At 47.1% G+C, this 57,671-nt stretch carries 51 protein-coding genes, 2 tRNA genes, 2 pseudogenes, 1 riboswitch and 1 other annotated feature (2 of these 57 cut by a window edge); of the genes and pseudogenes, 9 read left to right on the forward strand and 46 right to left on the reverse strand.

Features of this window, described 5'->3' with window-relative positions:
• The 7 genes in view from leuD to ilvB are tightly spaced (at most 49 nt apart) and all read right to left on the reverse strand, a layout consistent with a single transcriptional unit that may run on beyond the window.
• Positions 1 to 293, reverse strand: partial view of a 3-isopropylmalate dehydratase small subunit gene (gene leuD, locus MY7_RS11585; protein WP_007408146.1) — the 5' portion only. Its footprint begins 307 nt before the window's first position; only the first 293 of its 600 coding nucleotides appear in the window; it begins with the start codon at positions 291 to 293; its stop codon lies off the left edge, out of view.
• 15 nt (positions 294 to 308) lie between these two features.
• Positions 309 to 1,727 (reverse strand): 3-isopropylmalate dehydratase large subunit, encoded by a 1,419-nt coding sequence (gene leuC, locus MY7_RS11590; RefSeq protein WP_007612904.1) that lies wholly within the window; start codon positions 1,725 to 1,727, stop codon positions 309 to 311.
• 49 nt (positions 1,728 to 1,776) lie between these two features.
• Positions 1,777 to 2,874 (reverse strand): 3-isopropylmalate dehydrogenase, encoded by a 1,098-nt coding sequence (leuB, locus tag MY7_RS11595; protein ID WP_007612905.1) that lies wholly within the window; start codon positions 2,872 to 2,874, stop codon positions 1,777 to 1,779.
• Between the two features lie 20 nt (positions 2,875 to 2,894).
• Positions 2,895 to 4,451, reverse strand: coding sequence for a 2-isopropylmalate synthase (locus MY7_RS11600; protein ID WP_007612906.1), 1,557 nt, complete (start codon positions 4,449 to 4,451; stop codon positions 2,895 to 2,897).
• Entirely contained in the window at positions 4,438 to 5,466 is a 1,029-nt protein-coding gene (ilvC, locus tag MY7_RS11605; protein ID WP_003152600.1) for a ketol-acid reductoisomerase, read from the reverse strand. Before ilvC ends, MY7_RS11600 begins: the two co-directional genes overlap by 14 nt.
• A 22-nt stretch (positions 5,467 to 5,488) precedes the next feature.
• The gene (gene ilvN / locus MY7_RS11610; protein WP_003152598.1) at positions 5,489 to 6,007 is read right to left on the reverse strand and encodes an acetolactate synthase small subunit; all 519 of its coding nucleotides are present in this window, start codon (positions 6,005 to 6,007) and stop codon (positions 5,489 to 5,491) included.
• Positions 6,004 to 7,728, reverse strand: a complete 1,725-nt coding sequence (ilvB, locus tag MY7_RS11615) for an acetolactate synthase large subunit (RefSeq protein WP_029326044.1) — start codon at positions 7,726 to 7,728, stop codon at positions 6,004 to 6,006. The genes ilvN and ilvB overlap by 4 nt, the downstream gene beginning before the upstream one ends.
• 119 nt (positions 7,729 to 7,847) lie before the next feature.
• Positions 7,848 to 8,099: a binding site (T-box leader), on the reverse strand.
• A gap of 423 nt (positions 8,100 to 8,522) precedes the next feature.
• Here ilvB and MY7_RS11620 point away from each other — a divergent pair.
• Complete coding sequence (locus MY7_RS11620; RefSeq protein ID WP_020954258.1) at positions 8,523 to 8,873, forward strand: hypothetical protein; 351 nt, start codon at positions 8,523 to 8,525, stop codon at positions 8,871 to 8,873.
• A 39-nt stretch (positions 8,874 to 8,912) separates the two neighbouring features.
• Here the strand turns inward: MY7_RS11620 and MY7_RS11625 are convergent, their stop codons facing one another.
• Both MY7_RS11625 and MY7_RS19275 read right to left on the reverse strand, forming a co-directional pair.
• Positions 8,913 to 9,098 carry a hypothetical protein gene (locus tag MY7_RS11625; RefSeq protein WP_007408136.1) on the reverse strand — a complete coding sequence of 62 codons (186 nt, stop codon included), beginning with the start codon at positions 9,096 to 9,098 and terminating at the stop codon, positions 8,913 to 8,915.
• A 1,393-nt stretch (positions 9,099 to 10,491) separates the two neighbouring features.
• Positions 10,492 to 10,803 (reverse strand): annotated as a pseudogene (locus MY7_RS19275) (MazG-like family protein).
• A gap of 263 nt (positions 10,804 to 11,066) precedes the next feature.
• Between MY7_RS19275 and MY7_RS11635 the strand changes: the two are divergent.
• Positions 11,067 to 12,269, forward strand: coding sequence for a DUF262 domain-containing protein (locus MY7_RS11635; protein ID WP_007612927.1), 1,203 nt, complete (start codon positions 11,067 to 11,069; stop codon positions 12,267 to 12,269).
• 263 nt (positions 12,270 to 12,532) lie between these two features.
• On the opposite strand, the pseudogene MY7_RS20165 reads toward MY7_RS11635, so the two are convergent.
• The 14 genes and pseudogenes from MY7_RS20165 to sdhC all read right to left on the reverse strand — a co-directional run bounded on the left by MY7_RS20165 (position 12,533) and on the right by sdhC (position 22,667).
• A pseudogene (locus MY7_RS20165) lies at positions 12,533 to 13,527 on the reverse strand (tyrosine-type recombinase/integrase).
• A gap of 125 nt (positions 13,528 to 13,652) precedes the next feature.
• A tRNA-Arg gene (locus MY7_RS11645) sits at positions 13,653 to 13,726 on the reverse strand.
• 124 nt (positions 13,727 to 13,850) lie between these two features.
• Positions 13,851 to 13,924 (reverse strand) — tRNA-Arg (locus tag MY7_RS11650).
• Between the two features lie 113 nt (positions 13,925 to 14,037).
• Positions 14,038 to 14,547: a YfcE family phosphodiesterase gene (locus MY7_RS11655; RefSeq protein ID WP_007612931.1), complete on the reverse strand. Its 510-nt coding sequence runs from the start codon at positions 14,545 to 14,547 to the stop codon at positions 14,038 to 14,040.
• A gap of 15 nt (positions 14,548 to 14,562) precedes the next feature.
• A complete protein-coding gene (locus MY7_RS11660; RefSeq protein ID WP_087920775.1) occupies positions 14,563 to 15,159 on the reverse strand; it encodes an XTP/dITP diphosphatase in 597 nt (198 codons plus the stop codon).
• 11 nt (positions 15,160 to 15,170) lie between these two features.
• Positions 15,171 to 15,908: a ribonuclease PH gene (rph, locus tag MY7_RS11665; protein ID WP_007612934.1), complete on the reverse strand. Its 738-nt coding sequence runs from the start codon at positions 15,906 to 15,908 to the stop codon at positions 15,171 to 15,173.
• Positions 15,909 to 16,017: 109 nt separating this feature from the next.
• Entirely contained in the window at positions 16,018 to 17,103 is a 1,086-nt protein-coding gene (locus tag MY7_RS11670; protein WP_007612936.1) for a GerMN domain-containing protein, read from the reverse strand.
• Between the two features lie 105 nt (positions 17,104 to 17,208).
• Entirely contained in the window at positions 17,209 to 18,027 is an 819-nt protein-coding gene (gene racE, locus MY7_RS11675; RefSeq protein ID WP_012118125.1) for a glutamate racemase, read from the reverse strand.
• A 7-nt stretch (positions 18,028 to 18,034) separates the two neighbouring features.
• Positions 18,035 to 18,475 (reverse strand): MarR family winged helix-turn-helix transcriptional regulator, encoded by a 441-nt coding sequence (locus MY7_RS11680; RefSeq protein WP_003152580.1) that lies wholly within the window; start codon positions 18,473 to 18,475, stop codon positions 18,035 to 18,037.
• A gap of 186 nt (positions 18,476 to 18,661) precedes the next feature.
• Positions 18,662 to 18,886 carry a spore germination transcription factor GerE gene (gene gerE / locus MY7_RS11685; protein WP_003152579.1) on the reverse strand — a complete coding sequence of 75 codons (225 nt, stop codon included), beginning with the start codon at positions 18,884 to 18,886 and terminating at the stop codon, positions 18,662 to 18,664.
• A gap of 120 nt (positions 18,887 to 19,006) precedes the next feature.
• Positions 19,007 to 19,444 (reverse strand): acyl-CoA thioesterase, encoded by a 438-nt coding sequence (locus MY7_RS11690; protein ID WP_007612938.1) that lies wholly within the window; start codon positions 19,442 to 19,444, stop codon positions 19,007 to 19,009.
• 59 nt (positions 19,445 to 19,503) lie between these two features.
• On the reverse strand, positions 19,504 to 20,262 hold the full coding sequence (sdhB, locus tag MY7_RS11695) for a succinate dehydrogenase iron-sulfur subunit (RefSeq protein ID WP_003152575.1): 759 nt from the start codon (positions 20,260 to 20,262) through the stop codon (positions 19,504 to 19,506).
• Between the two features lie 2 nt (positions 20,263 to 20,264).
• On the reverse strand, positions 20,265 to 22,025 hold the full coding sequence (sdhA, locus tag MY7_RS11700) for a succinate dehydrogenase flavoprotein subunit (protein WP_003152573.1): 1,761 nt from the start codon (positions 22,023 to 22,025) through the stop codon (positions 20,265 to 20,267).
• 33 nt (positions 22,026 to 22,058) lie between these two features.
• Positions 22,059 to 22,667: a succinate dehydrogenase cytochrome B558 gene (gene sdhC / locus MY7_RS11705; protein WP_003152571.1), complete on the reverse strand. Its 609-nt coding sequence runs from the start codon at positions 22,665 to 22,667 to the stop codon at positions 22,059 to 22,061.
• Between the two features lie 296 nt (positions 22,668 to 22,963).
• On the opposite strand from sdhC, the gene MY7_RS11710 reads away from it, so the two are divergent.
• The gene (locus MY7_RS11710) at positions 22,964 to 23,410 is read left to right on the forward strand and encodes a YslB family protein (RefSeq protein WP_007612940.1); all 447 of its coding nucleotides are present in this window, start codon (positions 22,964 to 22,966) and stop codon (positions 23,408 to 23,410) included.
• 46 nt (positions 23,411 to 23,456) lie between these two features.
• Here the strand turns inward: MY7_RS11710 and MY7_RS11715 are convergent, their stop codons facing one another.
• From MY7_RS11715 to MY7_RS11755, 9 genes are all read right to left on the reverse strand, one after another.
• A complete protein-coding gene (locus MY7_RS11715) occupies positions 23,457 to 24,686 on the reverse strand; it encodes an aspartate kinase (protein ID WP_007612944.1) in 1,230 nt (409 codons plus the stop codon).
• Positions 24,687 to 24,811: 125 nt separating this feature from the next.
• A riboswitch (Lysine riboswitch) is annotated at positions 24,812 to 24,991 on the reverse strand.
• A gap of 61 nt (positions 24,992 to 25,052) precedes the next feature.
• Positions 25,053 to 26,825 carry an excinuclease ABC subunit UvrC gene (gene uvrC / locus MY7_RS11720; RefSeq protein ID WP_007612945.1) on the reverse strand — a complete coding sequence of 591 codons (1,773 nt, stop codon included), beginning with the start codon at positions 26,823 to 26,825 and terminating at the stop codon, positions 25,053 to 25,055.
• A gap of 142 nt (positions 26,826 to 26,967) precedes the next feature.
• Positions 26,968 to 27,282 (reverse strand): thioredoxin, encoded by a 315-nt coding sequence (trxA, locus tag MY7_RS11725; RefSeq protein ID WP_003152560.1) that lies wholly within the window; start codon positions 27,280 to 27,282, stop codon positions 26,968 to 26,970.
• A gap of 153 nt (positions 27,283 to 27,435) precedes the next feature.
• A complete protein-coding gene (locus tag MY7_RS11730; RefSeq protein ID WP_007612947.1) occupies positions 27,436 to 28,926 on the reverse strand; it encodes an alpha-N-arabinofuranosidase in 1,491 nt (496 codons plus the stop codon).
• A 208-nt stretch (positions 28,927 to 29,134) separates the two neighbouring features.
• Positions 29,135 to 30,112, reverse strand: a complete 978-nt coding sequence (locus MY7_RS11735; RefSeq protein WP_007612948.1) for an electron transfer flavoprotein subunit alpha/FixB family protein — start codon at positions 30,110 to 30,112, stop codon at positions 29,135 to 29,137.
• A gap of 31 nt (positions 30,113 to 30,143) precedes the next feature.
• Entirely contained in the window at positions 30,144 to 30,917 is a 774-nt protein-coding gene (locus MY7_RS11740) for an electron transfer flavoprotein subunit beta/FixA family protein (protein ID WP_007612949.1), read from the reverse strand.
• A gap of 13 nt (positions 30,918 to 30,930) precedes the next feature.
• The gene (locus MY7_RS11745) at positions 30,931 to 31,710 is read right to left on the reverse strand and encodes an enoyl-CoA hydratase (protein ID WP_007612950.1); all 780 of its coding nucleotides are present in this window, start codon (positions 31,708 to 31,710) and stop codon (positions 30,931 to 30,933) included.
• 13 nt (positions 31,711 to 31,723) lie between these two features.
• On the reverse strand, positions 31,724 to 32,308 hold the full coding sequence (locus MY7_RS11750) for a TetR/AcrR family transcriptional regulator (protein ID WP_007408119.1): 585 nt from the start codon (positions 32,306 to 32,308) through the stop codon (positions 31,724 to 31,726).
• 88 nt (positions 32,309 to 32,396) lie between these two features.
• Entirely contained in the window at positions 32,397 to 34,085 is a 1,689-nt protein-coding gene (locus tag MY7_RS11755) for an AMP-binding protein (protein ID WP_029326043.1), read from the reverse strand.
• A 105-nt stretch (positions 34,086 to 34,190) separates the two neighbouring features.
• On the opposite strand from MY7_RS11755, the gene MY7_RS11760 reads away from it, so the two are divergent.
• Positions 34,191 to 34,868, forward strand: a complete 678-nt coding sequence (locus tag MY7_RS11760; protein ID WP_029326042.1) for a DUF2711 family protein — start codon at positions 34,191 to 34,193, stop codon at positions 34,866 to 34,868.
• A gap of 138 nt (positions 34,869 to 35,006) precedes the next feature.
• Here the strand turns inward: MY7_RS11760 and MY7_RS11765 are convergent, their stop codons facing one another.
• The 5 genes from MY7_RS11765 to zapA all read right to left on the reverse strand — a co-directional run bounded on the left by MY7_RS11765 (position 35,007) and on the right by zapA (position 40,423).
• Entirely contained in the window at positions 35,007 to 35,411 is a 405-nt protein-coding gene (locus MY7_RS11765) for a DUF350 domain-containing protein (RefSeq protein WP_003152541.1), read from the reverse strand.
• A gap of 16 nt (positions 35,412 to 35,427) precedes the next feature.
• Positions 35,428 to 37,785 carry an endonuclease MutS2 gene (locus tag MY7_RS11770; RefSeq protein WP_007612956.1) on the reverse strand — a complete coding sequence of 786 codons (2,358 nt, stop codon included), beginning with the start codon at positions 37,783 to 37,785 and terminating at the stop codon, positions 35,428 to 35,430.
• Between the two features lie 20 nt (positions 37,786 to 37,805).
• Positions 37,806 to 39,518 (reverse strand): DNA polymerase/3'-5' exonuclease PolX, encoded by a 1,713-nt coding sequence (gene polX, locus MY7_RS11775; protein WP_007612957.1) that lies wholly within the window; start codon positions 39,516 to 39,518, stop codon positions 37,806 to 37,808.
• A 106-nt stretch (positions 39,519 to 39,624) separates the two neighbouring features.
• The gene (locus tag MY7_RS11780; protein WP_007612958.1) at positions 39,625 to 40,158 is read right to left on the reverse strand and encodes a CvpA family protein; all 534 of its coding nucleotides are present in this window, start codon (positions 40,156 to 40,158) and stop codon (positions 39,625 to 39,627) included.
• A 7-nt stretch (positions 40,159 to 40,165) separates the two neighbouring features.
• Positions 40,166 to 40,423: a cell division protein ZapA gene (gene zapA, locus MY7_RS11785; protein WP_007408114.1), complete on the reverse strand. Its 258-nt coding sequence runs from the start codon at positions 40,421 to 40,423 to the stop codon at positions 40,166 to 40,168.
• A 132-nt stretch (positions 40,424 to 40,555) separates the two neighbouring features.
• Between zapA and rnhC the strand changes: the two genes are divergently transcribed.
• A complete protein-coding gene (gene rnhC / locus MY7_RS11790; protein ID WP_007408113.1) occupies positions 40,556 to 41,497 on the forward strand; it encodes a ribonuclease HIII in 942 nt (313 codons plus the stop codon).
• Positions 41,498 to 41,533: 36 nt separating this feature from the next.
• Here rnhC and pheT read toward each other — a convergent pair whose 3' ends face one another.
• The 3 genes from pheT to MY7_RS11805 form a co-directional block, all read right to left on the reverse strand.
• Complete coding sequence (gene pheT / locus MY7_RS11795; RefSeq protein WP_007612959.1) at positions 41,534 to 43,948, reverse strand: phenylalanine--tRNA ligase subunit beta; 2,415 nt, start codon at positions 43,946 to 43,948, stop codon at positions 41,534 to 41,536.
• 13 nt (positions 43,949 to 43,961) lie between these two features.
• Positions 43,962 to 44,996, reverse strand: coding sequence for a phenylalanine--tRNA ligase subunit alpha (gene pheS / locus MY7_RS11800; RefSeq protein WP_003152530.1), 1,035 nt, complete (start codon positions 44,994 to 44,996; stop codon positions 43,962 to 43,964).
• A 361-nt stretch (positions 44,997 to 45,357) separates the two neighbouring features.
• Complete coding sequence (locus MY7_RS11805) at positions 45,358 to 46,104, reverse strand: TrmH family RNA methyltransferase (protein WP_029326041.1); 747 nt, start codon at positions 46,102 to 46,104, stop codon at positions 45,358 to 45,360.
• Positions 46,105 to 46,224: 120 nt separating this feature from the next.
• On the opposite strand from MY7_RS11805, the gene sspI reads away from it, so the two are divergent.
• The 4 genes from sspI (at position 46,225) to MY7_RS11825 (ending at position 50,425) form a co-directional block, all read left to right on the forward strand.
• Positions 46,225 to 46,440, forward strand: a complete 216-nt coding sequence (gene sspI, locus MY7_RS11810; RefSeq protein ID WP_003152527.1) for a small acid-soluble spore protein SspI — start codon at positions 46,225 to 46,227, stop codon at positions 46,438 to 46,440.
• A gap of 62 nt (positions 46,441 to 46,502) precedes the next feature.
• On the forward strand, positions 46,503 to 47,588 hold the full coding sequence (locus tag MY7_RS11815; protein ID WP_029326040.1) for a CdaR family transcriptional regulator: 1,086 nt from the start codon (positions 46,503 to 46,505) through the stop codon (positions 47,586 to 47,588).
• Positions 47,589 to 47,687: 99 nt separating this feature from the next.
• Positions 47,688 to 49,100, forward strand: a complete 1,413-nt coding sequence (glcD, locus tag MY7_RS11820; protein ID WP_007612966.1) for a glycolate oxidase subunit GlcD — start codon at positions 47,688 to 47,690, stop codon at positions 49,098 to 49,100.
• Positions 49,097 to 50,425 (forward strand): (Fe-S)-binding protein, encoded by a 1,329-nt coding sequence (locus tag MY7_RS11825; protein ID WP_007612974.1) that lies wholly within the window; start codon positions 49,097 to 49,099, stop codon positions 50,423 to 50,425. Before glcD ends, MY7_RS11825 begins: the two co-directional genes overlap by 4 nt.
• 69 nt (positions 50,426 to 50,494) lie before the next feature.
• Here the strand turns inward: MY7_RS11825 and cstA are convergent, their stop codons facing one another.
• The 6 genes from cstA to MY7_RS11855 form a co-directional block, all read right to left on the reverse strand.
• Complete coding sequence (cstA, locus tag MY7_RS11830; protein WP_007612982.1) at positions 50,495 to 52,291, reverse strand: carbon starvation protein CstA; 1,797 nt, start codon at positions 52,289 to 52,291, stop codon at positions 50,495 to 50,497.
• Between the two features lie 109 nt (positions 52,292 to 52,400).
• Complete coding sequence (gene arfA, locus MY7_RS11835; protein ID WP_007612989.1) at positions 52,401 to 53,900, reverse strand: arabinosylfuranosidase ArfA; 1,500 nt, start codon at positions 53,898 to 53,900, stop codon at positions 52,401 to 52,403.
• A 16-nt stretch (positions 53,901 to 53,916) separates the two neighbouring features.
• Complete coding sequence (locus MY7_RS11840; RefSeq protein ID WP_007612991.1) at positions 53,917 to 54,744, reverse strand: carbohydrate ABC transporter permease; 828 nt, start codon at positions 54,742 to 54,744, stop codon at positions 53,917 to 53,919.
• An 18-nt stretch (positions 54,745 to 54,762) separates the two neighbouring features.
• The gene (locus MY7_RS11845; protein ID WP_007612994.1) at positions 54,763 to 55,704 is read right to left on the reverse strand and encodes a carbohydrate ABC transporter permease; all 942 of its coding nucleotides are present in this window, start codon (positions 55,702 to 55,704) and stop codon (positions 54,763 to 54,765) included.
• Positions 55,705 to 55,745: 41 nt separating this feature from the next.
• Entirely contained in the window at positions 55,746 to 57,041 is a 1,296-nt protein-coding gene (locus MY7_RS11850; protein WP_007612998.1) for an ABC transporter substrate-binding protein, read from the reverse strand.
• 31 nt (positions 57,042 to 57,072) lie between these two features.
• On the reverse strand, positions 57,073 to 57,671 hold the 3' portion of the coding sequence (locus MY7_RS11855) for a sn-glycerol-1-phosphate dehydrogenase (protein WP_007612999.1). The gene runs 586 nt beyond the window's last position; 599 of the gene's 1,185 nt are visible here — the last part of the coding sequence; the start codon falls outside the window, past its right edge — the gene reads right to left on this strand; the stop codon is at positions 57,073 to 57,075.

The following is a 57,671-nucleotide window of genomic DNA, read 5'->3' on the forward strand; positions in this document are numbered from 1 at the left end:
ATGATTTTGAAGCCGTAATCATCCAGCGCCCAAGGAGCGTGCTCACGGGATGATCCGCAGCCGAAATTCTCTCCGGCAATTAATATGGACGCGCCTTCATAGACTTTGCGGTTTAATTCAAATTCAGGATCAGGCTCACCGTTCTCAAGGTATCTCCAATCAAAAAACGCGAATCTGCCGTATCCGGTTCTTTCAATTCTTTTCAAAAACTGTTTCGGAATAATCTGGTCCGTATCGACGTTGATTCGGTTTAAGACAGCCGCTTTTCCCGTATGCGTTTTTAAAGGTTCCATCTTTTCGCGCACTCCTTACACAACTGTTTTTTCTTGATAAAACTTTCTTACATCGACGAAATGCCCGTGAATGGCCGCCATTGCCGCCATCGCCGGACTGACAAGGTGTGTTCTCGCGCCTTTTCCCTGTCTGCCTTCGAAGTTGCGGTTGGAAGTGGAAGCGCATCGTTCCCCTTCAGGCACGACATCATTGTTCATACTGAGGCACATGCTGCAGCCTGATTCTCTCCATTCAAATCCGGCCTCGAGAAACACGCGGTGCAGCCCTTCTTCTTCGGCCTGCTGTTTCACGCTTTGAGAACCCGGCACCACAATGGCTCTGACGCTGTCGGCGACTTTTCGGCCTTTGATCATATCCGCAGCCTGGCGAAGATCGGTCATCCGCGAATTTGTACAGGAGCCGATAAACACATGTTCGACTTTAATATCTTCAATTTTTTGATTCGGTGAGATTCCCATGTATTCGTACGCGCGGATGGCTTCTTTTTTACCGTCTTCAGAATCAATCGTTTCCGGCGCCGGTATTTGGGCATCGACCGGGAGAACCATGCCGGGATTGACGCCCCATGTTACCATTGGAGAAATCTCGCTGCCGTCTAACACGATGGAATGATCGTATACGGCGCCCGGATCGGTTTTTAACGCTTTCCATTCTGCGGCGGCTTTGTCAAACTCTTCGCCTTTAGGCGCGTATTTACGGTTTTTACAATATTCGATCGTCGTGTCATCTGGAGCGATCAGTCCCGCCCGTGCTCCCGCTTCTATTGACATATTGCAGACGGTCATGCGTTCGTCCATAGACATGTTTCTGAATACTTCCCCGGTGTATTCAATGACATATCCGGTACCGAATCTCACCCCGTATTTTCCGATGACCGACAATATGACATCCTTCGCGGTCACTCCTTTTTGGAGCGTTCCGTCAACGCGGATTTCAAGCGTTTTCGGCCGCTGCTGCCACAATGTCTGAGTGGAAAGAACATGTTCCACCTCACTTGTGCCGATACCGAAGGCAAGCGCTCCGAACGCGCCGTGAGTCGATGTATGGCTGTCTCCGCAAACGATCGTTTTCCCCGGAAGTGTCAGACCAAGCTCAGGTCCGACCACGTGAACGATTCCCTGGTCTGCGCTGTGAAGATCCGCAAGACGGACGCCGAACTCCTCGCAATTCCGTTCAAGCGCGGTTACTTGGCGCTTTGCGACTTCATCTTTAATGTCAAAACGGTTGACGGTCGGAATATTGTGGTCCATCGTCGCAAATGTGTTCTGCGGCCGTCTGACCTTTCTTCCCTTCTGCCTTAACCCTTCAAACGCCTGAGGAGACGTCACCTCATGAATTAGGTGCAGATCAATATAGAGAAGGTCGGGTTTTCCTTCACCGCTTTTTACAACATGCCGATCCCAAATCTTTTCGATGATTGTTCGAGGCATCATCTTTGTTTCCTCCCTCTACCTATGAACTAAGACCGCTTTCTTTAAAGCGTCACACTATAGATTTTGTATTCGAGCCAGCTAATGCGGCTTTTACTTTTTCAGTAATGTCATGCGTTCCGGCATATTGGCCGTCCCGGGCGATATCACGTGTACGGCTGCCGTCTGCAAGAACCTTTGCGACCGCTTTTTCCACCGCCTGCGCTTCGTTTTCAAGCCCGAAAGATGTTCTCAAAAGCATCGCCGCTGATAAAATCGCCGCAAACGGATTGGCCATCCCTTTACCGGCGATGTCAGGCGCAGATCCATGCACGGGTTCAAACAAGTGAAGACCTGAACTTGATAAACTGGCTGACGGCAGCATGCCGAGCGAGCCTGTCAGCATGGAGGCTTCATCGCTTAAAATATCGCCGAACATATTCTCAGTTACGATGACGTCAAACTGGCTCGGAGCGTAGATGAGCTGCATCGCGGCATTATCGACAAGCATATGTTCAAGCGTCACATCAGGAAATTCTTTTGCGATTTCATCCGCTGTTTCCCGCCACAGTCTGCTTGATGAAAGCACATTCGCCTTATCAACGGACGTCACTTTTCCTTTTCTGCCGGCAGCCATCCTAAAGGCTTCTCTGACAACGCGTTCGATTTCTTCTTTCTTATAAAAAAGGGTATCGACCGCTTCCTTTTCTCCCGCTTCATTGACATACTGTCTGCTCGGTTCTCCGAAGTAGAGGCCGCCCGTCAGTTCCCTGACGATTACAAAGTCGACGCCGCTAATATATTCTTTTTTCAGCGGAGACGCCTCAGACAGGCTTTCAAATACGGTCACGGGACGCAGATTGGCAAACAGGCCGAGTTTTTTTCTGATGCCGAGCAGGCCTTTTTCCGGTCTGAGCTCCGGAGGATTTTGGTCCCATTTCGGTCCGCCGACTGCCCCGAGCAGGATGGCGTCGGATCTTTCACAAAGAGCCACCGTCTCCTCAGGAAGGGGGTTTTGATGGGCGTCAATGGCCGCTCCCCCGATCAGTCCATTTTCAAATTCAAATTCATGTCCGAATTGTTCGGCAACGCTTTTCAATACATCTGCCGCTGATTCCGCCACTTCCGGTCCGATTCCGTCACCGGGAAGCAAAGCAATGCGTTTTTTCAAATCAAACGTTCTCCTTTCTATTACGAGCCGACCGCAGTCTGTCTCTTTAATCCGTCTATATTGCAATCCAGCACCAATTGCCGGTTCACGGCGTTCAAATATGCTTTTGCAGAAGCTTCCAGAACATCCTGCGCGATTCCCCGCCCTGATGATTCTTTTCCGTTCACGGTCACTCTGACGTAAACTTGAGCCAGCGCGTCTTCGCCTTTTCGGTTGGATTGGATGCGGTAGTCTGTCAGTTCAATATTTTTATCGATGCAGCGCCCGAGCGTATTATAAACGGCTTCTACGCTGCCGGCCCCCGTTGCCGCCTCTTGCATCAGCTGTTCGTTTTCCTGATTTTTTAAAGAGACTGTTGCAGTCGGCACCTGAGACGTCCCGTAATGCACTTGCAGAGACAAAAATTCATAGCCGATTTTTTTGTCTGTCACTTTTTCTTCTAAAATAAGAGAAATCAAGTCATCATCGGTGATTTCTTTTTTCTTTTCGGTCAGTTCTTTAAACATCGTAAAATATTTATTGATTTCATCACTATCAAACTGGAATCCAAGCGTATTCAGGCGGTCTTTGAACGCGTGGCGCCCGGAATGCTTTCCGAGTACGAGCGCATCAGCAGTCACGCCGACAAGTTCCGGTGAAATGATTTCATATGTTGATTTTTCTTTCAGGAAACCGTCTTGGTGAATACCCGACTCATGTGCGAAAGCGTTATCTCCGACGATCGCTTTATTGCGGGGAACGGCCATGCCCGTCAGTTTGCTGACAAGATCACTCGTCCGCTTCAATTCATGAAGATTGAGAGATGAATCGGCTTGATGCGCGTCATTTCTGACATGAAGCGCAACGGCGATTTCCTCTAGTGCGGCGTTCCCGGCTCTTTCTCCTATGCCGTTAATGGCGCATTCAATTTGATCAGCGCCGTTCTCAATTGCCGAAAGTGAGTTGGCAACCGCCATTCCGAGATCATCGTGGCAATGGGCTGAGAGCTTTACCCGGCTGATATTCGGAACGTGTTCCTTCATATATTTAAAGATGTTTCCGTATTCAGCCGGCGTCAGGTAACCTACAGTGTCCGGCAGGTTGATGACGCTCGCGCCGGCATCAATCACTTTTTCCACGATTTCAGCCAGAAACGGAAGTTCTGTGCGGCATGCGTCTTCTGCTGACCATTGAACGATCGGAAAGCGTTCTTTTGCATACTTCACCATTTCAACCGCTTTTTCCTTAACCTCTTCCCGCGTCATTTTCAGCTTATGCTTCAGATGAATGTCAGAGGTGGCGATAAAGATGTGAATCCGCGGGCTAGCCCCGTCTTTCAGCGCTTCCCAGGCTGCGTCGATGTCACCTTTGACAGATCGGGCAAGCCCTGTTACCGAACAATTTTTAATCGTTCTTGCGATTTCCTGCACAGCTAAAAAATCACCTCGGGATGAAGCGGGAAATCCCGCTTCAATAATGTCCACCCCGAGTCTTTCAAGCTGCTTAGCTATCGCCAGTTTCTCCCGGGAATTGAGGTTGACCCCGGGGGATTGTTCACCGTCACGAAGGGTCGTGTCGAAAACATTAATTTTGCGCAACGGAGACCACCGCTTCCTTCTTTTTGCCTTGTTTAACAAACGGCATCATTTCACGAAGCTGTCTGCCGACCTTTTCAATCTGATGCTCGTTTTCACTCGCATTGATCGCATTGAAGCGAGGACGGTTCACTTGGTTTTCCACGATCCATTCTTTCGCGAATGTACCGTTTTGAATATCTGTTAATACTTGTTTCATCGATTCTTTTACCTTCGCATCGACTACACGCGGTCCTGATACAAAATCTCCCCATTGAGCCGTATCGGAGATAGAGTATCTCATGCCCGCCAATCCTTCTTCATACATCAAGTCTACGATCAGCTTCAGTTCGTGCAGACACTCGAAGTATGCGAGTTCGGGCTGGTAGCCGGCTTCTGTCAGCGTTTCAAAACCCGCTTTGACAAGCGCCGTTAAACCTCCGCACAGAACAGCCTGCTCACCGAACAAATCCGTTTCCGTTTCTTCCTTAAATGTTGTTTCAAGAACGCCCGCACGCGCTCCGCCGATTCCTTTTGCATAAGCAAGAGCCGTATCTTTCGCTTCTCCTGATACATCCTGGTAGATGGCAAACAATGCCGGTACGCCTGCGCCTTGTTCATATGTTCTTCTGACAAGGTGTCCCGGCCCTTTAGGAGCGACAAGGAAGACATCTACATCAGCTGGAGGCACGATCTGATGGAAATGGACGTTAAATCCGTGTGCGAATACCAATGACTTGCCCGCCGTCAATTCATCTTTGATTTCAGCTTCATATACTTTTTGCTGCTGTTCATCCGGAAGAAGAACCATAATGATATCAGCCTGGGCAGCCGCTTCTCTTACCGAAAAGACTTTATGACCGTCTTCTTGGGCCTGTGTAAATGATTTGCCTTGTCTGACGCCGACAATGACATCAATTCCGCTTTCTTTTAAGTTCAGCGCGTGTGCATGACCTTGTGAACCGTAACCGATAATTGCTACTTTTTTACCCGCCAATACGTTCTCTTTGATATCACCGTTATAATATACTTTTACCATTTTAATCTCTCCCTTTTTTGTGTTATACAATTGAAATTGTTTTATTGGATGACGCCTTCTGCTGGGTTCCCCTCGCAAAAGCCGTTGTGCCCGTTCTCGCGATTTCTTTAATGCCGTAAGGTTTGAGAAGCTCTATGAGCGCTTCGATTTTATTAGATTCGCCGGTAACCTGAACGACGATGCTGTCTCTTGAGACATCAACGACGGAAGCTCTGAACGGCTCAATGATTCCATTGATTTCCGTTCTGGCCGACGGTGCGGAAACAACTTTGATTAATGCCAGCTCACGCTGTACAATCGATTGGTTTGTAATATCCGTCACTTTCAGGACGTCAATTTGTTTGTTAAGCTGCTTTGTCAGCTGCTCTACGTCATTTTCGCCTTCCACATGGACGACAAATGTAATCCTTGAAACACCGCTTGTTTCCGTGTGGCCTACAGTGATGCTTTCGATATTATAGTGTCTTTTTGTAAACAGGCCGGTGATCCGGTTTAATACTCCCGAGCGATTGACCACCGTTAATGTGATAATGCGTTTCAAGGTTTCACCCCCACCATTTCATGAAGTCCTTTACCCGGCGCAATCATCGGGAATACTTTCTCGCTTTTGGCGACCCGGACGTCAATAACGGCCGGTTCTTTTGATGAAAGCGCCTTTTTAAGCTCTTCTTCCGCCTCTTCTTCCGATGAAATCCGGACGCCTTTAATGCCGTAGGCTTCTGACAATTTGACAAAGTCAGGCTGCGCCGAGAATTTGGATTCAGAATAGCGTTCTTCATAGAAGATTTCCTGCCACTGTCTGACCATGCCCAGACATTCGTTGTTCAAGATAACCACTTTGACAGGAAGATTCAGCTGCCGGATGACATCTAATTCCTGAAGGGTCATCTGAAAACCGCCGTCTCCGAGGATGGCAACGACCGTGGCGTTACGATCGGCCAGCTGCGCTCCGATAGCCGCCGGAAGGCCGAAGCCCATTGTGCCGAGTCCCCCCGAGGTCACCCACTTATCAGCCTTTCGGAAAGGATAAAACTGAGCCGCCCACATCTGGTGCTGGCCGACATCCGTCGCCACAATCGCCTCACCGTTTGTGAATTGGTGAATATACTCAATCAGCTTTTGGGGTTTTAAGCCCTCTTCTCTGTTGTCTGTATACCAAAGCGGATATTCTTCTTTCCATTCTGAAAGCTGCTGTTTCCATTCCTCTGTCTGTCCCTGTTTTCCGTTTTGCTTCAATAATTCCTGAAGGACAATTTTACTGTCGCCGACCACCGGAATCTGCGTTTCAATAATTTTTCCGATTTCAGCAGGATCAATATCGATATGCGCTACTTTGGCCGATTTTGCAAAATGCTGCAGATTTCCGGTCACACGATCATCGAACCGCGCTCCGATGCTGATCAACAAGTCACAGTGGTAAAGCGCCATGTTCGCTGTGTATGTGCCGTGCATCCCCGCCATTCCCAGAAAAAGAGGATGATCTGCCGGGAAACCGCCCAGACCGAGAAGCGTGTGGGCTACCGGTATTTGCTGCTGTTCGACATAATTTTTTAAATCTTCTGAAGCTTTACCGTGCAAAACACCCGCTCCGGCTAAAATAACCGGCTTTTTCGCACTGCTGACAGCTTCCACGAGCTTTCGAATCTGCAGATAGTTAGGCTCTTTTACCGGCTGATAACCCGGAAGGCTGATCTCATGATCATATCTGAACTCTCCTTCAAATGCTGCGACATCCTTCGGTATATCAATTAATACCGGACCAGGTCTTCCCGTCGTGGCGATATGGAACGCCTCTTTAATCACGCGGGGGAGATCTTCCGGACGGCGGACTTGGTAGCTGTGTTTCGTAATCGGCATCGTAATTCCTAAAATGTCGGCTTCCTGGAAAGCGTCGCTGCCAATAACCGAAGTGGCCACCTGACCGGTAAACACTACGAGCGGCAGTGAATCAATCATCGCATCCGCAAGACCGGTAACTAAATTTGTCGCTCCGGGCCCTGAGGTAGCAATCACAACCCCCGGCTTTCCGGAGACTCTCGCATACCCTTCTGCCGCATGAATCGCGCCTTGCTCGTGGCGGGGCAGGATGTGAACCAATCCTGATTGATACAGTTTATCGTAAATCGGAAGGACGGCTCCCCCCGGATAGCCGAAGATCATCTCGACATTTTCTTTCTTTAATGATTCAATCAGCATCAGAGCCCCGTTCATTGTCTTTGTACAATCGGCAGACATAGTATCCGCCTGTACATTTGTGCCCATTTTCAGTTCCTCCTTTTCAATGTTCCCTTCTAAAATCCAATTCATAAAACGCAGCGCCGGCTGACGCAAATAAAAAAGCCTTCCCACCCACATTCAGCCAAGCATTTCATGCGATAGCCAAAAGGGGCGAAAAGGCTTTGCTCTCCGCGGTACCACCCTTGTTTACGGTCATATGCAGACCGTCTCATGGATAATGAATATCCGTTTTGATAACGAGTAAACATTGCGTTCACTCGGCCGAGTCCTACTCTTTACATTTCAGACCGGCACTCTGAGGGGAGTTCACTTTGATTTGTTTTACCGGCTCTCAGCGTTACCGGCTCTCTGTGAAAAACTTCAGCAAAGCTACTTATCCTCTTCTGCGCTTTTTATTATGGCAGCTCTTTTATTAAAAAAAGAACCTTCATTTGTTTGTTTTTTCAGTGTTTTATGATTTTTCTTTTTAGCGTGAATCATTTATTTATTTTTGTTTGAACTCATATTACGCCCGTTTGCAGGCAGTGTCAACAGCATTTTTATAATTATTAGACAATTTAGATTAATCAATCTACTTTGTATACGCTTTCATTACTGGTACAAAGGGATCTGTAAATATTAAAAGTTTTTTTCATTTTTTTATTAATCTCTCAAGATTACATGAAATTTTTCCGTTCATATACGAATATGTCACATTTTATTACACGATTTTTCTCTGTCCTTCCGGCATGCTTGTCAGATATTTCGTTCGATTGAACAGGCTCTTTATACAGACATACGCATACACTGTTCTTATCTCGTAAGAAATGAGTGATGTCATGAATAAGATGTTATCAGGCATGCAGGGCCTGCCTCCTGGATTTCCGCCTTTACCGGTCTTACCGCCGCAGTCTTATTATCCCCCGGCCCCGATGCATACAGCTCCATATCAAGGCGGCCCTTCTTTTCAGCAGGGATTCCCCTCATCCGGATACGGACAGCAGACCCCGCAAAGCACACTGTCATTCGCCGGGCAGCAATTCGTTCCGTACCCTTATACATCCGGGTACTACGGCCAAACCTTCAGTGACGTCGGCGGAAGCCTCGGCGCCGGGGCACATCCCGGCGCGCTCGGAGGCGGTTTCAGCGGTCATGCCGGGGGCTTCAGCGCTCCGAGCGGATTCAGATGATACAAAAACCGGTCTCCCACGGCCGGTTTCTTTTCTTATTCAGAGGGTATAACGGTCATTCCACTGATTCATTTCCTGCTCCGTATAGTAATCAGCCCTTGAAACCTCAACAATGATTAAACCGCATTGAGTGATTAAAAATTGTTTCAGTTCCTCAAACAGTTCGTCTTTTCCGCAAAAGATCGTTTCTATATTGTGATTTTTATATGCAAATGCGTACTTCAAAAGCTAATTCCTCCCGCTGCCTTTCTATCGATTATTGACAAAATGTATGATAGAAATTAGATAATTTATCACTCAAGGGCGCCTTAAGTATCTTTATACATATATTTATTACGGTAAATATTACATTAAGTTTCATTTATATTAAAATTACTTTACAATTTTCATCAAATACGGAATTTTTGTTTCGTAAAATAAAAAATAAAATACAAAAAAACCTCAAATCCATTGTCAGGGCTTGAGGTTTTTTATACGTCCCAGGAGAGATTCGAACTCCCGACCGACGGCTTAGAAGGCCGTTGCTCTATCCGGCCTTCATCCTTTATATATCGCTATCGTTTACGTTCATGTATAACGGTCATTTTCCGAACTTTGACCATAATCTCTATTCATCGTAGCATAATTGTTTTACAACAACGTATAGCATCTAGAAAACAATCAATACTCATGGAGAAACACAATATCATCTCACTTTTGATAACGAATGATGTTTTGCATACTATAAAAAATACTTGGCATCATTCTCATTCCAATTGTTTAGTTCCCTTCACCCAAGATTATGTAGGTATACATCTAACCATTCGGTAGTGAGCTTTTCATTCAAGATTCCTTACCATCTTTGACAATAATATAACCTTTCTCAAACAAATCATGACATCAAAACTTACATATCGGCATCACTATATTGTGATATTCCAGTTTTTCTTCCTTGGTACATAAGGAACTCTTCAGAATGTGGGCTACTACTAAAAATTGAATAGGCTATTCCTTACCGCATATCTGCAATATGTCAATGGTTTTATTCCCGAATAGAGCCTTTCTAAGAATTGTTCAGCTCTGCTTTTAGTTTTACCTTCGATATCAAGTGTATCTCTATTGAGAGCTTCAATAACTTCCTTGTAGTCTCTCTCAGTTACTGGTTGAAGAGTCATTTCACCTTCAATGTCAAAATAACTTAAAAGTACATTACTCTTCTCTTTATCAAGAACAGAAAACCCCTCCACATAAAATTAGGTGAATAACCTACAATCTCATTAAACAGAGAGACCTGTATGTCATACTCTCTGATTTCATCAAGGAAGTATATATACTCCCAAGTCTACCCCTTTGAATCTCCCCCCATAGTTGCTCTTCAAGTGGGACATTATGTATTTTTACGTTACAAATCCATAAGAATATAAGACCCTTTTAGCTGAAAAAATGTTACCTAGCTGGTTCTATTCTGTTCCACTTGTTTGCATTAACATTATTTACTCCTGCGGTTACTCCCCCGTTTGAACTAACCTTTCAAATTGATCCTCACTTACAAATGGTTTTATTCTCAAGATATCTACTGTTCGATCGAGTGTATCAACATAGTGTTCTCGAAGAATGACCCTACTTATCTTGTACGCTCCTATAGGTTCGTGTATTTTGTTCTGACACCATACGCATTATCAACAGGATACTTCTTTTCATTCTTTTTTATTTTATTCTTAATGATCTTGTTCACATCAATCTTCAGATCATGAGCCAATAATCAGGAATAGATTAGTACATCAGCAAATTCATCTTCAATATTCTCCATATTCTCTTTATGGGCTTCTTCACTACTTTTCTATTGAAGATTTTCCAGAAGTTCACTTACCTGGAGTGATAGTGACAGGGCTATATCTTCAGCATTGTGAAATTACCCCCAGTTTCTATCATCTCTAAACTCCAGAACCATAGCCTCGAGTTAATTGATTTCCATTTTACAACCCATTTCTTCTGATCTAATACTCTTTTTTAATTGAGATTCTTCCTATATATTAACATTTCAGAAAAATATTTTGTCACGGGAATACTACCTTCCATGTAATGCACACTACTCTAAGGATATTAAGGTGCAGCACTTAAGAATAATCATTTTTTTTACAAAAAAAGCATTGATTTAATGATGCAGCTGATTTAGAATCTATCTATACCAAATTTATCTAGAGGTGATTAATTATGGCAACAGTTAGTCCTTCATTGACTAAAGCAATATCATTTAATCCATCAAAAAGATCTTTTCAGTTCACTGTTAGGAATTTATGTGACAGAATAGAAAGTAAACAGATGGTGCTACCACTTTATCAATCTGGAATCCGATGGATATTACAAAAGAATATCGACCTGCTTAACTATCAATTATTAGGAAAAGCCCCAGTCTCTCCCATCTCAATTAATGAAATAACAGACACTAGCATTGCTGTAGAACAAGTTACGTTTATTGATAGAAAACTCATTGAAGGTAATGTTCAAGGTAAATATTCAGTTACAGATGGACAGCAGCGTCTAACATGTAACTACAAAGCCTACACAGATGACAACTCTTTTAAAAATATTGTCTTAGATATAGGTAGAGGAAGGTTTTTTCAAGTTGGTGGAGAGATACAAAACAACCAAATACCTGTAGGAAAATTGTTAAATAAGGACATAAATGAGTTCTTTGCATACACAAACAGCAATAGCTTCCTAAAGAAACAAGAAGTAAAAGATGTTTTAATGTCAGTTAGAAGCAAATTATTTGATTATAACTACACTATTAACATTGCAGAAGATCTGACGGAAAACGAACAAGTAGATTGGTTTGAAAAGCTTAATAATGCCGGAAGTCGTGTATCTGGGGTACAGATTAAATTTGCTAAATTACTTGTAAGAGGAATGGATATCTACTCTGACTACACCGATATCTTCGTATCTAAAATGGATGAAAATGGGTACCGTTCTCTATTTGTTCAGAAGAATACAGAAGTATCAATTCCGATTGCCACATTAAATGCGGCTTATGAAGTAATAACACAAAGAGGGGATCATGTCCGTAACTTCACCCCTATGGCATCAGATACGAAAGAGAATCAACTATGCGCTTTAGAGGTCTCAGACTTAAAAAGATGTTTTGATCTTACCTTAGAGGCTTTAGAAAAAACATTTGCGTTCATTGATGATAATAACCTTACTCCTCCAACACGTATCGACTATATAACATACATCACTGGTTTCTTTGTTTATAATCATAATAAAGAACTTAACGAGAAACAAAAAATGGCGTTATTAGATTGGTATGAGGAAACTGACTTCACAAATAAATCAAACGATGAAAGAAGGGACATCTTTAAAGAAATTATTGAGATTCGATATCTAGGTGCTGAAGAATTGAAGACGGTTTAATGCTTCTCATCATTAATCAATGCAAAAGAAAGACCTACATATTTGCAGGTCTTTCTTTGTTTTCTTATACTGATGCAATTTAGTTATCCCTATTTACAAAGCGACAACAAAAATAGGCAGCAGTCTTATAAACTATTGGAATAGCCATGTGCAATACTTGATTAAAGTATCACGCATTTTTCCCTTCATTAAGACTTTTCCTCTTCGTAAAATTCATCAAAGTAACCATAAAACTCATATATCGCTTCTCCTAACTCTTTTTTTCATAAGTACGAGCGGCGGTTACTTGCAACCTCATCAACATCTAAGTATAGATACTGGGCATTAACCGATGTATCACTAAATCCCAATGCTTTTGAGATTACTGCAACATTAGCACCTTTGTCTAACAAATCGTCTTAGCAAATCCTCTCCTCAGAGCATGATGATTAATATTACTTAAGCCGTGCATTTTAACGTACTTGTTTAGCGGCTTCTAAATATTACTTATGTGTTGAAGAGGAAGAAATAGGGTCACCATACTTCGTAATAAACAATAAGCTATTGCTCTTGCGATAACGTTTCCTAATGAAAGCATTTTGCTTTATTAATACCTCCAACAAACGTTTTAACAAATCATCAAAAGGCAGCTTTCTCTGCTGATGATTTTTCATAATACTTCCTTCTAAGTTTAGTACACTATTATTGAAATCAATATGCCTTTCTTCAAGTTGAGATAAAGTATTTATCCTCACCCCGGTCTTGAACATAACTAATACTGCTACTGCATCTCTTAGCTGAACGAAATTGCTCAGATCCAATGGGGAGAGCAGAACGTTGACATCATGTTCTGTAGCGTCAACTTTGATATTTATGGTCTTCCAAAGTTCAATCTAGCGATTATCAAAACAGGGGGAAAGAAAAACCTTTAAACATTTCAATCTTATTAATTTGGTTTGATTGCTGACATTCATACTGTCTAACCACTTGTAAATAGCCTCGGCAGTTATATCTCTATGTACTGTATACGTGTTATATTTTGAAAATGCTCTACATGTCGGACGTTATCATCTATGGTACGACTTCTGTTACCGCTCACCTTCATTTGCCTAGTTACTGTGGCTAGAACCTTAGAGATGAGTATTGATTCTGCTGTATGTTCAGCATATTGATTTAAGTTATTTTTTGTATTGAGTGGTGTTGAGTTAGAACTCGGCTTTTTCTCTAGCAATCCTCTTACATCAATTACAACATCAAACAAACCTTTTCTTTTGGTCATACAAAAACCTTCTATACCATTAGTACGTCGTTATACGGTGTAATTTCTTACGTGACCGTTATACTGACTGTTTCACTAACGATATAGAAGGTTGATTTGACGGGCTTTAGCACCCAATTTATTAACGTCCCAGGAGAGATTCGAACTCCCGACCGACGGCTTAGAAGGCCGTTGCTCTATCCGGCTGAGCTACTGGGACATGAAAAACAAATTGTTCTGCTGATCATTTTACCATGATATCAGCGAATTGACAATATAGTCATCCGATAAAAAAGGCCAGCGGCATCAGTTTTCACTCTGATGTCACCAGCTCTTTTTTTGTACGTCCCAGGAGAGATTCGAACTCCCGACCGACGGCTTAGAAGGCCGTTGCTCTATCCAGCTGAGCTACTGGGACAGCTTTTGCTTTATGTATCAGCGACAAGATTTATTATATACAGGTTCAAATCATAAGTCAATATTTTTTTAAAAACTTTTGATGGGGAAGAATGAAATCTCCCCCATCACTTGTTAAAAACTGATTGTATTCCCCAATTCCTTCAATTCCCGACCCGTTTCGTCGTAAAATGTCACGGCGCCTTCTCTTTCTGTAAGAGTAAGAATGGCATAGCTTTTCACATTGCGGACTCTCGGAAGACGGATGCTGCCCGGATTAATCAAAAGCTTGCCCCGAAGCACTTCACTCCCGGCAATATGTGAATGGCCGAAGCAGACGATATCCGCCCCAAGCTCTTCCGCCCGGTAAAAAACAGTTAAAAGTGACTGTTTAATGCCGTGAAGATGCCCGTGAACGGCCAGAATTTTCTTTGAACCGGCGTCCAGAAGGAGTTCATCCTGAAACCCGCCGCCAAAGTCGCAATTGCCTTTTACCGTGTGATATGGCGTAAGCGCCGGATGTGCGGCGTCAAGCTCTGAATCACCGCAATGAATCATCAGATCCGCTTCGTCTTCGTGCCGCTTTGCAATCGTCTCCAGCTCGTCTTCAAGGCCGTGACTGTCACTTATTATCAGCACTTTCATTGCATACGCTCCCCCTTATGAATCAAGCAGCTTTGACAATTTCTTGAGCGCCTCAGCCCTGTGGCTGATTTTGTTTTTCTCAGCGCTTGTCAGCTGGGCCATGGTTTTATCTTTATCTTTCACAATAAAAATGGGATCATAGCCGAACCCGTTATCCCCCTCGGGTCCTTCCGCAATATACCCTTCAACATGACCTTCGACCGTTTTTGTTTCCTGCCCCGGCATGCTGACGGCAAGGGCGCAGCGGAACCGGGCCGTGCGCTGCTCTTTTTCGATGCCTTTTAATTCTGACAGCACCTTGTCCATATTCGCCTTATCATCTTTTGCTTCTCCGGCATAACGGGCTGAATAAACGCCCGGTCTGCCTCCAAGGTTGTCCACCGATAAACCGGAGTCGTCTGCAATGACCATTTTGTTGACGGCTTTTGCCACGGCTTCCGCTTTTAAGATGGCGTTTTCTTCAAAGGTATGTCCGGTTTCTTCAATTTCTTCCGTAAATCCGATTTCCGCCAAAGAAGAGACGCTGTAGCCTTTCGGTTCGAGTATTTCCTTGAATTCTTTCACTTTTCCCTGATTATGTGTCGCAATAATGGCTTCTTTCACGGTGATCAGGCCTCTCTTTCTTATTTCAGTTCAGGCAATGTTTCTCCCAGCACTTCTTTTTGCTTTTGAATAAGCGTCTGGATTCCTTTTTCGGCAAGGCTTAACAGTCCGTTTAAATCTTCACGGGAGAATGTGGCTTCTTCGCCCGTCCCTTGAAGCTCTACAAAACGTCCGCTTCCCGTCATGATGATATTCATGTCGACTTCAGCCGCCGAATCCTCTTCATAATTCAGATCCAAAAGAAGGCCTTCTTCTTTATCCATCCCGACAGAAATGGCCGCGAGATAATCTGTCACAGGAGAGGTTTTGATAACGCCGCTTTTTACGAGTTTGCCGATCGCAATGGCCATTGCCAAGAAGGCGCCGGTAATGGAAGCCGTTCTTGTTCCGCCGTCAGCTTGAATGACGTCACAGTCGATCCAGATCGTCCGTTCGCCGAGCTTCTCCAAATCAACGACGGCCCGGAGCGCGCGCCCGATCAGCCGCTGAATTTCCATCGTTCTGCCGGAGACCTTTCCTTTTGAAGATTCTCTTATCGTTCTTTGATTCGTCGCGCGGGGAAGCATGCTGTATTCCGCTGTGATCCAGCCTTTTCCTCCGCCGCGTAAAAATGGCGGCACCCGGTCTTCCACAGATGCATTACAGATGACCTTCGTATTTCCCGCTGTAATTAAAACAGAGCCTTCCGGGTGAGTGATAAAATCCAAATCAAATGTGATAGGGCGCAGCTCATCGTGCTGTCTTCCGTCGTGTCTCATATTTTACCTCCGATTATATGTACATAAACCTTTTGTTCCGGATTGTGAATAAAGAAAGAGGCAGCCGGAACGCTAACCTCTTTTTTACTAGTATATCAAAAATCGCAAATTAAAAACTACCCGTATTCACTTGTGACGGCCTCGAAACAGGTTTTGAAAGGGATTCTCCTTTTTCATTCACCAGTTCTGATTTTCCGTTTACTTTTATAGAAACACTTTTGATCGACGGCTGTTCGGTTAACGTGAGGACGATGCTGTCCAGTACGCCCGATGATACCATTTTTGTTTTTTCGTCGGCGCTTCCGTAAATGGAGCTGTTAAAGTCCAGTGTAACCTGGCCGTCTTTCACTTTCGGCTTGCTGAGAAGTTTAACATCGTTATTAAAGTCCGTCAAAAGCCCGCTTGCTTTGCCCGGTCCGTCGGCGAGCTGTTCAACGGCAGCGGTGATGTCATTTGTTTCCGAATTGTCAATCCGCTTTGTGACAGGCACGTAGTATTCGCTCGTCTCTGTTTCCGCCAGATAATATACAGTCAGCGGGTGGGTGTCTGTCAGATCATTCACTCCGGCCGTTTCAATATTAATCCCGTCTTTTCTGCTTAAGTCGCCCGTAATCGGCGTGCCGCCCACAGGCATTTCTTTCAGCTCGTGCCCGTTGATTCTGATTTTGACTTTATCTATTGAGCTGAATTGAGTAAGCGTCCATGTAATCGATTGCAGGATTTTTTGTTCGTCTTCTTTTTTATAGTTTTTAAATTCCTTCGAAAAATCAGCGACAGCAGTGCCGTCTTTTTTAATATCGACATTTACCGTCGTATCAACAGGAAGCACCGCTCTGAAGCCGTTCGGCAGGATTTCTGACACAGGCCCTCCCTGAACCAAATACTCAAGGGCCTGCTTTGCGGTTCCCTCACTGTTCGGAAGAGGCAGTGTCTGTGCTGCGACATAGCCGTTTTTATCAATCAGATACAGCTCTCGCATGACTGTATTGGCCGGCTGGTCGGCTTTAGAAGTGCCGTTTTTCTCTGACTGCTTTGGTTTTGCCTGAATTCCCGCTTCATCCTTTACATATGAAATGTCTTGAGGCGGGTCAATTTCCCCGGCTGTTTTATCGGATTGAAACAAACCGCATCCAGATAACACAAAAGCCGAAGTAAGACATGTTGCAGCAATGACTGCAGGTCCTTTTTTCAGCATACTTTTCCCTCCTAAGGCTGTTTGTACTATGATGTATACGAGCCCTGTCCGGGAAATAGACCGGGAAGCGCAAAAAAACCCGCCGTAAACAGCGGGTTTTTTGATTTATTTTCTGACCGGCTCTTGAAGGGAGATGCACTCGACATGGCCGATTTCGTGGCCGAACCAGTCTTCGGCAATTTTTGCGAAGCCGTTCCGCTCTCCCGTTGTAAGAAATTGATGCTCCGGTGCATGTTTCGATTGGTTTAACAAACCTTTATAAGACAAGATGGTGCTCACTTCTCTTGCCGTCTCGTCTCCGGAGGAAATGATTTTTACATGCTCTCCCATATAGTTCTGAATCGGATCTTTTAAAATCGGATAATGCGTACATCCTAAAATCAAGGTGTCAATTGATGTACCTTTTAAAGGCTCAAGCGATGCTTCAACCGCTTCCTCCGCTGATTCCTGAAGAAACCGTCCGCTTTCCACAAACGGCACGAGCAGCGGACAAGCCGTGTTCTCAACTTGAAGTTCTGCGTTTAACCCGAGCAGCGCCTGCTCATACGCTCTGCTTTTAATGGTATTGACCGTGCCGATGACGCCGATATGCTGGTTTTTCGTGACCTTTATCGCCGTTCTTGCACCCGGCTGAATGACGCCGACAACCGGAATATCCGTTTTGCGCTGAATATCCTCCAAGGCAATGGCCGTGGCCGTATTGCAGGCGATCACGAGCATTTTGATATGGTGGTTTTCCAGCAGGTAATCGGTCATTTCCCACGTGTATTGAAGAACTTCTTCTTCAGGACGCGGGCCGTACGGGCAGCGTTTTGTATCTCCCACATAGATGATATTTTCCTTCGGTAGCTGTCTCATGATTTCCTTAGCAACGGTTAACCCGCCAACCCCGGAATCAATGACTCCTATCGGCTGTTCCAACAAAATCGCCTCATTTTCTTTTCATTTCATGCTGCAGTTTCAATAATGATTTTTCGAAAGCGGCTGTTTCTTCTTCGGAAAATGTCGCAAACATATCCCGCAAATAAGCCTGTCTTTTCAAAATCACTTCTTGGATAATGCGCTCTCCTTCAGCGAGAAGATGAATTCTGACGACCCGTCTGTCAGCCGGGTCTTTGACCCGCTCGACAAGCTTATTTTTTTCCATGCGGTCTATCAGATCCGTCGTCGTGCTGCAAGCCAAATACATTTTGCCTGATAATTCGCCTATTGTCATATCCCCCAATTCATAAAGCCATTGAAGCCCCACGAATTGCGGCGGTGTAATTGCATATTGGTTAAGGATTTCTCTTCCTTTTTGTTTAATGATCGCAGCGATATGGCGGAGTGATTTTTCGATATCCGCAACATGCTCTACAGATTTTGATGTCATTTGTCCATCCCTCACTCAAGGATCTTTCTGGGCTATGCGCTCCGTGTCTATTTTCCTTCTTTTTTTAAGAAAATGCAAGACTGACGGAGAAAAAGGAAAAACCGGGATTTTCACCGCATGCCCATCAGCCCGGGCGCCAACGCAAATAACCGGCTCCTTCTCGAAAAGAAGGAAAACCGGCAAGAATCAGAGCTCTAGCTCACCCATTCTAAGAAGCTCGACAACAGCTTGCGAACGCCCTTTCACACCTAACTTCTGCATGGCATTTGAAATGTGGTTCCGTACAGTTTTTTCACTGATAAATAGCTCGCTTGCAATTTCCTTTGTTGTCTTGTCTTGAACGAGCAATTCGAATACTTCTCTTTCTCTTTTGGTCAGCAGCGGCTTTGATTGAAAATCTTTCTCCTTCAAGTATTGTAACCCTCCTTGCTAAGGTGAGAGCGAATCTGAAACGAATGGGTTTATATAGTCAAGATATCATATGTAAAGGGCGCTTCGGAGGTGACGTCTCTTAGAGAAATAGTTATCCGTTCAGGCGAGCAGAATGCCTTTCTCCCGCTCCGTCCAGCTGACCGCTTTGCCGCTTTCCTTCGACACTTGAACCATAACGACGGAACCTGTAAAGCACGGCAGGCCCGACTCATTTTCTCCAAGGTAATGAAGGGTGACGGACGCATTTCCGGCAGCGCTTGCTTTCACATAAATCCGCAGATTTTCATACGGCATAACCTGACGCATATAGTCGCACTGCTGGCTTGCGACGACGGTCATCGTTTCCGAGTTTTGCGCCGTCATGCCTCGCTGTTTAAAATAAGCGATCCGGGCTTCTTCAAAATAGATGAAAGGGGTTACATTATTCATATGGCCGAACATATCCGTTTCTGAAAAACGAACCGATACTTCAGTAAAGAAAGAAAACGACTGTCTCCATTCTTCAAACGGGATATCAATATATTGCGGTTGTTTCATCACCTTCAGCTCCTTATAAAAAAACCTCTCCCGTGCGGAAGAGGCTCTTTTTCTCTTTCTTATACTCTGTCGCTTCCGAAGAAATTACGGAATGCTTGTAAATTGGTATCTCTGTTCAAAGCAGCGATTGAAGTCGTAAGCGGAATGCCTTTCGGGCAGGATTGAACACAGTTTTGTGAATTCCCGCAATCTCCGAGGCCGCCGTCTGTCATTAACGCTTCTAAACGTTCTGCTTTGTTCATCGCGCCCGTCGGATGGGCGTTAAACAGACGCACTTGCGACATCGGGGCAGGCCCCATGAATTTCGACTTGCTGTTGACGTTCGGGCAGGCTTCGAGGCAGACGCCGCATGTCATGCATTTAGACAATTCATATGCCCACTGGCGGCGTTTTTCCGGCATTCTCGGCCCCGGTCCCAAATCGTAAGTTCCGTCAATCGGCACCCATGCTTTCACTTTTTTCAGTGAATCAAACATTCTGCTGCGGTCAACCTGAAGGTCACGGACAACCGGGAATGTTTTCATCGGCTTCAGACGGATCGGCTGTTCCAGCTTATCAATCAGCGCCGTACATGACTGGCGCGGTCTTCCGTTGATGACCATGGAGCAGGCGCCGCATACTTCTTCAAGACAGTTCATGTCCCATGCGACCGGAGTGGTTTTCTCTCCTTTTGCATTCACGGGATTTCTGCGGATTTCCATCAGGGCGGAAATCACGTTCAGATTCGGGCGGTAATTAATTTCGAATTCTTCATCGTATGGCGCGCTTTCGGGCGTATCCTGACGTGTAATGATAAACCGTATCTTTTTCTCACTCATGATTATTTCGCCACCTTCTTCTTCGAGTAGTCGCGTTTACGGGGCGCAATCAGTGATACATCGACATCCTGATATTCAAATTCCGGAGCTTCAAACGGACCGGCATGTTTAGCCATCGTCGTTTTGAGCCACTCATCGTCATTTCTTTCAGGGAAATCCGGTTTATAGTGCGCTCCCCGGCTTTCATTTCGGTTATATGCGCCGAGCGTGATGACTCTGGCAAGCTGAAGCATATTGGAGAACTGGCGGGTGAACATCGCCCCTTGGTTGCTCCATTTTGTCGTATCGTTGATATTGATTTTCTTAAAGCGTTCCATCAGCTCTTGGATTTTGTCATCCGTTTTCAAAAGCTTGTCGTTGTGGCGGACCACCGTGACGTTGGCCGTCATCCATTCTCCGAGCTCACGGTGAAGCACGTAGGCATTTTCGTCGCCGTCCATTTTCATAATATCGGCCCATTTTTCTTCTTCTTTTTTCACATAGGAATCAAATAATGAAGAAGACAGGTCTTCCGCTGATGTTTCAAGTCCGGAAACATATTTCACCGCATTCGGTCCGGCCACCATTCCTCCGTAGATTGCGGAAAGCAGAGAGTTCGCCCCTAAACGGTTTCCTCCGTGCATTGAATAATCACATTCTCCCGCTGCGAACAGTCCGCGGATGCTTGTCATCTGATCATAATCAACCCACAGTCCGCCCATTGAATAGTGAACGGCAGGGAAAATTTTCATCGGAAGCTTGCGCGGGTCATCGCCCATGAATTTTTCATAGATTTCGATAATGCCGCCAAGCTTAACGTCAAGCTCTTTCGGATCTTTGTGCGACAGATCGAGATACACCATGTTTTCACCGTTGATGCCGAGTTTCTGATTCACGCACACGTCAAAGATTTCACGTGTCGCAATATCCCGCGGCACGAGGTTTCCGTAAGCCGGATATTTTTCCTCAAGGAAGTACCAAGGTTTTCCGTCTTTGTACGTCCAGACTCTTCCGCCCTCGCCGCGCGCCGATTCACTCATCAGACGCAGTTTATCGTCCCCCGGGATTGCTGTCGGGTGAATTTGGATAAATTCGCCGTTTGCATAATAAGCGCCCTGCTGATAGACGATTGATGCGGCAGATCCCGTGTTGATCATGCTGTTTGTTGATTTGCCGAATACGATTCCGGGACCTCCCGTCGCCATAATAACGGCGTCAGAACGGAATGACTCGATTTGCATATTGGTCAGATTTTGGGCTACGATACCGCGGCACGTGCGCTCATCGTCAAGAACGGCGCCGAGGAATTCCCAGCCTTCATATTTTGTGACAAGACCTGCCACTTCATATCTGCGCACCTGCTCGTCCAGTGCGTAAAGAAGCTGCTGACCCGTCGTCGCTCCCGCGTATGCGGTTCTGTGATGCTGTGTACCCCCGAAACGGCGGAAGTCCAAGAGCCCTTCCGGCGTTCTGTTAAACATAACCCCCATGCGGTCCAATAAGTGGATAATGGACGGCGCCGCTTCACACATCGCTTTTACAGGAGGCTGGTTTGCCAAAAAGTCGCCTCCGTATACCGTGTCATCAAAATGCTCAAACGGAGAGTCTCCTTCCCCTTTTGTGTTGACAGCTCCGTTTATCCCGCCCTGCGCGCAGACCGAGTGAGAGCGTTTGACCGGAACGATGGAAAACAATTTAACGGCCGTGCCTGATTCCGCTGCTTTAATTGTCGCCATGAGGCCGGCAAGACCCCCGCCGACTACGATAATGCTTGATTGACTCATGATAGCCCCTCTCCCTCTAGTAATCTAGTTCTCTTACACAAACGCAAAAATCGCTTTTAAACCTACGTATGAAAGCGCTAAAAATATAATCAGCGTCACGTAAGTCGAAATTCTTTGAGAACGCGGCGTGACCGTGATCCCCCATGTGACCGCAAAAGACCATAAGCCGTTTGAAAAGTGGAAAATGACCGATAAAACGCCTACAATGTAAAAACCGAGCATAAACGGCGAGCTCAAAATATTCGCCATCATATCGAAGTTGACTTCAGCGCCCATCTGCGCGGCAATCCGCGTCTGCCACACATGCCAGCTGACGAAAATAAGGGTGAGAATACCAGTGACACGCTGAAGCACAAACATCCAGTTTCTGAAATAACTGTAGTGGCCAGCGTTGTTTTTCGCAGTAAATGCTATGTACACACCGTAAACCGCATGATAAATTAAAGGTAAGAAAATAATAAAAATTTCTAACGCATACCTGAACGGCAGACTGTCCATAAAGCCGGCCGCCTTGTTAAACGCATCTGCTCCCCTTGCGGCAAATTGGTTGACGACTAAATGCTGGATCAAAAAGATGCCGACCGGAATAACACCGAGCAAGGAATGCAATCTTCGAAAATAAAACTCTCTGTTCCCAGACATTACTTTACCCCCTGTTTGATTTAAGTGCGAAATGTACTAAAATCTCTGCCCCCACTTCGTTTCAATTGTAAGCACTTTATTAAAATTTATTGACAATTTCATTTTACTCCTCCCTCAAAAGGGCGTCAAGAAAACGTGTACATAAATTATAATTTTCGGAATTGATTATTTGACGGGAAAATTTTATTTTCCTGCGATATCTTTCTCACATTTTTTCGCGTGTTTTATAGGATCATCCTGTAATCCTCCCCCATGTTTAAGCTATAATAAACGAAGGAGAGAGGGGAATACATAATATGAAGAATAATTATGAAGCAGCTTTAGAACCTTTAACTGAACTCGACGTCAGCGCATACGGCTACGAATTAATCCGGGAAATCGTGCTTCCGGATATTCTCGGCCCGGAGCATTCATCCATGATGTATTGGGCGGGAAAACGCCTCGCCCGCAAATTTCCTCTTCAATCGTGGGAAGAAATCCCCGCCTTTTTTGAAAAAGCCGGCTGGGGAACTTTGACAAACGCAGGATCAAAAAAACAAGAACTGGAATTTGAACTGGAAGGACCGCTCGTATCCAGCAGGCTCAAACATCAGAAAGAGCCTTGTTTTCAGCTTGAAGCCGGTTTTATAGCCGAACAGATTCAATTGATGAACGATCAGATTGCAGAATCTTATGAACAGGTAAAAAAGAGAGCGGATAAAGTCGTCCTGACCGTAAAATGGGATATGAAGGACCCTGTATAATTGAAAAAAGGCGGTGACTCCAAGTCCCGCCTTTTTTCCTGCCCGTTTATACGGCAGACGGCTGTTTAGAAAGCTCAAACGCATCATGAAGCGCTTCGACCGCTTTCACCATATCATTTTCACTGACAACCGCTGATACTTTTATTTCAGATGTGCTCACCATTTTGACTTGTACATTTTTTTCCGCCAGTACGGCAAACATGTCCGCGGCGACGCCGGGATTTGAAACCATGCCCGACCCGACAATGGAGACTTTCGCCAGTTTTCTTTCGGTTTCAATTTTTTCATAGTCAAGCGCGTTTTTATATTCTTCAAGCACGGCGACCGTTTGCGCGGCATCTTCCGTTTTCACTGAGAAAGAAATATCCGCTTCCCCATCGTCCGACTGTGTCTGAATAATAATGTCAACGTTGATGTTTCGTTTGGCCAGCGCAGTGAAGATTGTTGAAAGTGTTGTCAATCCGCTTGCAAGGCCCGTAACGGACACCCTCGTGATCTGGTCTTCAAATGCAATTCCTCTGACGATTAAATTCTGCTCCATTGATGATTCCTCCTCAATTAATGTTCCAGCTTCATGCTCTGTGCTTGACCGCACTTCCAAAGGCACTTGGTAGTTTTTCGCGAACTCAACCGCCCGCGGGTGAAGAACACCCGCTCCTAGATTTGCAAGCTCCAGCATTTCATCATAAGAAATTCCCGCCAGTTTTCTCGCTGACCGGACATACCGCGGATCTGTCGTAAATACGCCCGGAACATCTGTATAAATGTCGCATTTATCCGCTTCCAATGCTGCGGCAAGAGCGACCGCCGTCGTATCGGAACCGCCCCGTCCGAGCGTCGTGATGCCGCCGTCTTCCGTTACGCCCTGAAAACCGGCAACGACTGTAATTTTGCCTTCTGCAAGCTGCGAACGAATCGCCGTAATATCAATATCCGTAATTCTCGCATTGCCGTGAACGGCTTCCGTGCGGACACCCGCCTGCCAGCCCGTATAAGAGACGGCGTCATATCCTTTTTCCTGAAGCGCCATGGCCAAAAGCGAAATCGTGACCTGCTCTCCCGTAGACAAAAGCATATCCATCTCGCGTCTGCTTGGTTCAGATGTGATTTCAGCCGCGAGGTTAACGAGCGCGTCGGTTGATTTTCCCATTGCCGAAACGACGACTACGACATTATGGCCTTTTTGCTTTTCAGCAATGGCGCGATTTGCGGCATTTTGAATTTTTTCGGCAGAGCCGACGGAAGTGCCTCCGAATTTTTGTACGATAAGACCCATACTAGACCACCCTTTACATTTTGGTTCGTGCGGGTGAGGAGAAAAGAGCGTTTTGTCCACAATAAAAAAAGCAATGAGAGGAATAGCTCTCATTGCTTTTTCATATCATTACGATTGATTATGAACAACGAGATAGCCCTCCAAGAAAATGATTTCTTGACAGCCTTACATTTATTTAATGCAAGGCCAGCAAATCACACCGATGGGATGTGATACACTTCGGCGACGCTCCCCTTTCAGCCTTTTTCGCAGAATCCATCATTCTCCAAAGGCTTACTATTGAAGTTCGCACCTCTATCTTCACCATATAACACGATCTTATGAAATTAGTTCACATTCTAGCAGATTTTTCAGAAAAGCACAATACTATTTTTTTAATTTTTCAAACAGCAGCTGGGCCGCCGCGGCCGGCACACCCGCTTTTTTGATATCGTCAAGGCTTGCTTCCTTCATCTTTTTGACAGATCCGAAATGTTTTAAGAGCATTTTTTTGCGTTTTTCGCCGATTCCGGGGATATCATCCAGAACGGATTGAAAGACGCTTTTTCCCCGGATCTGTCTGTGAAAGCTGATCGCAAAACGGTGAACTTCGTCCTGAATACGCTGAAGCAGGTAAAACTCTTGGCTGTTCCGCTCCAGAAACACCGGTTCAAGCGGGTCGCCGATCAAAAGGTTGGATGTTCGGTGTTTATCATCTTTCGCCAATCCCGCTACCGGGACATCAAGGCCGAGCTCATTCTCGAGTACGTCGCGCGCCGCGTTAATCTGCCCTTTTCCGCCGTCAATGATGATTAAATCCGGCAGCGGAAGGTTTTCGCGGAGCACCCTCGTGTACCTTCTTCTGACGACTTCCCTCATTGAACCGTAATCATCCGGCCCTGTTACGGTTTTAATTTTATATTTGCGGTATTCCTTTTTATTCGGTTTTCCGTCAATAAAGACAATCATGGCCGATACGGGGTTTGTGCCTTGAATATTGGAGTTGTCAAACGCTTCAATCCGATGCGGCGTGTAAATATTCAGTGCTTCGCCGAGCCGTTCGGCTGCACCGATTGACCGTTCCTCATCCCGCTCGATTAACGAGAATTTTTCCCGCAGGGCGATTTTCGCATTTTTGTGCGCAAGCAAAAGCAGCTCTTTTTTCGGGCCTTTTTTCGGCTGATGCACGGCGGTTTCCAACAGCTCGCTGATCATGTCCCTGTCAACGCTGTCAGGCACCAGAATTTCCTTAGGCAGAAAGTGATTGTTTTTAGAGTAGAACTGGCCGATAAAGGTCAGAAATTCTTCATCCGCTTCCTGATACATCGGAAACATGCTGACATCGCGTTCGATCAGTTTTCCTTGGCGAATGAAAAAGACTTGGACGCACATCCAGCCTTTATCGTAGGCATATGCAAACACATCGCGGTCCAGAAGGTCATTCATGGTCATTTTCTGCTTCTCCATCGTCGATTCGATGTGAGCAAGCTGGTCGCGGAATTCTTTAGCCCGTTCAAATTCAAGCTTTTCCGCCGCTTCTGCCATTTTCGCTTCGAGCTCTTTTTTGATTTCGTTATGCCCTCCCTTTAAAAAACGGGTGATGTCTTCAACAATCTCGCGGTTTGTCTCCTCAGATATATCCTTTACACATGGGGCGAGGCATTGTCCGAGATGATAATAAAGACAGACGCGGTCCGGAAGCTTTGAGCATTTCCTGAGCGGGTAAAGGCGGTCCAGCAGTTTTTTCGTTTCCCGCGCCGCCTGCACATTCGGATACGGGCCGAAATAGCGTCCTTTGTCTTTTTTGACATTCCGGGTGACAATCAGCCGCGGATGGCGTTCATGGGTGATTTTAATAAAGGGATAGGTTTTATCATCTTTCAGCATGACATTGTATTTCGGATCGTATTTTTTAATCAGATTCATTTCCAAAATAAGCGCTTCAAGATTGGAGGAAGTCACGATATATTCAAAGTCCTCAATCTCCGTCACAAGCCGTTGGGTTTTTGCGTCGTGAGAACCGGTGAAATAAGACCGCACCCTGTTTTTCAAGACTTTCGCTTTCCCCACGTAGATGACTGTTTTTTGACGGTCTTTCATTAAATAACAGCCCGGCTGATCGGGAAGGAGGGCCAGTTTTTCTTTCAGTTGTTTATTCATACGTTACCCTTCCTTACATTCATTTCTCGTGTCCATTCAGTGTATCACGAACATTTGTTTTTCTCCATTCTCAGCTTTTGGAAGATCAAAAAAGGCGATTCCCTTTCAAAGGAATCGCCCTGCCGTAACGGAAGCTTTCGGCTTACAGATGTTTGTTTACAAGCTCTTCAAGAGCTTCTTTCGGTTTGAAACCGACAGATGTTTCAACGACTTCTCCGTCTTTCAATACGAGAAGTGTCGGGATGCTCATGACGCCGTATTTACCGGCAGTTTCTTGGTTTTCATCCACGTCGATTTTGACGATTTTCAGTTTGTCTCCCATTTCTTGATCGAGCTCTTCAAGAACGGGTGCGATCATTTTACAAGGTCCGCACCAAGGAGCCCAGAAATCAGCCAATACGACACCTTCACTTGTTTCAGCTGAGAACGATTGATCAGTTGCTTTTACGATAGCCATTTTGTTATTCCTCCAATTGTCAAATGATGATTTTTAGTATAGCATCTCCCATTCGTTCATGCTAATTTAATGCTTATATTATTTTCTCCCGAACCCTCCGGAAATAATCTTTTTTATACAGTGTATTATAACCGGGCGGCAGGCGTTCAAAACTTAAGATGGGTCCGCAGGCAGCGTGATTAATACAACCGCCATCGGAGGAAGCTCCGCCTCAAGTTTTCCGCCCTTTTGAGCAAACCCGGAAAACGGCTTCGGTTTGACGTTTTCCGGACTGCTGAATGTATTATGGGCATTCATTTTTTCCGCGTGCAGAATCGTTCCCGAAGGCTTCCCTGTCTTTTTCATGCCCCGCAGTTCAATCTTCACATCAGCTTTGTGCAGATGATCGATATTGCAAATGCTGATATGTATGTCTCCGTTTTGCTGTTTGGACGCTGAAATGCTGACTTGCGGGAGCCGGCCGTCGTTCCATTCGTACCCGGATGCTTTTGTTTCTGTCGCCAAAAGAGATGCGTCCTGATGCACCTTAAACATATCAAACACATGATACGTCGGCGTCAACAGCATTTCTTTCCCTTTTGTCAGGATCATTGCCTGAAGCACGTTGACGGTTTGCGCGATATTGGCCATCTGTACGCGGTCTGCGTGCTGGTGAAAAATGTGAAAATGCGTGGCTGCGACAAGGGCGTCGCGGATCGTATTCTGCTGATACAGAAAGCCCGGATTCGTGCCCGGCTCAGGATCAAGCCACGTGCCCCATTCATCAATGATCAGCCCGACTCTTTTTTCGGGATCGTACTGATCCATGATGGCACTGTGCCTCGTGATCAATTCATCCATATGCGCCGCTTTTTTCATCGTGATGAACCATTCATCTTCCGTAAACTCCGTCGCTGATCCTTTCCCCTTCCAGAAGTCGCCCGGTATTGTGTAATAATGCAGGCTCAGCCCGTCCATGAGATCAGCGGCTTTTTTCATTAAAGTTTCAGTCCAGCGGTAATCGTCGACATTCGCGCCGCCGGCAATTTTATAGATTTCATTACCGCTGTAATTACGGACATAGGTTTGAAAGTTTCTGTAAAGGTCGGCATAATACTCAGGATGCATGTTTCCGCCGCAGCCCCAGTTCTCATTTCCTATTCCGAAATATTTCAGCTTCCACGGTTTTTCCCGCCCGTTTTCTTTTCTCCAGTCGGACATCGGCGTGCCCGCTTCAAACGTCATGTATTCAATCCAATCAGCCATTTCTTTAACCGTTCCGCTGCCGACGTTTCCGGCGATGTACGGTTCGCAGCCGAGCAGTTCACAAAGCATCATAAACTCGTGCGTGCCGAATTCATTGGAATCAATCGTCCCGCCCCAATGGGTATTCAGCATGGTTTTGCGTTTCCCTACGCCGTTTGCCCAATGGTATTCATCTGCAAAACAGCCGCCCGGCCATCTGAGGACGGGAATCTGAAGCTGTTTGAGGGCGTCGGCGACATCCGTCCTGATCCCGCCGGTATTCGGAATATCGGAATCTTTTCCGACCCAGATGCCCTCATATATGCCTCTTCCCAGATGTTCCGCGAAATGTCCGTATATGTTTTTATTAATGGTTCCCTGTGCGATATCAGTTTGAATGACTGCCGTATTGTGAGACAAACTTGATCATTCCTTCCCCTTAATAAGAATGAAAGCACTAGAGACGATCTATCTGGGATGAATGCTGTATGGATAAGTTTGTAAGCGCTTTACAAAAGCTTATTACATTGGTTCGTACATGTCAATCCGTTGTTTTATTAATCTATAATTTGTCCGAACCAATTAACACAAATCAAAACCCTCTGACAAATAAGCCAGAGGGTTTTGATTATGAATGAATATTGGCATTTTTAAATTCCTGGGTCAGAAGCGGAACCACTTCGAACAAATCGCCGACAATTCCGTAGTCCGCTATTTTAAATATTTCCGCTTCCGGGTCTTTGTTAATGGCAACAATGACCTTACTGTTTGACATGCCCGCCAAGTGCTGAATCGCTCCGGAAATGCCGCAGGCGATATACAAATCCGGCGTGACGACTTTTCCCGTCTGGCCGATTTGAAGAGAATAATCGCAATAGTCCGCGTCACACGCGCCGCGTGAAGCGCCCACCGCTGCTCCGAGCACCTCGGCAAGTTCTTTTAACGGTTCAAATCCATCTTTGCTTTTTACACCGCGGCCGCCTGCTACGATAATTTTCGCTTCTGATAAATCCACGCCGTCCGCTGTTTTTTTGACTACTTCTTCAATGACCGTCCGCAAATCTGCCGGAGGCGCCGCAAGCTCTTCAATATCACCCGTGCGGCTCGCGTCTTTTTCTAATGCCTGAATGTTGTTCGGACGGATTGTCGCCAAAATGAACGGATCGGTTGAAATCACCTGTTCAAAGGCTTTGCCGGAATAGATCGGTCTTGTAAAAACGATGTTGTCTCCGGTAACGCTTACATCCGTGCTGTCTGAAATCAGCCCCGTTTCAAACCGGGCCGCAAGCTTAGGTGACAAATCTTTTCCCATAGAAGTGTGGCCGAAAATGACCGCATCAGGTTTTTCGTTTTCGATCAGATCCCCGAGAACCGCGGCATATCCGTCCGCCGTATACTGAGTAAGCCCCGGCGCATCGGCCGTAAATACTTTGTCGGCGCCGTACTGAATGAGTTCCGGTGCTGCATCAGCCGCGCCTTTTCCCATCAGCACGCCGATGACATCTCCTCCGCCGGAAATGGTTTTGCCTGCGGCTATGGCTTCAAAGGTGACGTTCCGTAAGGCGCCGTCACGAATTTCTCCGAGTACGATCACTTTTTTTCCCATTCTGACATCCCCCAGTTTCTTTAATATCGGTTTATACGACTTTGGCTTCTTTTCTCAGCAGTGACACAAGCTCTTTCGCCTGCTCAGCGGCTTCTCCTTCGATCAGTCTGCCCGCTTCTTTTTGCGGCGGCAGAAAACGTTCGATCGTTTTGAGCTTCGGTGCGGCTTCATCTTCATCAATGTCGAGATCATCAAGCTCAAGTTCTTCCAGCGGTTTTTTCTTCGCCTTCATAATGCCCGGAAGCGACGGATAGCGCGGCTCGTTTAAGCCTTGCTGTGCCGTGATGACTAAAGGAAGTGAGGTTTTAATGATTTCGGTATCCCCTTCATTGTCTTTCTCTGCCACAGCTTCATCGCCGCTGATTGTCAGTTTTGTGATCGTTGTGACGCAAGGAATGTTCAGCAGTTCGGCAAGCCTTGGAGCCACTTGGCCTGAACCGCCGTCAATCGCGACATTTCCGCCGAGAATCAGATCATATTCCCGGTCCTTGAAATAATGATATAAGATAGTTGAAATGGAGTATTGGTCAGGATCGCTCAGATCATCTTCAATATTGATTAACACCGCCTGGTCACAGCCCATCGCAAGGGCGGTTCTCAGTTCTTTCTCCGCATCTTCTCCGCCGACGGTTACAGCGGTAACGGTTCCGCCGTGCTCTTCCTTCAGCTGAATGGCTTCTTCAATGGCGTATTCATCATACGGATTAATGATAAATTCGGCCCCGTCCTCCTGAATCTTTCCTGCTTCAATGACGATTTTCTCTTCTGTGTCAAACGTCCGTTTCATCAGTACAAATAGATTCATATTCTTATCCCCTTTATCTTCGCCCACCGAATTGAGGCTTTCTTTTTTCGAGAAATGCCTGAATGCCTTCTTTTGCGTCATCTGATGCAAATGCTTCCCCAAAGCGCTTTGCTTCAAGCTTTAAGCCGCCGTCATAAGAATAGATCTTGTTTGAATAAAGGAGCTCAAGCAGATAAGCCATAGACTGCGGGCTTTTTTCCGCAAACTTGCCCGCGAGCGTTTTCGCTTTTTGCAGCAGCTCTTCCTCATGTTCGGCGCCTATCGTGACAAGGCCGAGGCTGAGTGCTTCTTCTCCGGTCACAGGTTCTGAAGTGCCGATCATTTCAAGCGCTTTCGCCGTACCGACGTACCGGGGAAGCCGCTGCGTCCCGGCAAAGCCCGGAATAATGCCGAGATTCAGCTCGGGCAGGCCGAGCTTTGCATCCAATGTAGCGATTCTGATATGGCAGGCCATGGCTAGCTCAAGACCGCCGCCGAGCGCAGCGCCGTGAATCGCTGCGATAACGGGCTTCGGAAACCCTTCAATTCTTTCCATCAGCTGCTGGCCTTTATCCGCCATGGCAGAAGATTGCTCAAGATTTTCAAGCGACGTAAATTCCTTTATATCGGCGCCCGCCGAGAAAAATTTTCCCTCACCGCGAATAATGATACTTCTGACGCTGTCATCCGTTTCACACCTGTCAAACAGACCGGACAACTCATCTAAAACCGCACCGGACAGCGCGTTGGCCGGCTGATGATTAATGGTGATCACCGCAACAGATTGTTCTACCGCCATCGAAAGGCTGTTCATCCGTCAACCCCCTTTAGTTTTGATGAATTCCTGACACCAACAGCTCCAATACCTTGTCTGACAAATCCGGAAGATCATATTTCTGATCGTTCATCACCCATGTTGTCACTGTTTCATCTATCGTCCCGAATATCATCTGCCGGGCGAGGCGGACGTCGAGATTGTCTTTCCATTCCCCCGACTTGATTCCTTCGGTCAAAATGGTGTCCAGCATGTTTAAATAACCTTTTAAAATATCATTGATTTTCAGGCGCAACTTGATATTCGACTGTCTAAGCTCAAGCTGGGTCACAATCGCGAGGTGGCGGTCATTGCCGAGCAGTGTGAAATGCTGCTTAATAACGAGAGCGAGTTTTTCTTTTGCCGTCGTTTTTTCTTTCACTTCTTCTTCCATGCGTTCAATGAACTGGCCCATCTTTTCTTTAAAAAGAGAAATGAGTATATCCTCTTTGTTTTTGAAATATAAATAGATGGTGCCGTCCGCAACGCCGGCCTGCTTGGCGATTTTGGACACCTGTGATTGGTGATAGCCGTTTTCCGCTATGACTTCTACTGCTGCATCAATAATCTGCATATACTTTGGCCGTTTTTGGTTCAATGTCATCGTTCCTTCCTTCGATAAATGAATGACTATTCATTCATAACTTCATGATAAAAAGGAATCCGGATTTTGTCAAGTTTTTCTTTTAAGGCACCTTGTTTTCACGGGATGCATCTTCCTCTTCGACTAAACGCCTTCTTAATATTTTTCCGACGGCCGTTTTCGGAAGCTCTTTTCTGAATTCGTAAAGCTTCGGGACTTTGTACGGCGCAAGCCGCTCTCTTGCAAACGCATCAAGCTCATCGGCATCTGCCTCGGCGCCTTTTTTCAAAACGATAAATGCTTTCACCGTTTCCCCCCTGTAGGAATCAGGAACGCCAGCTACGACGATTTCCTGAACGGCTTCATGCTCATAAAGCGCCTCTTCCACCTCCCGGGGGTAAATGTTGTATCCGCCGGCAATGATGATGTCTTTTTTTCTGTCGGCGATGTAGAAAAATCCTTCCTCATCCATATATCCCATATCTCCGGTAAACAGCCAGCCGTCTCTGATGACACGCGCCGTCTCCTCCTGCTTATTCCAGTATCCTTTCATGACTTGAGGGCCTTTTACGATCAGCTCGCCGTGTTCATACGGCTCCGCAAGCCCGCCTTTTTCTTCTGAATAGATTCCGGCGTCGGTATTGGGCCAGGGACAGCCGATGCTGCCGGGTTTATTTTTTCCCCAGATGAAGTTTGAATGGGTAACCGGTGATGCTTCGGATAATCCGTAGCCTTCCACAAGCTTTCCTCCGGTCACTTTTTCAAATTTCTGTTTGACCTCAACCGGCAGCGCCGCTGAACCGCTCGGACAGTTTTCAATGGAGGACAGATCATATTTATTCAGCTCCGGGTGATGCAACAGCCCGATGTAAATCGTCGGCGCCCCGGGAAAAACCGTCGGCTTCAGCCTGTCGATTGTTTTCAGGGTATCCAAAGGATTGAATTTGGGAAGAAGGATCATTTCACATCCCTGCATAATGGAAAAATTGAGCACGGCGGTCAATCCGTACACATGAAAAAAAGGCACGATGCCGAGCACCTTTTCGGCTCCCTTTTTCATTTTGTACATCCAGGCGGCGCACATTTCTGTATTGGCCTGAATGTTCCGGTGTGTGAGCATGACGCCTTTCGGATAGCCGGTTGTTCCGCCCGTGTATTGAAGCACGGCGATGTCATGCGCAGGGTCAATATCAAATGGCTCCGCTTCCTCCGCTTTTTCGTTTTTTAAAATATCCGCTAATTTGTGAATTTGTTCGCAGCCGTCATAATCAATATGAACCTGCTGTTTTTGTGTGAGCGTATACAGCATATTTTTCGGAAACGGCAAAAAGTCTTTTATACTCGTTGTAATAATGCCTTCGACGAGTGATAACGTTTTCATTTTTATCACCTTCGGAAACAGCATATCGAGGGTGATGATCACGCGCGGCGCACTGTCTTTCAGCTGATACTCAAGTTCGTGTTCCGTGTAGAGAGGATTGGTTTGAACGACAATGCCGCCGGCAAACAATACGCCGTAAAAAGCGATGACCGACTGCGGACAGTTGGGCAGCATAATGGCGGCTCTGTCCCCTTTTTTCAGGCCTGTTTTGCGTAAAAAAGCGGCTAGCTTTAACGAATCTGTGAGAACGTCTTGGAATGTGAGTTTTTTTCCGAGAAAATAAATGGCGGTGTGGTTCGGGAATTGAGCTGCGGAGTTTGTCAGATTGGATGGCAGGGTTTGATCGGTAAATTCAAGCTCATGCGGAATCTCTTCGGGATATTGAGAAAGCCATGGCTTTTCAGACTGCATAATACCTCTCCCTTCTGGTTTCCTATACGCTATTATTATAGCAGAAGGGTGATTGGAATGGGAAAGCGTTTCATGTGAAATTTCGAGTTTCAGGAGGTGTTGAGTTTGCTGGAAACGCTGCATTTTGAAGAAGGAGTTCCTATCCTGCGCCAGCTGCCGAAGCCGTTTACGTCGGCCGCCTTTTTGCTTCATCCCTTTGTCCGGATGCCTGATGGGTGGGAAGAGCAAAAGCGCAAGCGGCCTTATGAACATATGTATCCGAGTGATGAGGAGATCATCGCGATGGGCAGACCCGTTTCCTGGAAATCCGTCATGACCGTTTGCGGATTGCGCTCTGAAAAAGAGACAGCGCTTGCGCTTATGAGCGCTGTCATGGCACTGCGGGATGAATATGCACATCCTGAATCCGCCGAGCTGTTAAATCGGCTTCATCATCCCGATCTGTACTTGCCGAGCGATGATGTCACTTCACCATTTTTAATTCCGGGACTTTTGGATGTGTTCCGTTCAAAAGGCATAAAGCGCTGCACTTATTATGAGCCTGTCGAAGAGAAAGGCATATTTTCACTCAATCAAACGGCGGCTTCGGATGTATGCGGATTGCTGCGGGCTGACATGATCATTGCCGACGAAAAACGGCGCGCGGCTTTTATGAACATATATGATTCTTTTACGACACTCTTTCTCATGGAAGATCAAGACATGCCGTCTGTCATCCGCGCCATGAGTTGGGAAGCCGTCATTTGCTCTGATACGGCCTGCATAAACTGGTATTCTCAATAAAAAAGGCCGCCGATTCTAGTTCGGCAGCCTTTTTTCAGTATTAAGATGTCATGACCAGATAAATAAGTCCGATGAACAGAAAAATTCCCGCTGCCGACAGCAGCACTTTCGCAAGCTTCTCCATTTTTCCCCGTCCCCTTAAATCCCGGCGGCCACCACAAATGACAGGCCGACTGAGATGACAAATGAAATAAAGCCGACAGCTCTGTTATCTTTTTCAATTTCTTTATCAATTTTAAACCGGGGCGTCAGAAATTCAAAGATAAAATAGCTGATTAAAAGCATAATAAATCCGTATACGCCCCAGCCGATCATTTGCAAAAGCGAATTATGCTGGGCGATGCTGTGCTGAAAGACATTTGCGATACCGAGAATTTTCCCTCCGGTCGCCATTGCCACCGCAAGATTGCCTTTTTGGATTTCCACCCAGTTTTTATAGGATGTCACCAATTCAAACACGGTCAGAAAAATGACGAGACACAAGACGGCTACACTGTAATAAGCCGCGATTTCAACAAGCTCATTTTCCCAAAAAGCATTCATGACGTTTACTCCCTTTTTATTTTAGTTCGACAATCGTTACGCCTGATCCTCCTTCTCCCGCTTCCCCGAACCGCGAGCTTTTCACACTGCGGTGGTTTTTCAGAAGATCCTGCACCCCTTTTCGGAGGGCGCCCGTGCCTTTTCCGTGAATGATGGACACTCTCGGATAGCCGGCAAGCACCGCGTCATCTAAATATTTTTCGACGCGGCTGAGGGCGTTTTCGTAACGCTCTCCCCTGAGGTCAAGTTCAAGGGATACGTGATAATCCTTCCCTTTTACGGCGGTGATTGCTTTTTCTTTTTTCGGTTCAGGAGCCGATTTGAGAAACTCAAGATCTTTTTCCTTCACCTTCATTTTGAGGATGCCGATTTGGACGTTCCATTCTTTCTCGCCGGTTTTCTCAAGCAGCGCCCCTTTTTGTCCGAATGTGAGCACCTTTACTTCGTCGCCCGGCTTGAGCTCGCGTTTTTTCTCTGTCTTTCTTTCCGGCTGCTTTGATTTTTCAAAAGCCGGCATCGCGTCTCCGAGACGTTTTTTGGCGTCAATCAGCTCGTGTTCCTTAAAGGATCTGTGTTCTTGCTTGATGGACCGGAGTTCGCGGATGATCTGTTCGGCTTCTTTTGCGGCGGCTTCCAGTTTTTCCGCAGCTTTCTGTTCGGCTTCTTCCATCATTTTATCTTTTTGGTCGTTCAGCTCAATGATTTGCTGCTGAAGCTCTTTGTGCAGTTTTTCTGCTTCTTTTCTGATTGATTCGGTTTCAGAAAGTTCTTCATCCGCTCTTTTTTTGCTTTTTTCAAGCGATGCGATCATCAGATCGACTTCGTTATGTTCGGCGGTCATTTCTGACTTCGCCTGGCCGATGATATGCTCCGGAAGCCCAAGGCGTCTTGAGATTTCAAATGCGTTGCTTCGGCCCGGCACTCCGATCAGAAGCTTATAGGTAGGCGAGAGCGTTTCAATGTCAAATTCAACGCTGGCATTCATGACGCCTTGTCTGTTATATCCGTATGCTTTCAGTTCCGGATAATGGGTTGTCGCAAGCACTCTGGCGTTTGTCCGGTGAACTTCGTCAAGGATGCTCATGGCAAGCGCCGCTCCTTCCTGCGGATCTGTTCCGGCACCGAGTTCATCAAACAGCACAAGACTGTTTTCAGACACGTCTTTTAAAATATTGACGATATTGACCATGTGGGATGAGAACGTACTCAGACTTTGTTCGATCGACTGTTCATCGCCGATATCGGCAAACACATTGTCAAATACTGATGCTTCCGATCCCTCATCAGCCGGTATGTGCAATCCTGCCTGCGCCATTATCGTCAGCAGCCCGAGTGTTTTTAACGTAACGGTTTTACCGCCCGTATTCGGTCCCGTGATAACGATCGTTGAGTAATCTCCGCCCAGTTCAATATCGTTGGCCACGACTTGATCTTGGGGCAGCAGCGGATGGCGCGCTTTTTTCAGCCGGATAAAACCGTCTCCGTTCATGAGAGGTTTTGTCGCCTTCATTGCTTTTGCGTATCTCGCTTTGGCGAAAATGAAATCCAGTGTCTGCAGCACTTCCACATTGTGAGCGATTTCTTGTGTGTGTTCAGCCGTATGCTCCGTCAGCATTCGGAGAATCCGTTCGATTTCCTGTTTTTCTTTTACTTTCGCCTGCTGAAGCGAGTTGTTCATATCTACGATCGCCTGCGGTTCAATAAACAGTGTCGCACCGGATGAAGATGTATCGTGGACAATTCCGCCGTAGCTTGATCTGTATTCCTGTTTGACCGGGATGACAAAGCGGTCATTCCGAATCGTAACGATGGTGTCAGACAGCATTTTAGAAGCGGAAGATGAACGCAGCATCGATTCAAGCCGGTCTCTGACTCTTGATTCAAGCGTCCTGAGCTGCGTGCGGATTCCCCTTAAAGCGGGAGACGCATGATCAAGCACTTCACCATGGTCATCAATGCAGGAGTTAATCTCCCTTTCCAAATCGCCTAATGTAATCAGCTCTTCTGCATGGGCCTGTATCAGCGGAATGCCGACGCCGTCTTCTGTCATTTGGCTGATAAAATGCTTCATTTGTTTAACGGCATACAGCAGCCCGGACAATTCGGTAAATTCCGCCGGCGTCAGCACACTGCCGATTTCCGCCCGCCGTAAAGCGGATCTTATGTCGGTCAGGCCGCCGAACGGAGCATGGCCTCTCAAGCGCATGACCGCGGATGCTTCTTCGACTTCATCCAGCTGTTTTTGGATGTCTGAGAGATCCGTCAAAGGTTTCAGTTGCAGAAGCTTCTCCCGGCCGAGCGATGAGGCGGCATGTGCGGTAATCTGTTCTTTTACTTTATGAAATTCAAGTGATGATAACACTTTTTGCTGCACGGTTTTGTGATCCTCCTTACTTAATCATTGCGCGTCAGAAATGCTTTGACCTCGTGTAGCGGCCGGGCGTTTAACACATGTTTTGTATCCGTCCACCCTTTGCGCGCAGCGGTCACGCCCGTTTTCATATCATCGAGCATCTCGATATTATGGGCATCGGTATTAATGACCAAAGTCACGCCTTTTTCATTTGCTTTGATCAGATGCTCAGTCCGCAAATCGAGGCGCGCAGGGTTTGCATTCAGTTCAAGCGCCGTATTTGTTTTAGCGGCGAGTTCAATCAGCATGTCGATGTCGACTTCATAGCCGGCCCGTCTGCCGATCAGGCGTCCCGTCGGGTGGGCGATAATGTCCACGTGCTTATTCGTCAGTGCCTGTTCAAGCCGTTTCATAATGACATGCTCCGGCTGGCTGAAGCTTGAATGAATAGACGCGATGACAAGATCCATTTCAGACAGAACACTGTCATCATAATCGAGCGAACCGTCGGGGAGAATGTCCATTTCTATGCCTTTAAAAATGTGAAAATTTTCAAATTCAGCATTTAACGCGTCAATTTCTTCCGCCTGTTTTTTGAGCCGTTCGGCCGTTAACCCGTTGGCTACCTTTAAATATTGGGAATGGTCGGTGATCGCCATGTACTGATAGCCTTTTGCCATACACGCTTCTGCCATTTCTCTGATGGAAAAAGCGCCGTCACTCCAGGCTGAGTGCATGTGGAGATCGCCTTTTATCGCTTTATGCTCCACAAGATCCGTTTCTTCCCGGTACGTGTCGACCTCCAGCCCGGTCTCTCTGAGCTCAGGAGGAATAAACGGCAGACCGAAGTGGGCGTAAAACGCTTCTTCGCTCGGGAATGTTTTGACGTCTCCCGTTTCTATGGTTTCTACTCCATATTCACTGATCCGTTCACCGCGCTCTTTCGCCAGCTGGCGCATTTTAATGTTGTGATCTTTAGAACCGGTAAAATGATGCAGCGTGGTGGCAAACTGTTCCTCTGTCACAAGCCGGAAATCCACACTCGTCTCATATTCAAAGGTCAGGATGACTGATACTTTTGTATCCCCGCTCGCTATCACGTCTTTTACGTTCGGGAGGGAAAGAAGCTGTTCTCTGACAGCCTCCGGATGATCTGTAGCGATAATGTAATCCAGATCTTTTACGGTTTCCCGCGCTCTTCTGAGACTGCCGGCCCGGGAATATTTCTGAATATCCGTCAGCCGGGCCAAATGTTCTTCAATTACTGAAGCAATGCCGAGCGCATAGCCGATCGGAAAGCGTTCCGGCTGTTTTCCGGCTTCTCCGAGAGCATGGAGGATTTTCTCCTCCGTTTTTTTGCCGAAACCGGCGAGCCCCTGTACTTTTTGCTGCTCGCATGCTTCTTTCAGCGATTCCGCGTCATGAACGCCCAGTTCCTGATACAGCTTGGCGATTTTTTTGCCGCCGAGGCCCGGAAGCTTCAAAAGAGGAACCAAGCCTTCCGGAACTTCTTTCTGCAATTGGAGAAGCGTGCCGGACACACCTTCCTGCATATATTCACGAATGACGCCGTAGGTGCCTTTTCCGATTCCGGATAAAGACATCATATCGTCGATTTCTGACAGGCTGCGGTCATCCTGCTCAAGCGCCGCTGCCGCTTTTCGGAAGGCTGATATTTTAAACGGGTTGTCCCCTTTCAGTTCCATATAGACCGCAATCGTTTCAAGCAGCCTGATGATATCTTTTTTATGCATACTGTTAACCCCCCAGTCGTTTCCTGCTTTTCATCATACAAATTTTTCTCCTCCGGCACAACTGACGCAGAGCTTGAAAAAAACTTCTCCGGTCAAGAGAAGTTTTTTATGCCCCGTACTGGGCCCACAGTTCTTGCAGGAGCCCTGACAGATACGGCGTATGATGTGTGATGATATTTGCAAGCGTCGATTGTGCGAGCATATCCTGAAGCGCGCTTACCGGCAGTACGGATGCGACGTATAACAGGATAAACGCAAATAAATAGACTTCCAGAAATCCGAGCACCCCGCCCAGCAGTTTGTTGATCTGTTTAATGACCGGAATGCTGGCGATAATATTAAGCGCCGCTCCGATAATCCGAAGCAGAATCTTTGCGATGATAAACAAAATGACAAACGCGATCGCGTTGTAATAAGCCGTCTCTACGTTTCCTTTAATAAAAGACAGAGCCGCCTGCCCGCCGGAAAAATCAGGCGCGGGTATAAAGCTCAGATGCGGGGCCAGGTTTTTGTAAAAAAGCGCCGCAAACGCAATCGAGAGGATGAAACTCGTTAAATATATAAATTGGAGGATAAATCCTCTTTTTAATCCAAGCAATGTGCCCATTAAGAGCAGAACTAAGATGATGATATCTATCATATGGTGTTCATTCCTTTTCTTTAAGCTGCCGCTCCAGTATTTCATATTTTTCTTGCAGTTTCATATAATCATGCACGACATTGACCGCAGTCAATACAGCGAGCTTATTTATATCAAGATATGGATTTTTCTCGTTGATTTCTCTCATTTTATCATCAACCACTCCGGCCACGTGGCGCATGTGCGCTTTGCTTTCTTCCCCGATAATGGTGAAGTGCTGGCCGTAAATGTTTACTGTCGTTTTGGTTTTTTTGCCGTCAGACAACGTTTCTCCTCCATTCCGCGAGAATCCTAGTTCCTATCATACCACGATTATCGTTTGAATGGAAAGACGAGCCTCAGGCTGTTATGATACACTGGTATATACAGTGAAAAGTGCCAAAAAGGAGATTATATCGTGTCCCATTCTGTTATAAAAGTATCCGCTTCCGCTATGGAACAAATGAAACAATCCTATGCCGGCTCCCTTACTCCCGCCGTTCCGCAGGGCGCCGTCTTCCAGGCTAAGCCTCCGGGCTGTACCATTACAGCCTACCGCTCGGGCAAGGTTCTCTTTCAAGGAAAAAACGCCGGCACAGAAGCGGCCCGCTGGGGAACGGCTGAGGCGCCGAAAGCAAAGAAAACCGTCAAAAAAGCGGCCGACCCGCTCTACGCTCCCCCGGCGGGCATTGCCTCCATGTCAGTGATCGGCTCTGATGAAGTCGGAACAGGCGATTACTTCGGGCCGATAACAGTTGCCTGCGCCTACGCCGACAAATCAAAGCTCTCTTTAATGAAAGAACTCGGTGTGAAGGATTCGAAGGATTTAAAAGATCCGCAGATTATTGAAATCGCCAAACTGTTAATTAAAACCATTCCTTACAGCCTGCTTGTGTTAAAAAACGAAAAATACAATCAGATGCAGGAAAAAGGCATGAGCCAAGGAAAAATGAAGGCGCTCCTTCATAATCAGGCGATTTCCAATCTGCTGAGAAAAATGAACGGCGTTAAACCGGAAGCGATTCTGATTGACCAATTCGCAGAGCCCGGCATTTATTTTAAGCATCTTTCCGGACGGGATATCGTAAAAGAAAAAACGTTTTTCAGCACGAAAGCGGAAAGCATACATCTTTCCGTCGCCGCAGCCTCTATCATTGCGCGATATTCTTTCTTAATTGAAATGGATAAGCTTTCCCGAGAGGCTGGGATGACGATTCCAAAAGGCGCGGGGCCGCACGTCGATGAAGCTGCCGCCAAGCTGATCATCAATAAGGGAGAAGGTGCGCTCAGAACGTTCACCAAACTTCATTTTGCCAATACGCAAAAAGCGAAACGCCTTGTTGAACGGAAGCGGTCATAATAAAAAAGCTTGCAGAGTGATCTGCAAGCTTTTTCTTTATCCTCTTAATACGGCCTGATACGTTTCTTCCAGCGCTTTCAGCACGTTTTCATGTACTTTTGTCACTTCTTCTTCTGTCAATGTTTGTTCAGGGTTAACATATTGGAGCGAGAAGGCGACGGATTTTTTGCCTTCTTCCATATGCTCACCTTCGTACACATCAAATACGGTGACTTCTTTCAGCAGCGCGCCGCCGGCTTCTTTGATCACGGCTTCGAGCTGTCCGCTTGTAACGGTTTTATCTGCCACAAGCGCAATGTCGCGCGTGACGGACGGGTACTTCGGAATCGGCGTATACACGACAGGTTCTGTTTCCTCGGTCAGAAGCGCGTGCAGATCAAGCTCGAACACATACGTTTCTTTGATATCCAGCTCTTTTTCCATTGCCGGATGCACCTGGCCGATAAATCCGGCAAGCGAACCGTTCAATAGAATGTTTGCCGTCCGGCCGGGATGCATGTTTTTGCGTTCTGACTGGACAAATTCAACCCGGTCTGACACATTCAATTGATGCAGCAGGCCTTCAACGATTCCTTTGGCGACGAAGAAATCAACCGGCTTTTTCTCACCCTGCCATAAATTTTTGCGCCACAATCCGGTTACAGCTCCGGCAACCCGTTCTTTTTCAACCGGTTTTGTGTTTTCTTCTTTCGTCAGAAATACAGAACCCGTTTCATATAAAGCAACGGAATCAGTCTGTCTGGCCAGATTGTATGAAACGGCTTCAAGAAGATTCGGCACGAGGCTGTGTCTGAGAATGCTTCTTTCTTCGCTCATCGGCAGAGCAAGCATCGTGTTGAATGATTTTTCGATCGCAAAAGCGGCCGCTTTTTTATCATTCGTTAATGAATAAGTGGTCGCTTGTGAAAGACCCGCTCCTTCAAGGAAACGTCTCACTTTCCGGCGTTTTGCCTGATACGGTGTCAAGCCGCCTGTCGTGCCGGCCGTTTCCGGAAGCGTGGACGGAATATTGTCATACCCGTACAATCTCGCCGCTTCTTCAATCAGGTCTTCTTCTATTCTAATATCTCCGCGGCGCGACGGCACCGTTACGACGAGAACGTCTTCAGCTTCACCGACTGCAAACCCGAGGCGCTTGTAAATGCTGATGATTTCTTCTTTAGCGATTGTCATGCCGAGCACGGCGTTCACTTTTTCAACAGACACGTGAATGTTGTTTGCTTCGATTTTCAGATGGTTTTCTTCAACCGTGCCTGAGAGCACTTCTCCGCCGGCATATGCCTGAATGAGACTGCAGGCCCGTTCAGCCGCCAGCAAAACACGGGCCGGATCAATGCCTTTTTCATATCTGGCGCTCGCTTCGCTTCTCAGTCCGAGGTCTCTCGACGCTTTGCGGACGGTCTGTCCGTCGAAATAAGCGGCTTCCAGTAAAATCGCAGTGGTGTCTTCGCGGACTTCAGACTCAGCTCCGCCCATGACTCCCGCAACGGCTTGCGCTTTTTTTCCGTTTGTGATGACCAAATGGCTGCTTGACAGCTTGCGCTCTTGTTCATCCAGCGTCACGATGGTTTCGTTTTCCGCCGCTTTTCTGACGACGACCTCTTTTGAACCGAACCGGTCGTAATCGAAAGCGTGAAGCGGCTGTCCGTACTCAAGGAGGACGAAGTTTGTAATGTCCACGACGTTATTATGCGGGCGGATGCCTGCATTCATCAGCTTCGTCTGCATCCAAAGCGGAGACGGGCCGATTTTGACGTTTTTAATGATTTTTGCGGCATAATGCGGATTGGCCTGCGTATCTTCAACCTTAACGGAAACAGCATCCGCCGCTTTTTCAGCCGCTTTTTCATATGAAGCCTCCGGAAGCTTTACCTCTGCGCCGAGGATAGCCGCAACTTCATAAGCCACGCCAAGCATGTTCATCGCGTCGGCGCGGTTCGGCGTTAAGCCCAATTCTAAAATCGCATCATCAAGCTGAAGGGCCGCCATTGCGTCAGCTCCCGTTTCAGCATCATTCGGAAAAACGAAAATGCCTTCCGCATATTCTTTCGCCACGAGCTTGCTTTCAATGCCGAGCTCCTGAAGGGAACAGATCATGCCGTGAGACGCTTCGCCGCGCAGCTTGGCTTTTTTAATTTTGAAATTGCCGGGAAGCACGGCTCCGACCGTTGCAACGGCAACCTTCTGTCCTTTATCAACATTCGGGGCGCCGCAGATAATCTGCACGGTTTCCTCCGCACCGATATCAACAAGGCATTTGTTGAGCTTGTCGGCATTTGGGTGCTGTTCACGCTCAAGCACGTGTCCGATGACAACGCCTTTTACGCCCTCCCCTTTATACTCGATACCCTCAACTTCAATACCGGCTCTCGTAATTTTTTCTGCAAGCACGGCCGGGTCGATTCCCTGCAAGTCAACGTAATCTTCTAACCATTTATAAGAAACAAACATGTGTATCCTCCTCTTACGCCTGTTTAAACTGCGAAATGAATCTGACATCATTGGTATAGAAATGGCGGATATCTTCAATGCCGTATTTCAGCATCGCGATACGTTCAACACCCATTCCGAAAGCAAAACCCTGGTATTCCTCAGGATTGAATCCGGCCATCTTCAGCACGTTCGGGTGAACCATGCCGGCGCCGAGAATTTCGATCCAGCCTGTTTTTTTGCAGACGGAGCAGCCTTGTCCGCCGCACTTAAAGCAGGTCACATCCACCTCGACAGAAGGCTCTGTGAATGGGAAAAAGCTCGGACGGAGCCTGATTTCACGATCTTGGCCGAACATTTTTTTGGCGACCAATTCAAGCGTGCCTTTCAGGTCGCTCATGCTGATTTTGCGGTCGACGACGAGACCCTCGATCTGCATGAATTGATGGGAATGGGTCGCGTCATCGTTGTCGCGGCGATACACTTTACCGGGACAAATGATTTTGACGGGGCCTTTTCCTTTATGCTTTTCCATCGTGCGCGTCTGCACCGGTGACGTCTGCGTTCTCATCAGCATTTCTTCTGTAATGTAAAAGCTGTCCTGCATGTCGCGGGCCGGATGTTCCTTCGGCAGGTTCAGCGCCTCAAAGTTGTAATAATCCGTTTCCACTTCAGGGCCTTCTTCGACGGTATATCCCATGCCGATAAATAAATCTTCAATTTCTTCAATAACGACCGTCAGCGGATGGCGTCCGCCGATGTTTACCTGACTGCCCGGCAATGTGACGTCAATCGTCTGGCTGCTGAGTTTTTTATTCATTTCTTCTTGTTCAAGCTGTTCATTTTTCGCCGTAATGGCTGCTGCAATGCGCTCTCTCACTTCATTGGCGAGCGCTCCCATTTTCGGGCGCTCTTCGGCGGACAGTTTGCCCATGCCGCGGAGAACTTCTGTAATCGGCCCTTTTTTTCCGAGATATTGCACCCGAATGTCGTTAACTTCTTTTAATGAACCCGCCGCTTCTACTTTTTCTGCAGCTTCCAGTTCGAGCTGTTTAAGCTTCTCTTCCATCATGCATCCTCCTTTTATGTAAACCAAACCGTTCTATGCCTTTTTCAGAAAACAAAAAAACCCGCCCCTTGAGAGAAGGGACGAGTTGTGGCCGCGGTACCACCCTTTTTAAGGCAGACTTCATCTGCCGACAGCTTCATTGACATAACGGAAACGATCGTTCCGGTTCACCTTTACGCGCGTTTGGCGCGGTCCCGGTGACAACTCGAGAGGTGAAAATCAATTTTTGTGCTGCGATAAAAATGCTCTCAGTCAGCGGCATTTTCTCCCTGGAAGGCAGTGTGTGCAAAAATTGACGTCCTCTGTCACGGTTTTTACATTATTGCTATCTATTATAGTGAAATCCAAGGCTTTTCGCAACCTATCCTCTGAGATGATAAACGAGGATGGCGGCCGCTACCGCCACATTCAGCGATTCCGCCTGCCCGTACAGCGGAACGTACAGGTTGAGATCCGTTTTTTGCAGAAGGCCGGCGTCCACTCCCGCCCCCTCGTTCCCGACGATTAACGCGAACGATTCTTCAGGCTTCACGCTTTGATAAGCCGCACCGTTTTCAAGCGCCGTGCCGTAGATCGCGACGCCTTGTGATTTCAGCTCAGCGGTAAACTCATCAAGCGGACGTTTCAAAATGGGAATATGAAAATGAGATCCTTGTGCTGAACGCAGCGTTTTTCCATTGTACGGGTCTGCTGTTCCCTCACCAAGGACAACGGCGTCGATCCCCGCCGCATCTGCCGTTCTGATCATTGTTCCTAAATTCCCCGGGTCCTGCACGGCATCAATCAGAAGCAGCCGTTTCAGCTGATCAGGCCTCTTATCCGGCATATGGCAGACCGCGGCGATCCGCTGCGGCGTTTCCGTTTCCGTCACGGCTGAAAACGCGTCTTCGCTCAGCACGTAGCACGGAATGCTCATGTCCAGATCGGCCGGGATGGCGCTCTCATCGTTTACGAGAATTTCTTTTACCGTTCCCTTTGATTTGAGCGCTTCTTCTGCCAGATGTTCTCCTTCTATCAGAAATGTATTCGTTTTAAGTCTCTCTTTTTTTGTGTGAAGTTTTTTCCAGCCCTTCACTTTTTGGTTTTTTGCAGAGTCGATTCGTTTCACTTTATGTCTGTGCTCTCCTTTTTTCATGCATGTTGTTATTATATCTTAAGAACAGCACATAATAAACCGCGTGCGCGGTAAGAATATGCGTATCACATTCAGAAAAAAGGAGCGGTTGTAATGGACCTTAATTTACGCAACGCCGTTATTGCCAATGTAACCGGCAATAACCAGGATCAGCTGGAGCATACTATCGTTGACGCCATCCAAAGCGGTGAAGAAAAAATGCTTCCGGGCCTCGGCGTCTTATTCGAAGTTCTTTGGCAGCATGCGTCGGACTCAGAAAAAAATGAAATGCTCAAAACACTTGAAGGCGGATTAAAACCTGCGCAATAAGCATGAACCGGGTGATGGGACACCCGGTTTTTTTTTGTATAATAATGGCGAGGGGGATCGCCATGCAGTTACAGCCGGAACTGGCAAAGAAATTGATTGCCGAAGTCAAACATATGTACAGCCGCGAAGTGATTATTGCCGATACAAAAGGAATGATCATCGCGGGCACCAACGAGGCGCGCGCCGGATGGTTTCATGAAGGCGCACTGATCTGCGCGCGCGAAAAACGGAATGTCATCATTACGAAAGAAGATGAAAAACGGCTCGAGGGCGTAAAAGCAGGACTGAACCTCCCCGTTTTTTCAGGCCATGAAGTGATCGGAGTATTCGGCCTGACAGGAGACCCTGACGATATCCTGCCTTTCGGAGAATTGCTCAGAAAAATGACGGAGCTGTTTATTAAAGAAACGCGCCATATGGAAGAAGCGCAGTGGCGTGCGAGAATGCTTGAATCCTTTATGGTTGATTGGCTGCAGCTGAAAGAATGGTCTCCGGGCTTTTTAGAAAAAGCAAAGCTCATCGGCGCAGACCTTCACGCATACCGCCGGATCATACTCATTCAAGGCCGTTATGAGCAATATAAAGCGGAGGAGCTCGGGCGGCTCTGGCAGTACGAATGCCCTGAAGACCTGTTTGTCCGCTGGGGAAATGAACGAATTCTCATTAATCATGAAGCAAATTCGGCTTCCAAAACACAGCTCATTAAAAAGATCGGCGCCGTTTTCGGGCAGCCTGTCACCGCCGGCATCGGACGGATCGTTCCGGGAGAGCGCCTCACGGAATCATACGAACAGGCGGATAAAGCACTTTCAGCCGGAATCGGTGACAAGCAGGCCGTCTTTGAAGAAGATTTAAAACTGGATATGTGTCTTGCCGATATCACACCCGGCACGAGGTCGGAATTTTCACGGCGGGTTCTCGAGCATGTACTCGGCCGGGAAGAACTTCTGGATACGCTGCGTGCCTTTTTCGACCGGCAATTATCGTTAAAGCGCACCGCCGACGACATGCATATTCATATCAATACATTGCGCTACCGTCTTTCCAAACTGGAATCACTGACAAATATGAAGCTTGACCGTCCCGAAGACATAACGGCTTTTTATTTGGCGCTCCGCTTTTTAGATCAACATACAAAAAGCACGTAATCATATCATCATTTTTCATATGTTTCTCCATAGTGTGCGGAATCGTTTTTCTTTACAATTAAATGAAAACGCTTTTCTTATCAGGGAGGTTGGGAGAACATGATTTCACGAGAGGCAAAAGAAGCGTTCATCCGGACGGTCGGGAAGGAGAATTATGATGATTCAGCGGCGGGCCGTCTTGTGTATTCTTATGATGCAGCTCCTCAGCTGCAAGCCATGCCGGATGCGGTAATCGCCCCCCGCAGCGCGGATGACGTGTCCCGTATATTAACGATTTGCAGCAGGGATGACATTCCGATCGTGCCGAGGGGTTCAGGCACAAATTTATGCGGCGGCACATGTCCGTCTGAAGGCGGGCTTGTGCTTTTATTCAAACATATGAACCGCATTCTAGAAATCGATGAAGAAAATTTGACGGCAACCGTCCAGCCGGGCGTGATCACGCAAGATATGATCCGTGCGGTTGAACAAAAAGGTTTATTTTATCCGCCTGATCCGAGCAGCATGAAAATATCGACAATCGGCGGGAATATTAATGAAAATTCCGGCGGGCTGCGCGGTTTGAAGTACGGCGTCACCCGGGATTATGTCCTCGGCCTTGAAGCCGTCTTGGCTTCAGGCGATATCATCCGCACAGGAGGAAAGCTGACAAAGGATGTCGCCGGTTATGATCTGACCCGGCTTTTCGTCGGATCAGAAGGGACGCTCGGCGTTGTGACGGAAGCGACTTTAAAGCTGGTTCCGAAGCCGGAAACGAAAAAAACGCTGCTTGCACTCTATGAACATATTGAAGCGGCCGCGGAATCTGTTTCTGCCATCATCGCTGAAAAAATCATTCCGGCGACACTCGAATTTCTGGATCAGCCGACACTGCAGGTCATTGAAGATTACGCCAAGATCGGGCTTCCGACCGACGCAAAAGCGGTGCTGCTGATCGAACAGGACGGTGACATCGAAACGGTCAGACGAGATATGGAAAAAATCGAAGCCATCTGTAAAAACGGAGCAGCCGTATCCGTCCAAACGGCTGAAACCGAGGAAGAGGCATTCGCGCTTACAGAGGCCAGACGGTCCGCATTATCAGCCCTTGCCCGGCTGAAACCGACAACGATTCTGGAAGATGCGACCGTGCCGAGATCACAAATTGCCAGCATGGTCAAAGCCATTAACGAGATTGCAGAAACATACGGCTTGTCCATCTGCACATTCGGCCATGCCGGAGACGGCAACCTCCATCCGACGTGCACCACCGATATCCGAAATACAGAGGAGATGGAACGTGTCGAAAAAGCTTTTGCCGCCATTTTTGAAAAAGCGATTGAGCTGGGCGGAACGATAACGGGTGAACACGGGGTCGGCATCGTAAAAGCGCCGTATTTAGAAATGAAACTGAAAACAGAAGGCATCACCGCCATGAAAGCGATCAAACAAGCGCTTGATCCCCAAAATCTGCTGAATCCGGGAAAAATATTCGCCAATTTATCAAGGAAACGCGTGGTGGTGATGAAATGACCACGGCTAAAGAGCAGAAACAAATTCAAACAGAATTCAAAAACCGCATGGATGAAGGTGAATTGCTGAACTGTATGCGCTGCGGCTTCTGCCTTCCTTCCTGTCCGACCTATATCGAATCGGGATTTCAAGAATCCCATTCGCCGCGCGGCCGGATCGCCCTGATGAAAGCCGTCACTGACGGACTGATCGAGCCTGATGAAGATGTCGAGCGCTCACTTTCGCTGTGTCTCGGATGCCGGGCATGCGAGCCCGTTTGTCCGGCAGGGGTCAATTACGGACAGCTGCTTGAAGAAGCGAGGGATATCATTCATCAAAATAAAAAACATAAGCCGGGCGTGCGCCTCTTGCGGAAAGCCGCCTTCACCGGGCTTTTCCCACACCAAAATCGCATGCAGACAGCCGTGAATCTTCTCGGAATATACCAAAGATCGGGACTGCAGACCGCCGTCAGAAAAAGCGGTATGCTGCGCGTTTTGCCTGAACATCTGCGCACAATGGAACAAGTGCTCCCGCCCGCCCCGAAACGGAAAGACATGAAGGAAAGGCCGCGTTTTCTTCCTGCCGCGGGTCCCGTCCAAAAACGGGCCGCTTTTTTCACGGGCTGCTTAATGGATACGATGTTTTTAGCGACAAATCATGCGACAACGGCGCTTTTACAGGCGGCCGGGTGTGAAATCGCGGTTCCGGACGGCCAGGCGTGCTGCGGCGCGCTTCACGGGCACAGCGGAGAAAAAGAGATGGGAAAAGAACTGGCCAAGCGGAATATCGCGGCTTTTGAAGCGCTTGACGCTGATTATATCATTACAAACGCCGGCGGATGCGGCGCCTTTCTTCAGGAATATCCGCATTTACTGAAAGATGAACCTGGATGGGCGGAACGTGCCGGACAATTCGTCCGGAAGCTCAAAGACTTTTCATCCGTACTGGTTGATCTGAAGTTCCATCAAAAAAACCTGCGGGTGCAGTCTCCTCACATCGTCACATATCAGGACTCCTGCCATCTCCGCAATGTGATGCATACGTCAGAGGAACCGCGCACGCTTTTGAAAAGCATTAAAGGGGCTGAGTACAGAGAAATGGAAAAGGCCGACAGCTGCTGCGGGTCGGCGGGAATTTATAATATAACAGAGTCAGAGATGTCTATGAAAATATTAGACAGCAAGATGAAAGCCGCCGGAAAAACGGAGGCGGCCGTCATCGTGACAGCCAATCCTGGATGCCTTCTGCAAATGCAGCTCGGCATTTTACGCGAAGGATTAACAGGCCGTGTCCGCGCGGTTCATTTGGCGGATTACCTTTTGGAAGCGGCGGATTTGTCATAAGATGAAAGCAGAGAGACCGAACGGCTCTCTGCTTTTTTATGATGCTGCAATGTTTAGACGGCCGCGGATTTATCCGGGTATTGAAGCTTCCAGTCTGGCACTCGGATCACGCCATACATTCGTCCATTTTTTCACAGCCGCAATGATAATCACAAGCCCGAGAATGAGCATGATAATGGATAAAACGCCATTCAGCACGTTGTATCCCGCCGCTTCGGGGTTCAAATACACATACCGCACCATCCAATAACCCGCATAGTTGACGGTCACATACAAATAAGCGAGAGGAATCAGGCATGTCAGCATATAGCGCCGCTTATCCGCTATTTTTAATACGACGGTCGCACCGATAATTAAGCCGACAGACGCCATAAGCTGATTGGATACGCCGAACAGCGCCCAAATGGAACTGATGTCGCCCGAATACAGAAGATAGCCCCACAGCAGGCAGGCGAGCGCGCTTGAGAAAATCGAGCCCGGCAGCCAGTCTGTTTTTTTCAGCGGCTTATAGACCTCTCCGAAAAACTCTTGAATCAAGTACCGGGCGACACGGGTTCCCGCATCAATCGCCGTTAAAATAAACACCGCTTCAAACATAATGACGAATTGAAAAAAGTATGAAGCCAAATGACTGAAAAACGGAATCTCCGTAAAGATATACGTCATTCCGACGGCAAGCGTAACAGCGCCGCCCGTTCTTCCTTCCAGACTGAGCCCGATTTCTTTGCTCAATTCAGGCAGATGGACGACATTCATCCCGAGGGTGCGGAATATTTCAGGCGTGCTGTTAATGGCAAAATAGTCGGCGGGCTCAAGAGCGGCAGCTGCAATGAGCGCCATAATTCCGACGAGACATTCCACAAGCATCGCTCCGAAAGCAACCGGCTTTATATCACTCCATTTATCCAGCATTTTCGGCGTTGTGCCGGAACCGACAAATGCATGAAAGCCCGAAATGGCGCCGCAGGCAATCGTTATTGAAATAAACGGCCAGACAGGACCCGCGATCACCGGCCCTCCGCCGTGAATAAACTCCGTTACGGCCGGGAATTTAATGGCGGGATTGACGAAAAAGACGCCTGCGATCAAAGCGGCAAAAACCCCGATTTTCATAAAACTGCTTAAATAGTCACGCGGAGCCAGCAAAAGCCAAACCGGAAGCGCCGCGGCGAAAAACGCATAGACAGGAAGCGCCACTGCAAGCGTTTTCGCATTCAGTGTCAGCATCTCCCCGAGAGCCGTTGTCTGCAGCCGCGGTCCGATGACAACACCGGCCATTAACAAAAGAAACCCGACAGTTGATGCGAGTTTGAGATTGCCCGTTTTTTTATAATAGAGGCCGACCCCCATCGCGATCGGAATCGTAATCCCCACCGCAAACGTTCCCCACGGGTTTTTCTCAAGCGCGTGCAGCACAACCATGGACAGCCCCGCCATCGTGATCGTAATGATAAACAGCATCGAGAGACCCGTGCAAAAACCCGCCACTGGGCCGAGCTCTTCTTTGGCGACTTCAGAAAGCGTTTTCCCGTTTTTCCGCATTGATGCAAACAATACGACAATATCGTGCACGGCTCCTCCGATCACCGCTCCGATTAACAGCCATAAAAGCCCGGGCAGATAGCCGAACTGAGCTGCCAGAATCGGTCCGACAAGCGGGCCGGCAGCGGCGATTGCCGCGAAGTGGTGGCCGAATGACACCCACTTATTCGTCGGCACATAATCTTTCCCATCCTCAAGCACATGGGCCGGAGTCGGTGTCTGATCATTGATTTTTAATACTTTGACCATCATAAAGGTACCGTAAAGCCGATAGGCGATCGCCAGAATACATATAGACGCTATGACGATTGTAATCGCATTCATTTAATCCCAGCCCCTTTTCTCTTTTTCTAAATATTATCACAATTATCAGATAACAGTAGATGATTTTTACGTAAAAAAAGCCGGCGCCTAAGCCCGGCTTTTCGGAACGCTATTTTCCTGATAAACGGATGACATTCCAGGACAGCGGCGTAAAATGAGCCGTTATTCCTTCGGCGTTTGCGGAAGACGTCCCGTTGGAGTGCGGAATGACTTCTTTTCTGTTTTTTTGATTGGTCGCTTTCATATCCTGATGCTCCAGCACGATATGCTCAATAATGCGGTAATCTTCAAACCCTCTCAGCTTTATCTCCGTTTCCATCAGTTCCTTGCTTTTGTTGACGGCAAAAATGGTCAGTGCTTCATCCTCTTCATGGTAAACGGCCGCGGCATCAACATACGGCACATCCGTAAAATCCGCTGAGTCGTATTTCGGGGAAGTGACCAGCAGCTTCATTGAAGTCCCTCTCCCGTAGACAGAGGCGTGCATGTAAGGGTAAAAGATCGGCTGTCTCCATGCTTCTCCGCCCTTTTCAGTCATAATAGGCGCAATTACGTTGACAAGCTGGGCGAGACAGGCGATCTTTAGTCTGTCCGCATGCTGCAGCATCGTAATCAGCAGTGAACCGATCAACAGCGCATCTTCAAAATTATAGATGTCTTCGAGAATCGGCCGGGCCGTAATCCATGGCTCCACTTTTTTATCCGCTTCATTTGAGTGATACCACACATTCCATTCATCTAAAGAAAGGTGAATCGTTTTTTTGCTGCGTTTTTTCGCTTTCATATAATCACATACGGCTGTGACGGATTTAATAAAATGGTCTAAATCCATCGACTTCGCCAAATAGTTTTCAAGATCATTTTCATGGTTGCCGTAATACGTATGCAGTGAGATGTAATCCACATGCTCGTACGTATGCTCAAGCACCTCGGCCTCCCACTCGATGAAGGACGGCATGCCGCTGTTTGAGCTTCCGCAAGCCACCAATTCGATCGTCGGGTCCGTCCATTTCATCACCTTTGCCGTTTCAGCGGCGAGCCGTCCGTATTCATGCGCCGTTTTATGACCGATCTGCCAAGGGCCGTCCATCTCATTTCCTAAGCACCATGTTTTGATGCCGTAAGGTTTTTCATATCCGTGCGATTTTCGTAAGTCGCTCCAGTACGACCCTTCAGGATGGTTGCAGTATTCGACGAGGTTCCGGGCGGCATCGATCCCTCTCGTCCCGAGATTGACAGCCATATTCACTTCGGCGTTCACTTTTTTCGCCCACGTTAAAAATTCATTCGTCCCCACTTCGTTCGTTTCTGTCGTCTGCCATGCCAAATCAAGCCTCCGCGGGCGGTCCTTCACCGGCCCTACGCCGTCTTCCCAATTGTAGCCCGAGAGAAAATTCCCTCCCGGATAGCGGATGAACGGCACTTGCAATTCCTTGATTAACTCCTGCACGTCTGTTCTGAACCCGTCCTTGTCGGCTTTCGGGTGTCCGGGCTCATAAATGCCTTCATACACCGCCCGGCCCATATGTTCTATAAATGATCCGTACATCCGTTTGTCCACTTGACCGATGATATATTCTTTATCTGCTGTAATCCCCGCTTTTTTCATTATTTCCTCCCTCTCTCTATCCCTTCACTCCGCCTACTGTGAGGCCGGAAATGAAGTATTTTTGGAAAAACAAGAATATGATGATCACCGGCAGTATCGCAAAAACGGACCCGGAAATCAGCATGTCATAGTTGTTGCCGTACGGACTCAGCAGCCCTGAAAGTCCGATTGGAAGCGTAAACATTTCTTTCGACCGAAGCACGATCAGCGGCCATAAAAAGTTATTCCAGCTGTTTAAAGATTGAAGAATGATCATTGCCCCGAATGCCGGTTTCATGAGTGGCGCCATAATTCTGAAAAAAATGCCGAATTCCGTGCAGCCGTCCATTCTCGCTGAATCAAGCAGATCCTTCGGAAGTCCGAGCGCATATTGCCGGAAAAAGAACACGGCGACAGGCGACACAATAAACGGCAGAATCACCCCCGTATAAGAATCGATCAAATGAAGACCCACCGTCAATTTGAACAACGGAAGCATCATCACTTCAAGAGGCACCATCATAATGATCAGCACAAGAACAAAAATAATATTTCTGCCTTTAAATTCGTAGACACCGAGTCCGTAGCCGATCAAAGAGGAAAAAAACAGCGTGAGAACCGTGGTGAGAACACCGAGCAGCAGGCTGTTAAAAAACCATTTGAAATAAATGCTCCCCCCGTTAAACAAATAGGTGTAGTTATCAAGGCTCATCACATCCGGATCAAGACGCAGATTCAGCCCGATGCGCATCAGCTCAGATGACGGCTTTAAAGAACCGAGCAATAGACAGATCATCGGAAAGATATACAACAGGCTCAGCATGATAAAAAACAAGGTAAACGCGACTCTGTACACGGAAAACATGTGATTGTTACGCAACGCTTATCCCTCCCCTTTAAACGAACCGGACAGTTTCAGTGAAACAAGGCTGACTAGTAAGATGACAAGCAAAAGGACAATTCCGATTGCGGCCCCGTACCCCATTTCGTTGTATGCAAGCCCCTGCTGATATAAATAACCGACAAGTGTGAGGCCGATATTGCCTGGGGAATTATTCTGCCAAAGCACATAGCTTTCCTCAAACATTCTGAAACCGCCGATAATACTGATCGTTAACACATAAACGGACACCGGCTTTAAAAATGGAAGGGTAATATGACGGAACTTTTTCCACGTACTCGCCCCGTCAATTTCAGCCGCTTCATACAATTCTTTCGGCACGTTTTGCAATCCGGCCAGAAAGTATAGAATGTTAATGCCCATCCACCTCCATGACGCAAGCAGCACCATTAAAAACATGCCGGTACCTTTGTTGTTGAGCCAGTTTTGGGGTGATGCGCCAAGCTTCATCATCAGCTCGTTTGCAAGCGACGTATTCATTTCTCCGAACATCAGACGGAAAATAATTCCCGCTACGATCGTCGATGTTAAAGCCGGTACAAACAGAGCCGATTTAAACACATTTCTGAACCTGACGAGCTTCGAATTCAGAATCACCGCCAAAAGAAGCGGCACCGGAATCAGCACGATCAGCGTCCAGAAGGTATATTCCAATGTGTTAAACAGTGCGGTGTAAAAGGTTGGATTAAGAAGAGCGGTATAATTGGAAAACCCGACAAATGTAATTTCTCCCGGCAGTATCCGCTGAAAGCTCATGATAAACACGCTGATGATCGGATACAAAAAGAAAACGAGAAACGAAATGATAAATGGCGCCGTAAAAAGATAAGGCGCCGCTTTTTTTGAATACAGCACATTGCGCCGGCGCGGCTTCTCCCGGACTGCAGAAACGGTTTGCGCTGTCTCTGTCTTTACAGGTCTCATAAAAGCTCCCCCGCTTTCACTGTTAAATAGGACGGCTTCTCCTATTTCTCTAATTGCTCTGCCGCCTCGTCTAAGGCTTCCTTAGGTGTTTTTTCCTGCGTCTTCAGCGCATCGAACAGCACTTGTCTGACAACGAGATCAGCCGCTTTAGAGAAGTCTTCATGCAGATAAATCGGATTGATCTCATCTTTTATTTCAAGGAGCGAGGAAAAAATTGACGTACCGTTCCGGAAGAAATCCGTGTACTTGTTTTTCTCCTTCAATTCTTTTGAATCCCACACGTCCCAGCGGAGCGGGTCAAAGCCGAGCACCGTCCAAAGCTTTATGTTCCCTTCCTTTGAACCTTTCGCAAAACCGAGAAATTCTTTCGCGAGATTCAGATGTTCAGCCTGCTTCGGCACGACGGTGGCTGTTCCGCCTAAACCCGCTGATCTGTCACCGCCTTCTTTCCAGGCCGGCATAGGGTAAATCGCCATTTTCCCTTTTAAATCAGGCATATAATCGATAAACCGTCCCATGTACCAAATAGGCATCAGCACTGAGGCTGCCCCGCCCTGATTCATAAAACCGTAGTATTCTTCGCTGTGATGGCCGCCGCCGGGAGCCGGCAGAAGGGTTTTATCATTTACCATGTCCTTTACATAATTCAGTGTGTCTGTATTCGTCTTGCTGTTCAGAATCAATTTTCCGTTTTTGCTGTAGTAGCCTGACCCTTGTTGCGAAATCATGGATAGGAATGTGGCGGAGTCGTTTGTTTCAACCGTTCCCATCGGTTTCCCCGCGGCTTCACGCACTTTTTTCCCTGCCCGCCGGTAATCTTCCCAAGTCTTAATGGAGGCGGGATCAACGCCCGCTTTTTTCATGATATCCATGTTGTAAAACATGACGGTCGTCCCCACATGTGTATCAAGGCCGTACAATTTTCCGTTTTTGCTGTATAAGGCCAGACGCGCTTCCACAAACTTATCGCGGTCTTTTTCAATCAGCGGCGTCAGATCGGCAAGCGGGATATCCTTCCCCTTCAGAAAGTTCGAGAACCGGCTTAATTCCACGTCGGCTATATCGGGAAGCCCCTCACCCGCGATCAGCGAAACCGATAAATTATCATGCATTTGTCCATAAGGATAAACAACGGTATTCAGCTTGATTTTGCGCTCCGGATATTTCTGATTCCATTCTTTGACCATTTCCTGATAAAACTGTTCGTGCAGACCGTTAAACGTCCAAAACGTCAGCTCCGTTTCTCCCGGCCGGCCGGCAGTCCGTTCTTGTGAACAGCCGGCGGTAAACAAGAAGAGCATCATCAGCACCAAACATACAGCGGTCGTTTTTTTCATGTCATTACCCCTTCCACTTTAGGCCGTGCGGCTATAGATGCAAATGATGTGCAAAGAGCGCTGCATTTTCATTTATGATGGTTAAACCGGTATAACGGTCTCGCAGTGTGTGCGCATGCTTAAGCGCATCGCTGACAAGGTCCTGTTTTACACCGATCTCATCGAAACAGGCGGGACCTCCCGCAGATGCGAGCCACCCGGCAATTGTCTTGCCGTCGGGAAGCCCTTCATATGCAGAATGAATCGCCTCGCGAAAGTGCGGCGGCAGTTCAGCAAGCTTTTCGTGACAAGCCAGTTCTTTGTAAATATCACTCAGCACCGCGCACGCACAGCCGACCTTCGCACCGTGGAGAATCGGAGGCTGTTTTGCCTTCAGCATTTCCATCTCAATCCAATGCGAGATGTGATGTTCTCCTCCTGAGGCGGGACGGGAGTGGTCAAGCGCAAGCATGACAAGACCCGAAACGATCAGCGCTTCCATCAGTATCTGAATGCCGGCCTCCGTTCCCATGGCAATGTCAGCGCGGTGATCAATGCACTGCCAAAGCGCGTCTTTCACAAGCTTCGCCCCTGCTTCTGAGTACGGCTCACCCGCAAGCCTGCGGGAAATCTCCCAATCTGCCAGCGATG

The sequence above is a fragment of the Bacillus sp. 5B6 genome, assembly GCF_000259405.1.
GTDB lineage: Bacteria > Bacillota > Bacilli > Bacillales > Bacillaceae > Bacillus > Bacillus velezensis.

Bases quoted from the DNA above. Each gene is read 5' to 3' on its own strand.
- leuC (WP_007612904.1), bottom strand. From the start codon at position 1,727: ATGATGCCTCGAACAATCATCGAAAAGATTTGGGATCGGCATGTTGTA.
- ilvC (WP_003152600.1), bottom strand. From the start codon at position 5,466: ATGGTAAAAGTATATTATAACGGTGATATCAAAGAGAACGTATTGGCG.
- ilvB (WP_029326044.1), bottom strand. From the start codon at position 7,728: ATGGGCACAAATGTACAGGCGGATACTATGTCTGCCGATTGTACAAAG.
- MY7_RS11620 (WP_020954258.1), top strand. From the start codon at position 8,523: ATGAATAAGATGTTATCAGGCATGCAGGGCCTGCCTCCTGGATTTCCG.
- MY7_RS11635 (WP_007612927.1), top strand. From the start codon at position 11,067: ATGGCAACAGTTAGTCCTTCATTGACTAAAGCAATATCATTTAATCCA.
- MY7_RS11655 (WP_007612931.1), bottom strand. From the start codon at position 14,547: ATGAAAGTGCTGATAATAAGTGACAGTCACGGCCTTGAAGACGAGCTG.
- rph (WP_007612934.1), bottom strand. From the start codon at position 15,908: ATGAGACACGACGGAAGACAGCACGATGAGCTGCGCCCTATCACATTT.
- MY7_RS11670 (WP_007612936.1), bottom strand. From the start codon at position 17,103: ATGCTGAAAAAAGGACCTGCAGTCATTGCTGCAACATGTCTTACTTCG.
- MY7_RS11680 (WP_003152580.1), bottom strand. From the start codon at position 18,475: ATGACATCAAAATCTGTAGAGCATGTTGCGGATATCGAAAAATCACTC.
- MY7_RS11690 (WP_007612938.1), bottom strand. From the start codon at position 19,444: ATGAAACAACCGCAATATATTGATATCCCGTTTGAAGAATGGAGACAG.
- sdhB (WP_003152575.1), bottom strand. From the start codon at position 20,262: ATGAGTGAGAAAAAGATACGGTTTATCATTACACGTCAGGATACGCCC.
- sdhA (WP_003152573.1), bottom strand. From the start codon at position 22,025: ATGAGTCAATCAAGCATTATCGTAGTCGGCGGGGGTCTTGCCGGCCTC.
- sdhC (WP_003152571.1), bottom strand. From the start codon at position 22,667: ATGTCTGGGAACAGAGAGTTTTATTTTCGAAGATTGCATTCCTTGCTC.
- MY7_RS11710 (WP_007612940.1), top strand. From the start codon at position 22,964: ATGAAGAATAATTATGAAGCAGCTTTAGAACCTTTAACTGAACTCGAC.
- MY7_RS11715 (WP_007612944.1), bottom strand. From the start codon at position 24,686: ATGGGTCTTATCGTACAAAAATTCGGAGGCACTTCCGTCGGCTCTGCC.
- uvrC (WP_007612945.1), bottom strand. From the start codon at position 26,825: ATGAATAAACAACTGAAAGAAAAACTGGCCCTCCTTCCCGATCAGCCG.
- trxA (WP_003152560.1), bottom strand. From the start codon at position 27,282: ATGGCTATCGTAAAAGCAACTGATCAATCGTTCTCAGCTGAAACAAGT.
- MY7_RS11735 (WP_007612948.1), bottom strand. From the start codon at position 30,112: ATGGGAAAAAAAGTGATCGTACTCGGAGAAATTCGTGACGGCGCCTTA.
- MY7_RS11740 (WP_007612949.1), bottom strand. From the start codon at position 30,917: ATGAATCTATTTGTACTGATGAAACGGACGTTTGACACAGAAGAGAAA.
- MY7_RS11745 (WP_007612950.1), bottom strand. From the start codon at position 31,710: ATGAACAGCCTTTCGATGGCGGTAGAACAATCTGTTGCGGTGATCACC.
- MY7_RS11755 (WP_029326043.1), bottom strand. From the start codon at position 34,085: ATGCAGTCTGAAAAGCCATGGCTTTCTCAATATCCCGAAGAGATTCCG.
- MY7_RS11765 (WP_003152541.1), bottom strand. From the start codon at position 35,411: ATGAATGCTTTTTGGGAAAATGAGCTTGTTGAAATCGCGGCTTATTAC.
- polX (WP_007612957.1), bottom strand. From the start codon at position 39,518: ATGCATAAAAAAGATATCATCAGGCTGCTTGAAACGATTGCGGTCTAT.
- MY7_RS11780 (WP_007612958.1), bottom strand. From the start codon at position 40,158: ATGATAGATATCATCATCTTAGTTCTGCTCTTAATGGGCACATTGCTT.
- pheT (WP_007612959.1), bottom strand. From the start codon at position 43,948: ATGTTTGTTTCTTATAAATGGTTAGAAGATTACGTTGACTTGCAGGGA.
- pheS (WP_003152530.1), bottom strand. From the start codon at position 44,996: ATGGAAGAGAAGCTTAAACAGCTCGAACTGGAAGCTGCAGAAAAAGTA.
- sspI (WP_003152527.1), top strand. From the start codon at position 46,225: ATGGACCTTAATTTACGCAACGCCGTTATTGCCAATGTAACCGGCAAT.
- MY7_RS11815 (WP_029326040.1), top strand. From the start codon at position 46,503: ATGCAGTTACAGCCGGAACTGGCAAAGAAATTGATTGCCGAAGTCAAA.
- glcD (WP_007612966.1), top strand. From the start codon at position 47,688: ATGATTTCACGAGAGGCAAAAGAAGCGTTCATCCGGACGGTCGGGAAG.
- MY7_RS11825 (WP_007612974.1), top strand. From the start codon at position 49,097: ATGACCACGGCTAAAGAGCAGAAACAAATTCAAACAGAATTCAAAAAC.
- cstA (WP_007612982.1), bottom strand. From the start codon at position 52,291: ATGAATGCGATTACAATCGTCATAGCGTCTATATGTATTCTGGCGATC.
- arfA (WP_007612989.1), bottom strand. From the start codon at position 53,900: ATGAAAAAAGCGGGGATTACAGCAGATAAAGAATATATCATCGGTCAA.
- MY7_RS11840 (WP_007612991.1), bottom strand. From the start codon at position 54,744: ATGTTTTCCGTGTACAGAGTCGCGTTTACCTTGTTTTTTATCATGCTG.
- MY7_RS11845 (WP_007612994.1), bottom strand. From the start codon at position 55,704: ATGAGACCTGTAAAGACAGAGACAGCGCAAACCGTTTCTGCAGTCCGG.
- MY7_RS11850 (WP_007612998.1), bottom strand. From the start codon at position 57,041: ATGAAAAAAACGACCGCTGTATGTTTGGTGCTGATGATGCTCTTCTTG.